The organism is Kordia sp., assembly GCF_022447245.1.
Taxonomy (GTDB): domain Bacteria; phylum Bacteroidota; class Bacteroidia; order Flavobacteriales; family Flavobacteriaceae; genus Kordia.
On the sequence record NZ_JAKVBC010000016.1, the window covers coordinates 57,672 to 112,737 of the forward strand.

General features: G+C 33.8%; 58 protein-coding genes and 1 tRNA gene (1 of these 59 running past the window's edge). 24 read left to right on the top strand and 35 right to left on the bottom strand.

All coding sequences use genetic code 11. The annotated features are described in order from the left end of the window. The 3 genes in view from MK119_RS12465 to MK119_RS12475 are tightly spaced (at most 13 nt apart) and all read left to right on the top strand, a layout consistent with a single transcriptional unit that may run on beyond the window. Positions 1–220, top strand: the 3' portion of a protein-coding gene (locus tag MK119_RS12465; protein ID WP_290679202.1) for a DUF6122 family protein. 89 nt of this gene lie to the left of the window's left edge; the window shows 220 of its 309 coding nt (coding positions 90–309); its start codon lies beyond the left edge, outside the window; it ends in the stop codon at positions 218–220. 13 nt (positions 221–233) lie between these two features. Further along, positions 234–908, top strand: a complete 675-nt coding sequence (locus MK119_RS12470; RefSeq protein ID WP_290679205.1) for a hypothetical protein — start codon at positions 234–236, stop codon at positions 906–908. A 6-nt stretch (positions 909–914) separates the two neighbouring features. After that, a complete protein-coding gene (locus tag MK119_RS12475; protein ID WP_290679207.1) occupies positions 915–1,655 on the top strand; it encodes a hypothetical protein in 741 nt (246 codons plus the stop codon). Between the two features lie 52 nt (positions 1,656–1,707). Here MK119_RS12475 and MK119_RS12480 read toward each other — a convergent pair whose 3' ends face one another. From MK119_RS12480 to MK119_RS12515, 8 genes are all read right to left on the bottom strand, one after another. After that, positions 1,708–1,914, bottom strand: a complete 207-nt coding sequence (locus MK119_RS12480; protein WP_290679209.1) for a hypothetical protein — start codon at positions 1,912–1,914, stop codon at positions 1,708–1,710. A gap of 154 nt (positions 1,915–2,068) precedes the next feature. Then, a complete protein-coding gene (locus MK119_RS12485) occupies positions 2,069–3,106 on the bottom strand; it encodes an endonuclease/exonuclease/phosphatase family protein (RefSeq protein ID WP_290679211.1) in 1,038 nt (345 codons plus the stop codon). Positions 3,107–3,109: 3 nt separating this feature from the next. Continuing rightward, complete coding sequence (locus tag MK119_RS12490) at positions 3,110–4,006, bottom strand: rhomboid family intramembrane serine protease (RefSeq protein WP_290679214.1); 897 nt, start codon at positions 4,004–4,006, stop codon at positions 3,110–3,112. Beyond that, complete coding sequence (locus MK119_RS12495) at positions 4,006–4,833, bottom strand: rhomboid family intramembrane serine protease (RefSeq protein ID WP_290679217.1); 828 nt, start codon at positions 4,831–4,833, stop codon at positions 4,006–4,008. The genes MK119_RS12490 and MK119_RS12495 overlap by 1 nt, the downstream gene beginning before the upstream one ends. A 3-nt stretch (positions 4,834–4,836) precedes the next feature. Then, the gene (gene mutL / locus MK119_RS12500; protein WP_290679220.1) at positions 4,837–6,699 is read right to left on the bottom strand and encodes a DNA mismatch repair endonuclease MutL; all 1,863 of its coding nucleotides are present in this window, start codon (positions 6,697–6,699) and stop codon (positions 4,837–4,839) included. Between the two features lie 3 nt (positions 6,700–6,702). After that, positions 6,703–7,002 carry a hypothetical protein gene (locus tag MK119_RS12505; protein WP_290679223.1) on the bottom strand — a complete coding sequence of 100 codons (300 nt, stop codon included), beginning with the start codon at positions 7,000–7,002 and terminating at the stop codon, positions 6,703–6,705. A gap of 127 nt (positions 7,003–7,129) precedes the next feature. After that, positions 7,130–8,401, bottom strand: a complete 1,272-nt coding sequence (locus MK119_RS12510) for an adenylosuccinate synthase (RefSeq protein WP_290679226.1) — start codon at positions 8,399–8,401, stop codon at positions 7,130–7,132. A gap of 34 nt (positions 8,402–8,435) precedes the next feature. After that, entirely contained in the window at positions 8,436–8,876 is a 441-nt protein-coding gene (locus MK119_RS12515) for a transcriptional repressor (RefSeq protein ID WP_290679229.1), read from the bottom strand. 432 nt (positions 8,877–9,308) lie between these two features. Between MK119_RS12515 and MK119_RS12520 the strand changes: the two genes are divergently transcribed. Next, the gene (locus MK119_RS12520) at positions 9,309–9,548 is read left to right on the top strand and encodes a class I lanthipeptide (RefSeq protein WP_290679232.1); all 240 of its coding nucleotides are present in this window, start codon (positions 9,309–9,311) and stop codon (positions 9,546–9,548) included. A gap of 100 nt (positions 9,549–9,648) precedes the next feature. Here MK119_RS12520 and MK119_RS12525 read toward each other — a convergent pair whose 3' ends face one another. The 3 genes from MK119_RS12525 to MK119_RS12535 form a co-directional block, all read right to left on the bottom strand. Then, entirely contained in the window at positions 9,649–11,862 is a 2,214-nt protein-coding gene (locus MK119_RS12525; RefSeq protein ID WP_290679235.1) for a RelA/SpoT family protein, read from the bottom strand. 73 nt (positions 11,863–11,935) lie between these two features. Then, the gene (locus tag MK119_RS12530; protein WP_290679238.1) at positions 11,936–12,400 is read right to left on the bottom strand and encodes a hypothetical protein; all 465 of its coding nucleotides are present in this window, start codon (positions 12,398–12,400) and stop codon (positions 11,936–11,938) included. A gap of 15 nt (positions 12,401–12,415) precedes the next feature. Next, positions 12,416–13,222: an RNA methyltransferase gene (locus tag MK119_RS12535; RefSeq protein WP_290679242.1), complete on the bottom strand. Its 807-nt coding sequence runs from the start codon at positions 13,220–13,222 to the stop codon at positions 12,416–12,418. Between the two features lie 138 nt (positions 13,223–13,360). Here MK119_RS12535 and MK119_RS12540 point away from each other — a divergent pair, with 138 nt between their 5' ends. Next, the gene (locus tag MK119_RS12540) at positions 13,361–14,167 is read left to right on the top strand and encodes a DUF6503 family protein (RefSeq protein WP_290679245.1); all 807 of its coding nucleotides are present in this window, start codon (positions 13,361–13,363) and stop codon (positions 14,165–14,167) included. Between the two features lie 134 nt (positions 14,168–14,301). Here the strand turns inward: MK119_RS12540 and MK119_RS12545 are convergent, their stop codons facing one another. The 4 genes from MK119_RS12545 to MK119_RS12560 all read right to left on the bottom strand — a co-directional run bounded on the left by MK119_RS12545 (position 14,302) and on the right by MK119_RS12560 (position 19,988). Further along, positions 14,302–14,721, bottom strand: coding sequence for a hypothetical protein (locus tag MK119_RS12545; protein ID WP_290679248.1), 420 nt, complete (start codon positions 14,719–14,721; stop codon positions 14,302–14,304). A gap of 45 nt (positions 14,722–14,766) precedes the next feature. Continuing rightward, positions 14,767–16,062: an amidohydrolase family protein gene (locus tag MK119_RS12550; protein ID WP_290679251.1), complete on the bottom strand. Its 1,296-nt coding sequence runs from the start codon at positions 16,060–16,062 to the stop codon at positions 14,767–14,769. Between the two features lie 12 nt (positions 16,063–16,074). Then, on the bottom strand, positions 16,075–19,050 hold the full coding sequence (locus tag MK119_RS12555) for an amidohydrolase family protein (protein ID WP_290679254.1): 2,976 nt from the start codon (positions 19,048–19,050) through the stop codon (positions 16,075–16,077). A gap of 146 nt (positions 19,051–19,196) precedes the next feature. Further along, on the bottom strand, positions 19,197–19,988 hold the full coding sequence (locus MK119_RS12560; RefSeq protein ID WP_290679257.1) for a hypothetical protein: 792 nt from the start codon (positions 19,986–19,988) through the stop codon (positions 19,197–19,199). 191 nt (positions 19,989–20,179) lie between these two features. Here MK119_RS12560 and MK119_RS12565 point away from each other — a divergent pair, with 191 nt between their 5' ends. Then, the gene (locus MK119_RS12565) at positions 20,180–22,939 is read left to right on the top strand and encodes a TonB-dependent receptor (RefSeq protein WP_290679260.1); all 2,760 of its coding nucleotides are present in this window, start codon (positions 20,180–20,182) and stop codon (positions 22,937–22,939) included. Between the two features lie 9 nt (positions 22,940–22,948). Then, positions 22,949–24,052: a phytase gene (locus MK119_RS12570; protein WP_290679263.1), complete on the top strand. Its 1,104-nt coding sequence runs from the start codon at positions 22,949–22,951 to the stop codon at positions 24,050–24,052. Positions 24,053–24,121: 69 nt separating this feature from the next. Here MK119_RS12570 and MK119_RS12575 read toward each other — a convergent pair whose 3' ends face one another. Beyond that, complete coding sequence (locus MK119_RS12575; protein ID WP_290679266.1) at positions 24,122–25,198, bottom strand: DUF3810 domain-containing protein; 1,077 nt, start codon at positions 25,196–25,198, stop codon at positions 24,122–24,124. 194 nt (positions 25,199–25,392) lie between these two features. Between MK119_RS12575 and MK119_RS12580 the strand changes: the two genes are divergently transcribed. Beyond that, positions 25,393–26,856, top strand: coding sequence for an aminoacyl-histidine dipeptidase (locus MK119_RS12580; RefSeq protein ID WP_290679269.1), 1,464 nt, complete (start codon positions 25,393–25,395; stop codon positions 26,854–26,856). A 479-nt stretch (positions 26,857–27,335) separates the two neighbouring features. Here the strand turns inward: MK119_RS12580 and MK119_RS12585 are convergent, their stop codons facing one another. The 5 genes from MK119_RS12585 to MK119_RS12605 all read right to left on the bottom strand — a co-directional run bounded on the left by MK119_RS12585 (position 27,336) and on the right by MK119_RS12605 (position 30,948). Continuing rightward, positions 27,336–27,560 carry a hypothetical protein gene (locus MK119_RS12585; RefSeq protein ID WP_290679272.1) on the bottom strand — a complete coding sequence of 75 codons (225 nt, stop codon included), beginning with the start codon at positions 27,558–27,560 and terminating at the stop codon, positions 27,336–27,338. 147 nt (positions 27,561–27,707) lie between these two features. Then, the gene (locus MK119_RS12590) at positions 27,708–27,962 is read right to left on the bottom strand and encodes a hypothetical protein (RefSeq protein ID WP_290679275.1); all 255 of its coding nucleotides are present in this window, start codon (positions 27,960–27,962) and stop codon (positions 27,708–27,710) included. Between the two features lie 176 nt (positions 27,963–28,138). Further along, on the bottom strand, positions 28,139–29,362 hold the full coding sequence (locus MK119_RS12595; protein WP_290679277.1) for a peptidylprolyl isomerase: 1,224 nt from the start codon (positions 29,360–29,362) through the stop codon (positions 28,139–28,141). A gap of 1 nt (position 29,363) precedes the next feature. Further along, positions 29,364–29,930 (bottom strand): gliding motility-associated peptidyl-prolyl isomerase GldI, encoded by a 567-nt coding sequence (gene gldI, locus MK119_RS12600; RefSeq protein ID WP_290679279.1) that lies wholly within the window; start codon positions 29,928–29,930, stop codon positions 29,364–29,366. A 4-nt stretch (positions 29,931–29,934) separates the two neighbouring features. Further along, entirely contained in the window at positions 29,935–30,948 is a 1,014-nt protein-coding gene (locus MK119_RS12605) for a bifunctional oligoribonuclease/PAP phosphatase NrnA (RefSeq protein WP_290679282.1), read from the bottom strand. A gap of 184 nt (positions 30,949–31,132) precedes the next feature. On the opposite strand from MK119_RS12605, the gene MK119_RS12610 reads away from it, so the two are divergent. After that, the gene (locus MK119_RS12610) at positions 31,133–31,552 is read left to right on the top strand and encodes a nucleoside-diphosphate kinase (protein WP_290679285.1); all 420 of its coding nucleotides are present in this window, start codon (positions 31,133–31,135) and stop codon (positions 31,550–31,552) included. Between the two features lie 419 nt (positions 31,553–31,971). On the opposite strand, the gene MK119_RS12615 is transcribed toward MK119_RS12610, so the two are convergent. Both MK119_RS12615 and MK119_RS12620 read right to left on the bottom strand, forming a co-directional pair. Further along, positions 31,972–32,268: a DUF721 domain-containing protein gene (locus MK119_RS12615; protein WP_290679288.1), complete on the bottom strand. Its 297-nt coding sequence runs from the start codon at positions 32,266–32,268 to the stop codon at positions 31,972–31,974. A 6-nt stretch (positions 32,269–32,274) separates the two neighbouring features. Beyond that, complete coding sequence (locus MK119_RS12620) at positions 32,275–33,354, bottom strand: DNA replication/repair protein RecF (protein WP_290679291.1); 1,080 nt, start codon at positions 33,352–33,354, stop codon at positions 32,275–32,277. Positions 33,355–33,465: 111 nt separating this feature from the next. Between MK119_RS12620 and MK119_RS12625 the strand changes: the two genes are divergently transcribed. Together MK119_RS12625 and ribH are read left to right on the top strand one after the other, a co-directional pair. Beyond that, positions 33,466–34,287: a hypothetical protein gene (locus MK119_RS12625; RefSeq protein ID WP_290679293.1), complete on the top strand. Its 822-nt coding sequence runs from the start codon at positions 33,466–33,468 to the stop codon at positions 34,285–34,287. 2 nt (positions 34,288–34,289) lie between these two features. After that, positions 34,290–34,775: a 6,7-dimethyl-8-ribityllumazine synthase gene (gene ribH, locus MK119_RS12630; RefSeq protein WP_290679295.1), complete on the top strand. Its 486-nt coding sequence runs from the start codon at positions 34,290–34,292 to the stop codon at positions 34,773–34,775. Between the two features lie 98 nt (positions 34,776–34,873). Here the strand turns inward: ribH and MK119_RS12635 are convergent, their stop codons facing one another. Genes MK119_RS12635 through MK119_RS12645 form a run of 3 tightly spaced genes read right to left on the bottom strand, consistent with a single transcriptional unit; the run spans position 34,874 to position 37,109 of the window. Continuing rightward, the gene (locus MK119_RS12635) at positions 34,874–35,434 is read right to left on the bottom strand and encodes an RsmD family RNA methyltransferase (RefSeq protein ID WP_290679297.1); all 561 of its coding nucleotides are present in this window, start codon (positions 35,432–35,434) and stop codon (positions 34,874–34,876) included. After that, a complete protein-coding gene (locus tag MK119_RS12640; protein ID WP_290679298.1) occupies positions 35,435–36,265 on the bottom strand; it encodes a DUF3822 family protein in 831 nt (276 codons plus the stop codon). Further along, on the bottom strand, positions 36,246–37,109 hold the full coding sequence (locus tag MK119_RS12645; RefSeq protein ID WP_290679300.1) for a hypothetical protein: 864 nt from the start codon (positions 37,107–37,109) through the stop codon (positions 36,246–36,248). The genes MK119_RS12640 and MK119_RS12645 overlap by 20 nt, the downstream gene beginning before the upstream one ends. Positions 37,110–37,299: 190 nt before the next feature. Between MK119_RS12645 and MK119_RS12650 the strand changes: the two genes are divergently transcribed. The 7 genes from MK119_RS12650 (at position 37,300) to MK119_RS12680 (ending at position 43,018) form a co-directional block, all read left to right on the top strand. After that, complete coding sequence (locus tag MK119_RS12650) at positions 37,300–38,724, top strand: ATP-dependent RecD-like DNA helicase (RefSeq protein ID WP_290679303.1); 1,425 nt, start codon at positions 37,300–37,302, stop codon at positions 38,722–38,724. Positions 38,725–38,814: 90 nt separating this feature from the next. Beyond that, a complete protein-coding gene (locus tag MK119_RS12655) occupies positions 38,815–39,348 on the top strand; it encodes a hypothetical protein (RefSeq protein ID WP_290679306.1) in 534 nt (177 codons plus the stop codon). Positions 39,349–39,416: 68 nt separating this feature from the next. Then, positions 39,417–39,713: a hypothetical protein gene (locus MK119_RS12660; protein WP_290679309.1), complete on the top strand. Its 297-nt coding sequence runs from the start codon at positions 39,417–39,419 to the stop codon at positions 39,711–39,713. 146 nt (positions 39,714–39,859) lie between these two features. Next, positions 39,860–40,573, top strand: a complete 714-nt coding sequence (gene kdsB / locus MK119_RS12665) for a 3-deoxy-manno-octulosonate cytidylyltransferase (RefSeq protein WP_290679312.1) — start codon at positions 39,860–39,862, stop codon at positions 40,571–40,573. Continuing rightward, positions 40,564–41,265, top strand: coding sequence for an HAD family hydrolase (locus MK119_RS12670; protein WP_290679315.1), 702 nt, complete (start codon positions 40,564–40,566; stop codon positions 41,263–41,265). The genes kdsB and MK119_RS12670 overlap by 10 nt, the downstream gene beginning before the upstream one ends. After that, positions 41,265–41,837: a CatA-like O-acetyltransferase gene (locus tag MK119_RS12675; protein ID WP_290679317.1), complete on the top strand. Its 573-nt coding sequence runs from the start codon at positions 41,265–41,267 to the stop codon at positions 41,835–41,837. The genes MK119_RS12670 and MK119_RS12675 overlap by 1 nt, the downstream gene beginning before the upstream one ends. A 98-nt stretch (positions 41,838–41,935) precedes the next feature. After that, positions 41,936–43,018 (top strand): iron-containing alcohol dehydrogenase family protein, encoded by a 1,083-nt coding sequence (locus tag MK119_RS12680; RefSeq protein WP_290679319.1) that lies wholly within the window; start codon positions 41,936–41,938, stop codon positions 43,016–43,018. A 177-nt stretch (positions 43,019–43,195) separates the two neighbouring features. Here MK119_RS12680 and MK119_RS12685 read toward each other — a convergent pair whose 3' ends face one another. Together MK119_RS12685 and MK119_RS12690 are read right to left on the bottom strand one after the other, a co-directional pair. Further along, positions 43,196–43,504, bottom strand: a complete 309-nt coding sequence (locus MK119_RS12685; RefSeq protein WP_290679322.1) for a hypothetical protein — start codon at positions 43,502–43,504, stop codon at positions 43,196–43,198. 69 nt (positions 43,505–43,573) lie between these two features. After that, a complete protein-coding gene (locus MK119_RS12690; RefSeq protein ID WP_290679325.1) occupies positions 43,574–44,770 on the bottom strand; it encodes a hypothetical protein in 1,197 nt (398 codons plus the stop codon). A gap of 203 nt (positions 44,771–44,973) precedes the next feature. Here MK119_RS12690 and MK119_RS12695 point away from each other — a divergent pair, with 203 nt between their 5' ends. After that, positions 44,974–45,528: a 1-acyl-sn-glycerol-3-phosphate acyltransferase gene (locus MK119_RS12695; protein ID WP_290679328.1), complete on the top strand. Its 555-nt coding sequence runs from the start codon at positions 44,974–44,976 to the stop codon at positions 45,526–45,528. Here MK119_RS12695 and MK119_RS12700 read toward each other — a convergent pair. Together MK119_RS12700 and MK119_RS12705 are read right to left on the bottom strand one after the other, a co-directional pair. Continuing rightward, positions 45,525–46,130, bottom strand: coding sequence for a peroxidase-related enzyme (locus tag MK119_RS12700; protein WP_290679331.1), 606 nt, complete (start codon positions 46,128–46,130; stop codon positions 45,525–45,527). The two genes, MK119_RS12695 and MK119_RS12700, sit on opposite strands and share 4 nt — an antisense overlap. Positions 46,131–46,133: 3 nt before the next feature. After that, positions 46,134–46,637, bottom strand: a complete 504-nt coding sequence (locus MK119_RS12705; protein ID WP_290679334.1) for a hypothetical protein — start codon at positions 46,635–46,637, stop codon at positions 46,134–46,136. Between the two features lie 480 nt (positions 46,638–47,117). On the opposite strand from MK119_RS12705, the gene MK119_RS12710 reads away from it, so the two are divergent. Continuing rightward, positions 47,118–47,687 carry a hypothetical protein gene (locus MK119_RS12710; RefSeq protein ID WP_290679337.1) on the top strand — a complete coding sequence of 190 codons (570 nt, stop codon included), beginning with the start codon at positions 47,118–47,120 and terminating at the stop codon, positions 47,685–47,687. Between the two features lie 98 nt (positions 47,688–47,785). On the opposite strand, the gene scpA is transcribed toward MK119_RS12710, so the two are convergent. From scpA to udk, 5 genes are read right to left on the bottom strand one after another with little or no spacing between them, the layout of a single operon-like run. Then, on the bottom strand, positions 47,786–49,915 hold the full coding sequence (gene scpA / locus MK119_RS12715) for a methylmalonyl-CoA mutase (RefSeq protein WP_290679340.1): 2,130 nt from the start codon (positions 49,913–49,915) through the stop codon (positions 47,786–47,788). A 1-nt stretch (position 49,916) separates the two neighbouring features. After that, entirely contained in the window at positions 49,917–50,543 is a 627-nt protein-coding gene (locus tag MK119_RS12720) for a hypothetical protein (RefSeq protein WP_290679343.1), read from the bottom strand. Next, the gene (locus MK119_RS12725; RefSeq protein WP_290679346.1) at positions 50,536–51,900 is read right to left on the bottom strand and encodes a methylmalonyl-CoA mutase subunit beta; all 1,365 of its coding nucleotides are present in this window, start codon (positions 51,898–51,900) and stop codon (positions 50,536–50,538) included. The genes MK119_RS12720 and MK119_RS12725 overlap by 8 nt, the downstream gene beginning before the upstream one ends. Continuing rightward, on the bottom strand, positions 51,893–52,201 hold the full coding sequence (locus tag MK119_RS12730; protein WP_290679349.1) for a septum formation initiator family protein: 309 nt from the start codon (positions 52,199–52,201) through the stop codon (positions 51,893–51,895). The genes MK119_RS12725 and MK119_RS12730 overlap by 8 nt, the downstream gene beginning before the upstream one ends. 48 nt (positions 52,202–52,249) lie before the next feature. Next, a complete protein-coding gene (gene udk / locus MK119_RS12735; protein ID WP_290679352.1) occupies positions 52,250–52,858 on the bottom strand; it encodes a uridine kinase in 609 nt (202 codons plus the stop codon). Between the two features lie 134 nt (positions 52,859–52,992). Here udk and MK119_RS12740 point away from each other — a divergent pair. The 4 genes from MK119_RS12740 to MK119_RS12755 all read left to right on the top strand — a co-directional run bounded on the left by MK119_RS12740 (position 52,993) and on the right by MK119_RS12755 (position 54,994). Then, positions 52,993–53,067, top strand: a tRNA-Pro gene (locus MK119_RS12740). Positions 53,068–53,428: 361 nt separating this feature from the next. After that, entirely contained in the window at positions 53,429–54,352 is a 924-nt protein-coding gene (locus MK119_RS12745) for a hypothetical protein (RefSeq protein ID WP_290679355.1), read from the top strand. Between the two features lie 3 nt (positions 54,353–54,355). After that, a complete protein-coding gene (locus MK119_RS12750) occupies positions 54,356–54,829 on the top strand; it encodes a DUF1905 domain-containing protein (RefSeq protein WP_290679358.1) in 474 nt (157 codons plus the stop codon). A 33-nt stretch (positions 54,830–54,862) separates the two neighbouring features. Next, positions 54,863–54,994 carry a hypothetical protein gene (locus tag MK119_RS12755; protein WP_290679361.1) on the top strand — a complete coding sequence of 44 codons (132 nt, stop codon included), beginning with the start codon at positions 54,863–54,865 and terminating at the stop codon, positions 54,992–54,994. The last annotated feature ends 72 nt before the right edge of the window (positions 54,995–55,066 follow it).

The following is a 55,066-nucleotide window of genomic DNA, read 5'->3' on the forward strand; positions in this document are numbered from 1 at the left end:
CTATCTTATCTTTTTAGCAGCAATGCTAATCGATTTGGATCATTTACTAGCAAGGCCTATTTTTGATCCAAACCGTTGTAGTATTAACTTTCATCCATTACACAGTTACTATGCGATAGCGGTCTATGCAGGAATGCTTTTTTTTACCAAAACACGAATTCTCGGATTAGGCCTATTAATACATATACTAGCAGATATAGCAGATTGTTGGATGATGTAACTCACAAAAAAATATGAAAGTCATTCATTGGACACCTTTAGAGAATAAAGACTCCATTTTAAAGAACGGAATACAAATTCAAGATACGCGTATTGCATGTAGTATATTGACTCCTTTTGATAACCTAAATCGTTGGTGGTTGGATTTTTCATTGCTCGAAACTGGGAAAGAATATATAGGTGTTGTTTTTGAATTAGCTGCGTCTGATTTTCCTTTGATACATGATCATTGGGTGATATCAACTTACCAAGAAATAGATGATAATTTTGAAACTATTTTTAGAAGAAGGTTTCGTTTAGACGAGATGGAAAGAAGCAACCCATCTGGCCTATTCGAAAGCATAGAAGCCTTAAAAGATGCATACAAAAAGAGTATTGTTTTTAGAATAGGAGAGGCTGTCAAAGAACATACTCTAGTATTACAAGAAGATGGTACTTATGGCTACGATACTATAGAAGTTATAGAAACTGGTTATGAAGTGATTAAAAAAGATCCACAAAAAGCATTTCAAGAGTTTTTTGATGATCCAGAATTTATGGAATTTGTCTTTGAAGATTATCAAGTTTTACTTTATAATGATATTTCTCCTGAACGTATTGAAAAAGTGATAAACGCAGAGGATTCATATACGTATTCAGAGTTTATGGAAGAAATTAAAAAATCAGTATCTTCTGAGGTAAATAAATAGAAAAGAATGTTCTGGAAGAAAAAGAAAAAATTACCCATTACAGAAGAAGATAAGATTTGGGTTGATGAAGCATTACTCTGGTTGCAAAACGATTTTGGAAGCGAACATTTTGCGAATATTAGAACAGTAACGCCTACAAAAGATTTCTACGACAAAAAGTTTGATCATAGTGAAAAAGATGCTGAATTCGTCTTAGAACGTACCATGGAGTTGATGAATATTTATGATGTAGAAATCAAACTAGCATACTTTTCGGATGGTCCTGTTGATATGGATGATGGAACTCCATTATCAACACCTGCAGATATCTATGGAAATTGGCAAAGTGCTGCTGGAACTTATGAAAAAGATAGCGACGAAACAATCATTTCTATAGAACGGAGACAATTAAAAAATACAGTTTCATTAATTGCAACAATCTCACACGAATTAGCGCATCAAATACTATTAGGAGAAAATAGAATTAATGAAAATGACGAATATCTTACCGATTTAACAGCGATTGCCTATGGTTTTGGAATCTTTCTTGGAAACACACGATTCAATTTCACTTCAGGTACCATGGCAGGAGGTTTTGGATGGGAAATGAGTTCTCAGGGTTATTTGCCTGAGCAAATTATTGCGTATGCGATGGCTAAACTATCACACATGCGAAATGAACCAACAAACTATCGTCAATACTTAACCAAATCGCTTCAAAAATACTTCAAACAAAGTGAAGCATATCTTCTGCAAAATAATAGTTGATTCAAAAAAATGAAGCAACGAAAAACGAACCGAAGTTCGTTTCTTGATAAAATTATCCGCAAAATCTAGGTTCCGTAATGCAAAGTGTATACGTGACTGTGCAATCGTGATATGCGTTAGAATTGCAACGTTCTGTATTGCATTCTAATTTAATTGTGTGATAGCATTTTTTACTAAAACCACCAGTAGCATTCGTACTCCTTAAACTTGAAATGGCTCTTTTGTTAAGCGCTAATATGGTAACGTTTCTTTTTTTCATAACATTTTGGTTTTAAAATTGTTAATAACTCAAATGAATGAAATATTTGTATGAGTAAAGTGAAATCCGATAAAGTGTTACGCCCATATAGCGTATAAGATTTCTGATTTTATAAATTTAGAGTAAGAAAAAGGAATTCGTATTTGGACTTAGATTAGTCTAAAGAAATGACACTGTAAATAGGAAAATGATCGGAGTAGTGTTCTGTAAAGGTTTTAAAAGAACTGATAGTAAATGAAGGATCTGTCAAAATAAAATCAATGCGCAATGGGAAATACGGAAATTCCCATGTTTTACCAAAACCAGAACCAGCTTCAGAAAAAGCATCTTTCATATCACCTTTAATCTTTTTGTATACATAAGAAAATTGTGAATTATTAAAATCGCCCAAAATGATAGTCTTGTAATTACAGTTTTTACGATTGGCTTCAAACAAGTCTACTTGTGATTGTTGCATTTTAAAAGCAGTCGCCATACGTTTTAACAAACGTTCGGAATTTTTCTGTGAAAATTCTTCATTCTTGTGATCAATCCGTAAAGATTGTAAATGCAAATTGTAGATACGAATGGTGTCATTATTTTGAACTATATCTATGTAAATTGCATTGTTGGATGTTTTTGGGAAGTCAATAGAACCTTTATTAATAATAGGAACTTTAGAAAAAATAGCTTGTCCAACTTTCTTCTTTGTTCCTCTTAAAGCAACATGTTGATACGGGTATGATGAAAATGCTTCTTTCTGATTTTTGTGAAACTCTTGAAAAGCAATAATTTTTGGTGACGTTGTATGGACCAAATCAATAATCTTTTGGTCTATGTTCGATTCTTTAATCCAATTATAGATATTAAACAAACGCACATTATAACTCATTACAGAAAGTGAATTTCCAGAAGGTTTTGTAGGTGAACTCGAAAATTTATACATAGAAGTAGTATGCGTATACCCCAAAATCAACACAATAAACGACAGTAGAAATTGCTTTCGGACACTTAAAATCCAAAACAGCATAAATATAAAGTTGATAATGATAAAAACGGGTACTAATAAACTCAGTACAGAAAGTGTAGGGAAGCTTTTGGGAGCTACATAAGGTAATGTATAAGAGAGTAGTAATAATGCTGCAAAAACACTATTCAAGAAGAAAATGATTCTACTTAATATCCGTAATCTTTTCTTCTTCTTATCACTCATAGATTAATTTTCCTTTCCGGCCTTGAACAAAAAGTCCTTTTCTGCTTTAGTCAAACTTTCGTAACCAGACTTACTAATTTTATCCAAAATTGCATCTACTTTTCGTTGCTTTTCAGAAGCAGATTGCGAAGTTGTATTTGTAGTAGAACGTTTATTTTGTTGTTTTCTGTATACAGTTTTTAAAGGAGATTTCTTTTTTGGTGTAAAATAAGCAACCAAACGATTCCAAAAACGCTCAAAACGAATTCCGATATCGTTGCCTTTTTGCAGTTGTTTTACGAATAGAAAACCAATCAATGCGCCACCAAGATGTGCAAAATGGCCACCTTCATTGATGCCTCGTCCAATGGCAGCAATATCAGAAATAATAAGAAGTACAGCTAATATCCAATATTTAAGTGGAAATACCCCAAAAAGATTTACAATTAAGTTTGGTGCGTAAGTAGCACTTGCTGCTAATACAGCCAATACAGCTGCTGATGCTCCCATTAAGAAGGCTGCTTGGTTGGCAAAAGCAGGTAATAAATTATAGGCAACTAAAAACACAATAGCGCCCGCGAAAATTCCATACGCGTATACGGTAATAAATTGCTTTTCTGTAAAGAAATTATAAAAGATTTTTCCTGTAAAATATAAGACTAGACAATTAAAAATTAAATGCCAGAAATCCCCATGAATAAAAGCATAGGTAACTAAAGTCCATGGTTTTATCAAAAGATCTCCCAAGTCTTTCGGAAGTGCAAAATATTCATAAAAAAAACTTGGTGGATATCCATTAAACGAACGAAAAATAGCATTGAATATTACCATAATTGTAAAAATGGTAATATTAATTGCAATCAATCTCTCCGCGGCGTTAAATCCACGATACATCATCAATAAGCGTGTTTTTGTATCCATCAATTCCAACGATTTTTGTTAAACTGAGTTTTGTTAAAATACCACATAAGTAAGAAACCAAACAAAGCACCTCCTAAGTGTGCAAAATGTGCAATTTGTCCTGCGCCAAATAAGCTAAGTCCACCTGTAATTCCACCTATAAAATCTAGCAACAATAATCCTGGAATGAAATATTTTGCTTTGATTGGTATTGGAAGAAATAGTAGCATGAGTTCCGTATTTGGGTACATCATTCCAAATGCTACCAAGATACCATATAATGCTCCAGAAGCTCCAAGAGCTACGGTTTGATTCAATATGTTCATGTGAAACATGGCGGTAAAACTTGCGTCACTAACAAAAAGTAACTGTTCTTTTGTTAAAATAGACGGTAGTTCATTGGATAGTAATTTACCTAAATACTGTTGTCCGCTGACCATATCAACATTTATGATTTCTTTAATCTGAGTCGTGGATAAATTGAGTTCAGTTACTTGTTGTGCTAGTGAATAAAATTCAACATAGTTTACAAGTGTATGGACTAATCCTGCGCCCACACCAGTAATCATATAAAAGCTCAAAAACTTCATTTTTCCCCATCGCATCTCCAATGCAGATCCAAACATCCATAAACCTAACATGTTAAATAAAAGGTGTGCTGGACTTGCCAAAGAATGCATAAACATGCTTGTAATTGGTTGCCAGAATTCAAATGAGTTATTCTCTGGGAAATGCAAGGATAAAAGAACATTCAAATCAATACCTCTTTCTTGCAACACAAAAGTCGCAATCCACAACAGGACATTGATAATAATTAAATGCTTTACGGTTTCGGTTATGCGTATCATAATTTATATAAATTTTTTATCTAAATCATCTACGCTTAAGGTGATGAATATGGTTTTTTGAAAAGGAGAAACGCTTGGTTCTTTGCAAGCGAATAAATTATTTACCAAAGCCTGTTGCTCTTCGACTTCTAGTTTTTTTCCAGTACGAATTGCCATGCTCTTTGCTAAGGATTTTACCAATACATCGGTTTGACTAAAGCCTGTATCAGGAATCTCTCCTTGGAAATCGTTTAGCATTTGTTCAATGATAATTTGTAATTCACTTTCGGAAATGTTCGATGGAATTCCAGAAAGTTCAATGGTATCGTCTGTAATGTCGCTAAACATAAAACCAATATTTTCTAAACTTTCTTTAACTCCCTTCAAAAGTGCAATTTCACTGGTTGAAAATGTAAACTTTACAGGAAATAGTAATTGCTGACTTACGGCTTCACTTACAGTAATATTTCGTAGCAATTGCTCATACAATACACGTTGGTGTGCTCTGTGTTGATCAATAATAACAATTCCTGATTTGATAGAACTTACAATATATTTTCTGTGTAATTGATAGGTCAATGTTTCTCGTGGCTCTTCATTGGTGAACAAAGAACTGGTGACAGCTTCTGACTCAAATTCGATATTCTCGGTTGAAAATTGACTCGAATTAGACTGTGATTCCAATCCAACATACAAACTTTCCCAACCTTCCGTAGATTCTTTTTTGTAATTAGTATATCGTGGTGCTGTAGTAGTATTTCCAAAAGTTTTCTTTTCGTCTGCAAACGGATTAAAACTACGATCTACCTGAATATTTGGAATTGCTGCTTGTTTGTTTTTATAATTATACGGCGTATCTAAATTTGAATCACGTTCAAAGTCGAGTACAGGTGCAATATTAAACTGTCCCAAACTATGCTTTACGGTAGCGCGCAACATAGCGTATAACGAATGTTCATCATCAAACTTAATTTCTGTTTTTGTTGGATGAATATTGATATCAATCGTTTCAGGATTTACTTCGAGATAAATAAAATAACTCGGTTGCATCTTTTCTTTTAATAAACCTTCAAATGCTGCAGTAATTGCATGATGCAAGTACGGACTTTTGATAAATCGGTTATTGACAAAGAAAAATTGTTCGTTTCTACTTTTCTTCGCAAATTCAGGCTTGCCTACAAATCCGCTAATTTTTACAATGTCTGTGTCTTCTTGAATAGGAACAAGCTTCTCATTGGTTTTTCCTCCTAAAATATTTACAATACGTTGTCTATTATTGCTTTTTGGGAGATTAAAAAGTTCATTTCCATTATGATATAAGACAAGTTTAATATCTGGATGCGCTAATGCTACACGTTGAAATTCATCAATGATATGGCGTAATTCTACCGCATCAGATTTTAAAAAGTTGCGTCGTGCAGGAATATTATAAAATAGATTTTTAACCGCAATTGAAGTTCCTGTTGGTGTGGCAATGACTTCTTGAATAATCAGTTTGCTTCCTTCAATTTTGATGCGTGTACCTAATTCAGCGTCTTCTTTTTTGGTTTGCAATTCTACGTGTGCAATCGCGGCAATAGAAGCGAGTGCTTCTCCACGGAAGCCTTTGGTACATAAATTAAATAAATCTTCTGCTGCTTGAATTTTAGATGTTGCATGACGCTCAAAAGAAAGTCGCGCGTCAGTTTCACTCATTCCAAATCCATTATCAATTACGTGAATCAGTGTTTTTCCTGCTTCTTTGACAATGAGTTTAATTTCGCTTGCTTTTGCGTCAATTGCATTTTCAAGTAACTCTTTTACCACAGATGCAGGTCGCTGCACAACTTCTCCTGCCGCAATTTGGTTTGCAACATGATCTGGTAAAAGCCTTATTATGTCTGCCATGTATTATTTTCCTCTAGTAAATATTGATAGGTCAAAGTCAATAAAATACAAGAAAATCAATATGAGTATAGCGATGATTATAATCAAACGTTGAGAAACTTCACGATTTCCTCGATTTCTACTGGCTTGTCGTGCTTCTCTCCAATGTCCTCCGAAGTCATTTGCATTCAAACCTTCTCGGTGTTTTACATATCTATTTTCGATATGATACACATTCACAGTTTCTTTGCCATCGTAATAACGAGGCGTATAGTTGAAACGTTTGTTCTTTCTTAGCTTAAAAAATTTTCTTCCAAGTGACATAGGCGTAGAATTATATCAAAGTTACCGAAAAACTAAACAAAAACCATTCCTAAAAGCATAAAAAATGTTAACAATGCTATGATTCTTTATAAAATAAAAAAGCTTCCGAAGTGGAAGTCTTTTCTGTTTATCTATGTATTGTTTGAGTTCTATCTGGACCTACTGATACAATTTTGATTGGAATTTCTAATTCCTTTTCTAAGAAATCAATGTAATCATTTAATTCTTTAGGAAATTGAGAAGGATCTGTCATTTGGGTCAGATCTTCTTTCCAACCTTTGAATTCTGTAAAAATTGGTTCAATGTTTTCTGGTTCAATATTGTAAGGAAGATGTGAAATAGTTTCTCCTTTGTATGTATAAGCAGTACATACTTTTAAGGTTTTAAAACCAGAAAGCACATCGCCTTTCATCATCATTAATTGAGTTACACCATTGACTTGTGTTGCATATTTTAAAGCTACTAAGTCTAACCATCCGCAACGTCTTGGTCGTCCAGTAACTGCTCCAAATTCATGTCCAATACGGGCCATTTCCGAACCAACTTCGTCAAATAATTCTGTTGGGAAAGGACCAGAACCTACACGTGTAGTGTACGCTTTAAAGATTCCGAAAACGTCTTTTACTTTGTTTGGTGCTACACCTAAACCTGTACAAGCTCCAGCAGCTGTAGTGTTGGATGAGGTTACAAACGGATACGTTCCAAAGTCAATATCTAACAAAGAACCTTGCGCACCTTCGGCTAAGATTGTTTTTCCACTTTTTTGTGCTTGGTGTAAATATTCTTCGCTGTCAATAAATTGCAATGTTTTTAAAACTTTTACAGCTTCAAAGAATTCTTCTTCCAGTTCCTGTAAATCGTATTGAACATCTACGTTGTAGAAATTGATCATTGCTTCATGCTTGTTGGTTAAAGCACGATACTTTCCTTTCCAGTTGTCTAGTTCTAAGTCACCAACACGAATTCCGTTTCTGCCAGTTTTGTCCATATATGTTGGACCAATTCCTTTTAATGTAGAACCAATTTTCGCTTTTCCTTTTGATGCTTCCGAAGCAGCATCTAGCAAACGATGTGTTGGTAAAATTAAGTGTGCTTTTCTGGAAATGATTAATTTTTGTTGAATGTCGATGTCAAATTTTGCCAAGCCATCTAATTCTTTTTTAAATACGACAGGATCAATCACAACCCCATTACCAATTACATTGGTTGCGGTTTCGTGAAAAATTCCAGAGGGAATCGTACGCAATACATGTTTGATGCCATCAAACTCTAAAGTGTGTCCTGCATTTGGACCACCTTGAAAACGTGCAATAATATCGTAGTTTGCGGTAAGTACGTCAACAATTTTTCCTTTGCCTTCGTCTCCCCATTGAAGTCCGAGTAGTAAATCTACTGCCATTATATTAAATTAAGTTAGTGTGTTGTTGTGTTGCTTAGTTTTTATTCTTCTTTGTTGCGTAGAAATATAATGAGTGGTTGTGAATATCGATATCAAAAATTTCTTCAATAGTTTTTTGAATAATTTGAATTCTTGGATCACAAAATTCCATCACTTCACCTGTGTCGGTTAGTATAACATGATCGTGTTGTTTGTCAAAATACGACTTTTCATAATGTGCTTGGTTTTGACCAAACTGATGTTTTCGTACCAAGTTACTGTCCAGTAAAAGTTCTATAGTGTTATAGAGTGTTGCTCTACTAACACGATAGTTTTTATTTTTCATTTTAATGTATAACGATTCAATATCGAAGTGTTCTTCGCTGTCGTAGATTTCTTGTAGAATCGCGAAACGTTCAGGAGTTTTTCGATGTCCGTTGTCTTCTAAAAACTTTGTAAAAACGTTCTTTACAATTTCCTGATTATTTTCCTCCATGTTTTGTTGCATCTTAGCTGAAGATTAAAAAGCAAATTTACACTTATTTTTTGAAATCTAAGCACATATTTGTTTTGGGATATTAACAGGGATGTTAAGATTATTCAATTTTTAAGCTTCTCAACTAATTTTGTTTGCTTTTTCTTTTTAAAAAATGTACTTTTAGTAAAGTATGTTTCTGATTATCAGAAACGTGTATTCTCCTTAAAAACATATAAAACTGTAGGTTAGTTTTTTCTTTTATTGATGCAAACCAATGGTAGTTTTGTGTATGCAATAAAAGAAAGATATGTTAACTTTCCGAATTCTTCTATTGGAAGAAGCATTTGTGAATTGCTCGCGAAGTACTTCCATATTTAACAATATTAAATTGTAGTCAATTTAGATAATACCCATCACATGTAAGTATCAAACCCAAAAAACAATCACATTATGAAGAAAAAAGATTTTAAGCAAAAGCTACAGTTACACAAAAAGGTAATTTCACATTTAGATGCAACTTTACTTCAAGGAGGAACAGATATTCCGATTCCAGTAACAACAATTATTAAAACAATAGAAACGATTAAAACAAACTATAGAGGTTGTACTATTATAGCAACCTGTTATTGTAGTTTGCATTGCCCAACGACTACTCGAGTGGATGCAAATTGCAATACAGAACAATGTTAGTGAACGAAAATCTCAATTAATTATTACTAGTTAAATTGAGGGGGAAAAGCTGTCTGCACAGGTATACTTGTGTTTGACAGCTTTCTTATTTTTTAAAAAACTAAGCACGTGTTACTTTTTCAATTCCGTTGATTTTCTTCAAATTAGTAATCAACCGCTTTAGAATAGTATTGTTTTTTACAATCACCATAATACGTCCTGTAAAAATACCATCATTAGTGTCAAAACTTATGTTTCTGATATTTACGTGCATGTTGTTGGAAATAATTTTCGTTACCTCATTCACCAATCCCATATTGTCAATTCCTGTAAATTCAAGCATAGCAGTGAATTCTTCCTGAGAAGAATCAATCCACTTTGCATTCATGATTCTGTAGGCATAATTTGCTTGCAAACTCACGGCATTCGGACAGTCCTTTTTATGTACTTTGATGCCTTCATTCACCGTAACAAAACCAAAAACAGGATCGCCCGGAATCGGATTGCAACAATTGGATAATTTGTAATTCAGTTTTTCTTCCTCTTTGCCAAAAACCAATACATCATAACGATTGGAAACTTCTGGTTGATTGATTTCTTCGGCAGGAATAGATGGTCCACGACGAATTTTGTTTTTGAAAAATTTAAAAATACTATTGCTGCGTTGTGCCGCAAATTCTTTTAATTTCTGATTGTCAATCGTTCCAATTCCAACACGGTAAAATAAGTCTAAACTTGTTTTTAGCTTAAAATGACCTACCAATTCATTGATCGATTTCTCGTTAAGTATAATTTTTAATTGCTTTAATTTTCGACGAAGAATTTCTTTTCCGTCTTCGGCAATTTCTTTCTTTTCTTCTCGTAAAGAAGATTTTATTTTAGATCGCGCTCTGGAAGTCGTTGCATAATCCAACCAGTTTGCATTTGGTTTCGATTTGTCTGAGGTAATAATTTCAACTTGATCACCACTTTTTAATTCGTGACTAAGTGGAACTAGTTTTCCATTCACTTTAGCACCACGCGTATGATACCCAACTTGAGTGTGAATACTAAACGCAAAATCCAACGGAGTGGCACCTTTTGGTAATGATTTTAAATCTCCCGTAGGCGTAAAGACAAAGATTTCTTTGGCATATAAATTCAACTTGAATTCTTCTACAAAATCAACAGCATTTGCTTCCTGATTTTCGAGTGCTTCTTGTAATTTATTCAACCAAGGTTCGAGTCCTTGTTCTTTTTGATCACCTTGTTTGTATTTAAAATGTGCAGCATAACCTTTTTCTGCAATTTCATGCATGCGATGCGAACGAATCTGAACCTCAACCCAACGTCCTTTAGGTCCCATTACTGTGATGTGCAAAGCTTCATAACCTGTAGATTTCGGTGAAGAAATCCAATCACGCAAACGCACAGGATTTGGACGAAAATGATCAGTTACAATGGAATAAATTTTCCAAGCAAGGAACTTTTCGTTTTCAAGGTTTTCGGTATCATAGATAATTCGGATTGCAAATTTATCGTATACTTCATCAAAGGTCACGCCTTGTTTCACCATTTTTCTACGAATAGAAAATATAGATTTAAAACGCCCTTTTATTTCGTATTCAAAATCTTCTTTGTCTAATGAGTTTTTGATGACAGAGGAAAAATTATCAATGTATTCTTGTTGCTCTTCCTTGCTTTCTTCAATTTTATTTTGAATGTCGTTAAAAACCTCAGGTTCTGTGTATTTTAAACCTAAATCTTCTAATTCAGTTTTAATATTATACAAACCAATACGATGTGCTAATGGCGCATAAATATACAAGGTTTCCGAAGCAATTTTGACTTGTTTGTGTGCAGGCATGGAATCCATCGTCTGCATATTGTGCAATCGGTCTGCAATTTTGATAATAATTACACGGACGTCATCATTGATTGTCAGGAGCATTTTACGGAAATTTTCCGCTTGTAACGAAACATCTTTATCTTTTTTAAGATGTGAAATCTTTGTCAATCCATCTACAATTCTTGCAACAGCAACACCAAATTCTTGTTCAATGTCTTCTAACGTATATTCAGTATCTTCTACAACATCATGCAATAGCGCAGAAGCAATAGAAGTTGCGTCCATACCAATTTCAGAAGCTACAATTTTAGCTACTGCAATTGGATGAAAAATATAAGCTTCACCACTTTTTCTTCGTTGATCTTTGTGCGCATCAACAGCTACATCAAATGCTTTACGGATGATTTTTTTATCTTCCGAAGTCAGCTCTAGATAACTAATGCGCAACAGTTCTTTATACTGTCGGGCAATGGCTGCGTTCTCCTTTTCTATCTCAATTTCTGTCATATAATTAAAAATAGTATAAAGAAATGTAAGAAGCAAAAATGTTTGCTGAATTTACGGAGATACTAATTAATTTTTATTGAATCTTTTTAATGCTTTCTTGGAGTATTTCTAGCTCTTTGGCTACCTTTTTGTATTGAATAATAGGTTCGATAAAAGAAATTTTTTGAGTCGTTTTTCTCCAATAAGGGAAGAGCCAAGTCATGCTTGTACTTGTGTATTTAAAATTTTCATTTTCATCTTCAACCTCAAGTTTGGTTTTAAAAATGAACGAACCTTTACGATATTGAGTGATTCGTTTTTGCTTTGTCAATATGTTTATGAACATAGTAACTGCGTTTGAAATATCTTCCCATTCGGGATTGAACTGTCTATAGTTTTCTTCAAAACCTATAGTTAATTCGCTCTCATCAACAGCTATCCAGAGTCCAGTTTCTTCAACCGATATATGCTTTCCATTGTCATAGAAAACTAACAATTCTTCAAATCCTTCTTTGAGAAACTGCTCAATTTTTTCGAATATGAGTTGCTGAGGCTTCAACAGATTTGTTTGATTTTAGTTAAAATTACGTTGACGTTTGGCTTCAAAAAGAATAATAGCAGCAGCAACCGAAACATTCATAGAATCAATTTTCCCTTGCATAGGAATGATAATGTTTTGTGTAGAATTATTTAACCATTCGTCACTCAAGCCTGTAGCTTCTGTTCCCACAACAATGGCAGCTGCATTTTGAAAGTCTTGTATATGATAATTTTCAGAAGCAGTTAATGCAGCACAATAGATATCAATTTGATTTTCTTGTAAATAGGAAATGATTTCCGATGTACTTCCCGTAGCAATTTGTGTGGTAAACACACAACCAACACTCGAACGTACTATGTTTGGATTGTATAAATCGGTCTTTGGATTGGCAATAAATACAGCATCAATATTAGCAGCGTCTGCAGTACGAAGTAAAGCGCCAATATTTCCTGGTTTTTCAGGTGCTTCTGCCACTAAAATAAGTGGTTTTGTATTGTGAAAAGAAATATGTTTGAGTGAATGTTCTTTCGTTTTCATAATAGCCAACACACCTTCCGTACTTGTGCGATACGCTATTTTTTGATAAACTTCTTTAGAAATTTCAATACATTCAGGTGCTTTTGCTGTATTTTTTACTAATGTTTGTACACTTTCGTGAGAACAAATTTCTGGATAAAAGAACAAGGTGTCAATAGTATAGTTCCCTTCGAGAGCGAGTGTCAATTCTCGGAAACCTTCGAGCACAAATTTACCTTCTTTTCTACGACTTCGCGATTTTTCTTGAAGTTGTAAAATGTATTTTATGGTAGAGTTTTGTGTGCTAGAAATCTGTTTGTACATGCTGCAAATATAGGAAAGAGATTCAATATTAGAAGCTACAAACAAACATGTCGTTTTTTATTTTTAAAGTTATTGAGTGAATTTTGTAATGAATCGATTCTGACTTCGACTCAAGAGGAAATAAAACAAACTGACCGAATGAAAAAAATTACGTTAGCATTGTTAGGTTTGACCTTAATGGCTGCTTGTAACACAACTGAAAAAAAAGAAAAAACTCCTGAAATAACGAATGAGGAAACAAAAGTTGTTAAGAAAACTTACCCTAAAAATTTAGCAAAAGTATTTGATGCGCATGGTGGAATTGATAAATGGAATGCCGCACAAACCTTGATATATGAAATGGTAAAGCCAGATCATACAGAAAAGCATATTACAGATTTGCCATCACGTAAAACACGATTAGAAGGGAAAGGTTTTACTATTGGATATGATGGAAAAGATGTTTGGTTGTCACAAAAAGATTCTACAGCTTTTAGAAGCAACGCGCGTTTTTACCACAATTTATATTTCTACTTCTATGCGATGCCTTTTGTATTAGGTGATGATGGAATTACCTATGAAAAGGCAGATAGTTTGGAGTATGAAGGAATTTTATATCCTGGGTTTAAAATTTCGTATGGTAAAAATGTAGGAGATTCTCCAGAGGACAATTATTTTATTTATTACAATCCAGAAACTTATCAAATGGAATGGTTAGGATACACGGTAACGTATTCTACAGGAAAACCAAGTGATAGAGTGAGCTATATTCGTTACGGAGATTGGCAAAAAGTAAATGGAGTTGTGCTTCCAAAAGTGATTACATGGTTTAAAACGAATAAAGAAGGAAAAGTAGTGGAGCCTAGAAGTTCTGTAACGTTTTCAAATGTAAGTTTGACAGATAAAACTATGGAAAATAATATGTACGAGCGTCCTGAAGATGGAGTAACTGTTCCTAAAGGATAATTTAAGATATATTGAAAAAGAAAAATTAAAATTGCTCAACTAAAAAATCCTCTTCGTACTGAAGAGGATTTTTTTGTGAACTCGATTGTCGAGTATGAATTTTTCGAGGTTTAACTCGTAGTAGTAAATAACTTTTATTGTCCATTTTTGTAAGCGCCACTACAATGTAGTTGATTTACATCAAATCCATTAAACATGATATTATTCAGACTATTGCGTAATTGAAAACGCTTTGGAGTGATATTTGGTAAAATAGAATGTTCTGGAGTCAAATTACGAAAAGTAGCAGAAATACTATGATCATCTAACAATCCTCTACGAATTTCTTTTTCAACATGCTCTCCAATGTTTGATAATTTTGGTAAACGTTCTCGAACACCAGAATATTCAGTAGCTATGTCATTAGACAATTCTGAGAATGTTGGCAATTGAAAGTTTTCAATGGCAGCATTTTCCTCAGAAATAACTTCTTTGCTTTGAGAAGTTTCTTGCGCTGAGATTTGTAATGTAACCAATAAAGTTATTGCAAGCGTGAGTTTATGTATTCTTTTCATCGTGTTTAGTTTATAAAAATAAACATCAAATTCTATTCCAAGTTACTACTTTCCTTCGTATTTTTTGGTATAACGCTTCCATAATTTTGTTTGGTGTGTTTCCAAACTCAATTCGCGTCCTTCAATAAATGCATGTGTTAAGATATTTCCCCGCATGTCTACCGCATCTCCTTCACTGATAAATAAAGTAGCATCTTTTCCTGCTTCTATAGTTCCTAAACGCGCATCAATTCCTAGAATTTTTGCGGTATTGGAAGTAATTAATTGCAGTGCTTTTTCCTTATCTAAACCATGTGCAGCTACCGTTCCTGCTAAAAATGGTAAATTACGTGTATTCATACGTTCCATTTGTCCACTGTTTTCCAAAGCAACTAAAACACCTGCATCAGTAAGGATTTTTGCTTTCTTGTACGATAAATCATAATCTTCATCGTCCAATTCAGGGACAGAATGCGTTCTGTGTAATAAAACAGGAATTTTGTTTTGACGAAGTGTATTAGCAACTTTGTAGGCATGATATCCACCAACAATAACAATATTGATATTATTCTTCTTTCCAAAGTCAATTGCATCTAAAATTCCTTTTTCAGTATCTACATGTACAAATAGCTTTTGTGTTCCTTTTGTCAGTCCTTCCATAGCTTCGTATGGTAAGTTTTTTGGACTCCTTGAACCGTTTAAATAACTTTTTGCGTCATCAAAGACTGTTTGAATTTCTGTAACTTGTTTTGCATAATTATTATTTGGACGCAAACCTCTTGGTTCGCCTAACCACCAACGACCGTTGGTAAAGTTATTTGGCCAATTGATATGAATTCCATCATCTATTTTTACGGCAGCATCTTCCCAATTCCAAGCATCAAGCTGTACTATAGAGGAAGTTCCAGAAACACGTCCGCCACGTGGGGTAATTTGTGCGACTAAAATTCCGTTAGGTCTACAACTTTCTACCACTTTCGATTCTGAATTATAAGCAATCAAACTACGAATGTGTGGATTAAAGCTACCAGTTTCGTTTTGATCTCGTGTTGCTCTCACTGCATCAACTTCTACCAAACCAAGTGTAGAGTTTGGGGAAATAAACCCGGGATATACATGTTTTCCTTTGGCATCAATTACGCGTCCTTCGGTAGCAGAACCAGCAGTGCCAACACGAACTATTTTTCCATCTTTAAAAACAATAATTGCATTTTGAATGACTTGTCCATTTCCAATATGTGCTGTTACGCCTACAATCGAAATGGCTTGCGATTGTTTGGAAGCTGGAGTTTGTTGTGCATAACTGAACGTGCCAAACAAAACAGCTACACATACGATGTATTTATAAATATATTTTTTCATGTCAGTTATGATTTAAAATTCAACAGTATCACAGTGATGATGTACTTTTTCTTTCTTTCGAACAGGTTGTGTTTTCATACCTTTGTTTTTCTCTAAAAGCATCATATTCATCAACTCGTTACGCTCGCTTTGAATGTTTCTTCGTAATTGTTTATCACGATCCAAATCAAAGTATACAGTTCCTTCAATCATGGTTGTTTGCGCTTTTGCGTAAATTGACATTGGGTGATCTGTCCATAATACTAAATCTGCTTGTTTTCCTGTTTTGATACTTCCTACTTTATCATCAATATGTAACAATTTTGCAGGGTTTAGTGTCACAAATTTCCAAGCATCTTCTTCTGAAACGCCGCCATATTTTACTGCTTTTGCAGCTTCTTGATTCAATCTACGAGACATTTCACCATCATCTGAATTAAATGCAACAACCACACCTTGATTATGCATGATGGCACCATTATAAGGGATGGCATCATTTACTTCATATTTATATGCCCACCAATCAGAGAAAGTTGAACCACCCACTCCGTGTTCTTTCATTTTATCTGCTACTTTGTAACCTTCTAGAATATGCGTGAATGTGTTGATGTTGAAACCGAATTTATCCGCAACTTTCATCAACATATTAATTTCACTTTGTACATAAGAATGACAAGATACAAAGCGTTTTTTATTCAAAATTTCTAAGATGGTTTCCATTTCAATATCATAACGATATTTTCCGTTTTTCTTCTTTGCTTCGTATTCTTTAGCTCGTTGAAAATAATCAGTGAATACTTGTTCAACACCCATACGTGTTTGTGGGAAACGTGTGGTTTCCGTATCTCCCCAATTACTTTGTTTTACATTTTCACCTAAAGCGAATTTGATGAATCCATCAGCTCCTTTAAATAGCATTTCATCTGCAGAGCGTCCCCATTTTAAACTCAAAATAGCAGAACGACCACCAATTGGATTCGCTGAACCGTGTAATAATTGAATCGTAGTAACACCACCAGCTAAGTTTCTGTAAATATCGACGTCTTCAGGATTTACAACATCTTCCATATTAACTTCTGCGGTAGAATTGTGTCCCGCTTCGTTAATGGCAAAAGCAGCTATGTGCGAATGTTCATCAATAACTCCAGCAGTTAAATGTTTTCCAGTAGCATCTAAAACTCTAGCTCCGCGATCGTTGATGTTTTTTCCAATACGAGCAATTTTACCATCTTTTACTAAAACATCTGTATTTTGAAGAATTCCGTCACTTTCATTCGTCCAAACTGTGGCATTTTTGAATAAAACGGTTTCTTGTTGTGGTAAAATTGCAGCTCCATACGCTCCATTAGGATAGGAGATAGGAAGCATTTTTGGTACTTCGATTTTTCCATCTTTCTTTCCGCCTTTTTTGTCTTCAGCCTTTTTTGCTTCTTTTTGAGTAGCATTAAAAGACGATTCAGAACCATTTGCGAGGAGCGCTTTTCCAGAGAAAAAGGTTGTGTTTCTGACTGGTGCTGTTAAACGAATAAATTCTGTTTTCGTTGTATCTGGTGTGGTAAACTGTAATTGCAACCAGTCGTTTTTAAAAGAAATCTTTGAGCCTAGTTTCATTGAATCTTTCATCACCGTTGCTTTTAGCTTTTCTGGTGAGCCAGCGATGTTTACATCATACATGTTTCCTGCAACATTGAAGGTGTATTTTCCACGTAAATCTTTATGTGCTTTGTCTTTAAAAACATTTTGATTTCCTTGAACCCAGTTTTCATAAATCACCGTTTTCTTATCAAAAATATCTCCAGAGGTAATTAAAAAATTGGCTTGACGTCCGTTTTGAAGCGTTCCTATTTTGTCTTCTTGTTTTAAAATACGTGCTGGAATTGTTGTCAAGGCTTCCAATGCTTTTGTTTTGTTCAAACCATATTTGATGGCTTTCTGCAAGTTTGCTTTAAAAGCATTTCCTGATTTGGTGTCATGCATTGTAAAGCTAAAGGTAATTCCTTTGTCAGCCAATGCTTTTGGGTTAGAAGGTGCTTGATTCCAGTGTTTCATTGCTTCTAACTCTACAACACTTGCGGCATACGGATCTGAAACGTCATACGCTTTTGGAAAGTTGATTGGAATAATGAATGAAGCATTGGTAGCTTTCATTGCAGTAATGTTTTCATATTCAGTTCCGTCGCCAACCAATACATATTGAATGCCGAATTCGTCACCAATTGCATCTGTTTTGATACTGTTATGTTTGTTTCCTGAATGGAAAATTTGCACTAGATTTTTATTTGCATTTAAAGCTTCCAAAGCTAAATCGGTACGTTCGGCGTTTCCTTTTGCATACCAATCAGCATCGTGATACATTTGACGTAATAATGCCATGCTTCCCATCAAAGAAGTTGGATACGATTGTCTGGAAGCATTGCTTTTTCGATATGACAAATATTGAGCAGAACGGTCATCTAAAATTCGAATGCTATTGTCTGCTTTTGAATTCAACGCAACCAACATTCCGTTACCTCGAACAATACCATCTTGTAAATGTGTATTTACAGTTCCAAAACCAGCTTTTAACAAGCTCATTGCTTTTTTATTGTCAAAGGTAAATTTGTTAATAGGATTGATGTCTGGTCGAATATGATCGTTCCAATAATATCCTTTTCGTTCCGCATCATACTGCGGACTTCTTCTTCCTCCAAAACTTCTTTTAGGTTTTTGCAATCCAAAATCAGAATAAGGATCAATAAAGGAAGGATATATACTTTTTCCTGTAAGATCCACAATAGTAGCATTTTTTGGTATAGAAATTTTTGTTCCAGTCTGAACGAATTTACCATCTTGTATGATAAGTGTTCCATTTTTAATCACTTGTGTGGGCGTGACATAAATTTTTGCATTAGTGAATGCTGTTATGGTATGACTTTCTGTTTTAACGCCATCGTTTTTGGGAAAGTATTCCTGCGCAAAGGCGGAAAGGCTACAGAAAAGTAATAACAGCAGCAAGTACGATTTTCTCATTGCTTTACTTTAAATTTGGTCGATTATAAAAACTTAAAGATACGGCTAGAATATGCTCTGCTAGTTGTATTAAGATTTTTTTAACATTTTGATTTAGCTTTTGTACGGGTTTCTCGTATTTATATGAAAGGAGCTTGCTGAGGTTATTATTGATGAACAGGAATCGTTTTGTTTTGTATCCATTTTTGAATAAGTTCTCGATTGCTCGTAATTTCAGCAAAGACATAAATGTCGCTTTGAAAACAAGGAGAAGTAGCCGCTTCTTCTATAATCACTTTATTGTCATAATAACTTGAATGTAAAAAGTAGAGTTCTTTGTTTTTTATCAATACATATCCAACATGATTACTCAATCCTACAAAATACAATCCGTCAGCATATACTTTATTGAGTTTAATTTTGAGTTGATCTTGCGAAATATTCCGATAGATTTTTAATTCGTTTTTTGGTTGAAGTGTGATGGCTTCATTCAAACCAGCTTGTTGTGCCATTTTAAAACGATTGAGTCGAAAACTTAAATGTCTGAGTGTAGTTGATACAAAATAACCACAAGCAATTTCACTATCGTTAGGAATATCAGTATGACCATTAAAATCCCAAGGTGTTCCGTACCAATGTGGTACAATTTCATTCAGAAGCTTATGATATAAATACTTGGAAGCTGTATCAATGGCTTTCTCCTTATTTTGTTGCAAAAGTCTTTTGAAATAAGCGCGATCTGTTTTGATGGTTTGTTTGATGGTATTGTAATTTCCATTAGGACTAAAGTTAATGCCTAATGCAATAGAATCGATTGAGTTTTCAACAATGATTTCAGATTCCACTTCAGCTAAGATCGATTCCTTTTTTGAGGCTTCAAAAGTAGCAGCAGTTTTGTTAGAAGCATCTTTGCATGCAACTCCAAGACATAGTAATATTAAGAGAAAAAATCGGTTCATCGTACTAAAATTAACGCTTTTCTTTTTGTTTTCGTGTATTGGGTTAAGAAAATGCTAATCAAACTTCATTAAAAGATTATCGAGTTTACAATTTGGATTTGTAATCTTAATAAGAGATTAATCTTTAGATAATCTAATAGCTTCATGTTGCAAATAGTTTTGTCACAACAACTAATCAACACAAAATTATAATGAAGAAATTAGTATTTTCCCTATTCTTTATCTGCTTTACTACAGTAGTATTTGCTCAAGATAAAGGAATCCTAACTGGTCGTGTTTTAGACGATAATAAATTACCACTACCTGGTGCAACGGTTGTTATAGAAAGCTTGCAACATGGTGCCACTTCTAATTTTGATGGAAATTTTACTATGGTGAATCTTCCAACAGGAACTTATGACATAACTGTAAGTTATATTGGATTTGAAACACAAAATGTTTCTGTTGAAATTTCAGTGAATACCACTGCAGAAGTAAAAGTTTCAATGAAAGTGAAAACCAATAGTTTAAACCAAGTCCTAATATATGGTAGCTTGGCAAGAGGGCAAGCAAAAGCTTTAAATCAGCAAAAAACAAATGACAATATTACCAATGTAGTTTCTGCCGATCAGGTTGGTAAATTTCCAGATGCGAATACTGGTGATGCTTTAAAACGTATTCCAGGTATTGCAATGCAAAATGACCAAGGAGAAGCAAGAGATATCATTATTCGTGGTTTAGCACCGCAATTAAATTCTGTAACATTGAATGGTGATAGAATTCCATCTGCGGAAGGCGATAATCGTAGAATTCAATTAGATTTAATTCCTTCTGATATGATTCAAACAATTCAGTTAAACAAAGCGGTTACGCCTGATATGGAAGCAGACGCAATTGGAGGTTCTGTAAACTTGATAACACGTGCAGCACCATCTAAATTGAGAGTTTCGTTAACAGGAGCGTATGGTAGAAATCCAGTTAGAGAGAGTGGATTGTACAATTTTTCAGCAGTAGCAGCGCAACGTTTTTTCAATGATAAATTGGGAGCGGTTGTGAGTGCTTCATACAATTCAAACGATTATGGATCTGATAATGTTGAATTTGAATGGGATTCACCAACATTTATCAAAGAACACGATATCAGAAGATATGATGTAAAACGTATTCGTAGAAGTGTATCGTTGAATTTAGATTGGAAATTAGATCCAAACAATACCATCGAATTTAAGTCAATTTACAATCACAGAGATGATTTGGAAAATAGATATAGATTACGTTATAAGTTTGATGATAATGACACTGATGATGCTAGTGATGATGAGTACAAAATAACACGTCAGACAAAAGGAGGTATTAATAATGATACCAATGAGAGTAGACGATTAGAGCGTCAAAAAATGTACAGAGTTGGATTGAATGGTTCGCATATATTATTCAAAAAAGTTCAGTTCGACTGGAATATTGGTTTTTCAAAAGCAAGTGAAGTCCGTCCCAATGAACGCTATGTAACGTACGAATCTAAGCAAGATGCATCAACGATTACACAACAATTTGTAAATACAAGAACACCATTCTTCAACTCAATGAACAGAATGGACAACGATGCTTCTTTATTTGAATTAGATGAAATTTCAGAAGAAAGAAGATATACTGAGGAAGAGCAATTTACGTCTCGTTTTGATATTACAATTCCAATAAATACTTCTGGAAAATATCAGAACTCAATCAAAACAGGGTACAAATACCATGACAGAGATAAGTTAAGAGATAATACATTCTCTGAGTTTGATACGGATGATTTTTCTGCATTCGAATTGTTGAGCAATGCACAAACAGCAGACCAGACTATAGATGGATATTTGCCAGGAGATCAATACAGATCAGGAACGTTTGCAACCAATTCATTTTTAGGAGACTTAGCATTGATAAATGGTGAGTTGGTATTGGATGAATTTGTGCCAGAAAACTACAATGCAAACGAAAAAATTAGCGGAGCATATGCCATGCTAAGACAACAATTAGGAGATAAATTCTCATTCATTGCTGGTTTGCGAATGGAGCATACAAATATTGATTACACAGGTTTTCAAATCGATGTAGAATCTGCTTCTTCATTAGCAGATGCGGTTGCCATCAATGCTTCTAAGAAATACACAAATGTATTGCCAAACGTACAATTCCGTTATGCAGCAACTAATAATACTATTTTACGTTTTGCATATACAAACACGATTGCAAGACCAAATTATTTTGACATTGTACCATATCAAAATATAAATAGTGACGATTTAGAAGCTGAATTTGGAAATCCTGAATTGGAAGCAGCAGAGTCATTAAACTTTGATTTTATGGCAGAGCATTATTTTGATAATGTAGGAATCATTTCTGGAGGTGCTTTCTATAAGAACATTGATAATTTTATTTATGCGTTGACATACGAGCAGGCATTAACAGTGAATGGTGCTACAGAAATGTATGATGTAACACAACCTTTCAACGGGGGATCAGCAAAAGTATTTGGATTTGAAATTGCTTTCCAACGTAAATTAGATTTCTTACCAAGTTTCTTGAAAAACTTAACATTCTACGGAAACTATACATATACAAACTCTGAAACGGATGGAATTACAGGGCGTGAAGATGGATTGGAATTGGCAGGAGCTGTACCAAACACATTTAACGGTTCATTAGCGTATGAAACTAAAAAACTTTCAGTACGAACCTCATTGCACTTTGCAGATGATTATATTGATGAGTATGGAGATAAACCTTTTGAAGATAGATATTACGATTCGCAGTTATTTTTGGATCTGAATGCTTCGTACGCCATTACGAAAAACTTAAGAATTTTCGGAGAAATGAAGAACATCACTAATCAAGAACTGCGTTACTATCAAGGAGTGAAAGAGCGCACTATGCAAGCTGAATTCTATAATATTAACTGGAATTTGGGATTGAAATATAATTTCTAAATGAAATCAATGAAAAAGTTTATCAAAATATTTTTAGGAGTTCTTGCTTTTACTGCATGTGAAGTAGTGAAAGAGAAGAAACAAGAAAAGGAAGTTTCAAAAACAACAACAAAAGAAGTAAATCGCATAAAGCCTGTGTATGCAACAATGGAAACTGCACAGGTTTCTTCATCCGACGATGCTGCTGATGATGCTTGCATTTGGATTCATCCAACAAATAAGACGAAATCAAAAATAATAGGAACCAACAAGCAAGAAGGATTGATTGTGTACGACTTGTCAGGGAATGAAGTATTTCAATATCCTGTAGGGCGAGTAAATAATGTAGATATTAGAGAAGGTTTTGTGTTGGAAAAAGATACGGTAGCAATCGTGACAGCTTCTAACAGAACTTCAAACACAATTACAGTACACAAAGTAAATCCTGATGATGGATCATTAGAAGATGTAGCTGCAATGCCATTGAAAAGTCAATTAGCTGAAATTTATGGATTGGGAATGTATAAAAGTGCTAAAACCAATAAAATATATGTTTTTGCAAATGGTAAAGATGGCAATGTAGAGCAGTGGGAATTATTTGAAGAAGCTGGAAAAGTCGCTGGGAAAATTGTAAGAACATTTGCCGTAGGAAATCAGACAGAAGGTGTTGTTGCAGATGATTTTTATGGGAAATTATACATTGGAGAAGAAGAGAAAGCGCTATGGAAGTATGATGCTGAACCTGATGGATCTGAAGAACGTAAAGCTATTGTAACAACTACAGATACAAATATGAAAGCTGATTTTGAAGGAGTTACTTTGTATGATAGCGGTAAAGGAAAAGGTTATATCATTTTATCATCTCAAGGGAATAATAGTTATGCAGTTTTTGATAGAATTACCAATGCATATATCGGAAGTTTTGGTATTTCAGATGGAGCAGAAATTGATGGAACCTGTGATACAGATGGAATTGATGTAACAAGTGCTACTTTTTCAGACTATCCAAAAGGTTTTTTTATTGCACAAGATGGAGCAAATACTAAAGGAAAAGATTCTTTAAATCAAAACTTTAAACTTGTTGATTGGAGAAAAATAGAAACAGCATTATTATTGAATAAAAAAATAAAATAGGGTATGGATTCGATGGGTACATATCTAGATGTGCCAAAATCCATTTACTAGTGTGTGTTGAAAATGCCATTATTGGGGGATAATGGCATTTTTTTTATCATAGTTTACCAACAAAGAAACCACGTAGCTGTAACTTAAAATTCCTTTCGATTGGTTATTAGCTTTTAAAAACTGATCAAATGTGAATTTGAATAGTGGTTTTAATGGATTTTTGTGTGATATCCAAAATTCTCGAACTTCATCATAATTCTTTTGAATACCAGAATTTAACGTTGCTTTTAAGCGTTCGTATTCATCTTTATCTCTGTTGTAAACTTCCTTTAAACAATGCCATGTCATAAAATTATATGCACCATATTTGAAGTAAATATCCTCATTGTGTAAAGCTGTCATACAACCTATAAAATTAGCTTCATTTTCTGCGGCAAAACCAATTTGATGTGACTTTTCATGACTAGCTGTTACTGCGAATTTATACACTGGAATTTTACTGTTAACTTGAGCTTCATTGGTAAACGGATTTATATAGCCACTAAATCCCATCATGGTTAAAAAGCCACTGTAAATAGAAGTCTTTAGACTCTGATTGGTAAAGGTAAACATAGGTTCTTTAGCACTAAAGTTTTCATAACCATTCAACGTTTTTTGAAAAATCTCATCAATAGTATAAGGAACCTCTACTTTTACAGTGTCATTGTGTGTAATTTGAAATTGAATTGCATTCGCTTTAGCAACAACTCTTTCAGTAAAACTTACCAGTTCTTCTGTAGTGTACTTTCTATCCAATTCAAGTGATTTATGTAAAGGCAATCGGTAGTAATTCATTCCCCATAAAAGGTGAAATGCAAAATATACAAATGTGATGGTGATGTATGTATCAATCAAAATACGTTTGTATTCTTTTCGAACTAAACGGAAATTTTTATAAATATAACGTATGATTAATACAACAGCGATTGTGTAAAAAATGTCACCTATTGAAAAAGGAATCCAGCCAAAAATAATTCTAAAAAGTTTTGAAATATATGGGTACAATCCATTACTGTAATACGTTTCAACAAATTCAGGATAACTGCCAAGTATCTTAATTAGAAAGAACTGTAGGGGAAAAGATAAAGCAATTAAAATTTTTGTTCTCTTGGTCATAAGCAATACATTTGAACTCCATTCGGGAACATGATATGTAGCTAATGTAAAAAAACTAAATCACTATTGCTACGTTGCGATGATATTTTTGTTTTAATATTGACAATTTTGAAAGGTATTCCATGAAAAACAATCGATTTTGTTCCTAAACATTTAAATTTGTAAGCAATAATTCAATTCATAAAAAAAATAGAATGAGTCAAGAAATAAGAACTTTAGAGCCAAATGCACTTTGGAATAAATTTGCAGACTTAAATGCAGTCCCAAGACCTTCAAAAAAAGAAGAACGTGTGATTGCTTTTATGAAGAAGTTTGGTGAAGATTTAGGTTTAGAAACTTTTGTAGACGAAGTTGGAAATGTGATTGTTAAAAAACCAGCAACTGCAGGTATGGAAGATCCTAAAGCCATTGTGATGCAATCGCATTTAGATATGGTACATCAAAAAAACTCGGATACAGTTTTTGACTTTGATACGCAAGGAATTGAAATGTTTTTGGATGGTGACTGGGTAAAAGCGAAAGGAACTACGTTAGGAGCCGATAACGGACTTGGAGTAGCTACGATTATGGCTATTTTAGAAAGTAATGATATTGCACATCCTGCACTGGAAGCTTTATTTACTATTGATGAAGAAACAGGAATGACAGGTGCCATGGGATTAAAAGGAGGATTGTTAGAAGGAGAAATTCTTCTAAATCTAGATACCGAAGAAGATGATGAAATCGGAATTGGTTGTGCAGGAGGAATTGATGTGACTGCAACGCGCTCGTATGTGGTTGAAGAGACACCAGAGAATGTAGCTGCCTATACTATTAAAATAAGCGGCTTGCAAGGAGGACATAGTGGAATGGATATTCACAAAGGTTTCGGAAATGCAAATGTTTTAATGAATCGTTTGGTATTTGACGGTTTTGAAAACTTCGGATTGCGTATCGCCGAAATTGATGGCGGAAGTTTACGAAATGCGATCCCAAGAGAAAGTATTTCAACAATCGTTGTAGACAAAGTACATCAAGAAGCATTTGAGTTTGAAATGCAAACGCAAATCAACACGATTCAAAAGGAATTTGCTAGCATAGAAGTTGATTTAGAAATTGAATGTACAATTACTGAAACACCATCTGGAGTTATGGAATTAGGTGTGCAAGAAGGATTGACACGTTCTTTATATGCTGCGCATAATGGAGTATTCCGTATGAGTCCAGATATTGAAGACTTGGTAGAAACTTCAAATAATATTGCACGTGTTATTGTAAAAGATGGTGAGGTTAAAGTTGGTTGTTTGACACGTTCATCAATTGAAAGTGGAAAAATGGATTTGGCTACAAAACTAAGAGCAACTTTTGAGTTATCTGGTTGTGAAGTTGAGTTTTCTGGTTCGTATCCAGGATGGGCGCCAAACATGAACGCCTCTATTTTACCAGTAATGGTGAATTTATATAAAGAGTTAAACAATGGAGAAGAACCACATGTAGCTGCTTGCCATGCAGGATTGGAATGTGGAATTTTAGGAACTAATTATCCAGAAATGGAAATGATTAGTTTTGGACCGAATATTCGTGGAGCACATTCACCAGACGAGCGTGCAAGTGTTTCTTCGGCGCAAAAATATTGGAAATATGTATTAGAGATTTTAAAGAATATTCCAAAAAAATAAATAGTCAGTAGACGTATTTTATAAAGTAGAGCGTGGTTAAGATTCAAAATATAATCTCTTAACTACGCTCTATACATTTCCATTTTTAAGATGTTTTGAGAAAGAGCGTCACAAGGAGTATAGTTTACCATTTTGCAGTGTCAATAGGTAGTACATGGCAACCATCTTCTTTAAATGTATCAAAGCCTCCATCCTCACACTCGGTTTTCTTGCTCACATAATATGGATGATCTATACTATCATTTGTTCCTCCAATCAGGTTTTGTTGAAATAAAGATGAATTTTTTTGCTTTCTTAGTTGTAACAGGATTTTCTTTTTTTTCTTGATAATAAATTAAGGATTGATATTACTTTAAAATTACAAGAAATCTACATTGAAGTATTACGGTTATCCCATCAAAAGGTGTGTTTGCGATATAATTTTAAACAAAAAAACTTCTCATAAAGAGAAGCTTTTTTTAAAACTAGAAGTTTATTTCTTAATTGCAGCCTGGTCTATTCCAGCTTCCACAAGGTTCACAACGTGAAATTCCTGAATTAGGACGTGGATCTGATGGAATTGGGTCACATATCAATTGACTTTGGCAACCAGCAGCAAATGTATTTACAGTCATAGTAGTTGGTGCGCCACCTTGTAGCAATCTACTTTCTAAAGAAGAAATGATCTGTTTCTTCAACTTTAATGTTTTGATTTGTTTTTTCATCTGAAATATAATTTTTTGTTTCAGTGCAAATATCTCTCAATATCGACATTCTCAAAACAGGAAAAGAGATAAAAAAGATATGGTGTTTTTCCCCAAGAAAAAGCCCCTTTTCAATGAAAAGAGGCTTATAATAACATATATATCTGTTTAGCAAGTAAAAAATGTAGGCTGATTTGTTGTTTGCGTATGTGTTGTTGGGCAGCCGCAACCAGAAGGCATTGTTGGCATAGGATCACATGGAGTTAATGCGGATTTACAGTTTACCTGTAGCGTCAACCAGATATTGTGAATACTGTTAATAGGAAAAGTGAATGTATTGATGGCTCCTCCTTGTAAATGCTTTTTCGATAGTTTTGCAACTTTTTGTTTGCGTAGTTGCAAAGAAAACTTTTGTTTTTTCATGATATATGGTTTTTGGTTTCGCGCAAATATCTAGATAAACACTAGGTAAGAGTAGAGTCGAAATACGTAACTTATACCGTGTTTTTCCTGAAATTAAGTACGGTTTTTATTTAATGGATCCAAAAAAAGCTCTTCTCAGAAAGAGAAGAGCTTCCTTAATACATATTTTTATTTAATTACTTTTTTTGGATTTCTACAAGTTCTACATCAAAAATTAAATTTGAATTTGCAGGGATTGGTCCATTAGGTCTTGATCCATAACCTAAATATGAAGGAACCAATACTTTTGCTTTTTCTCCAACTTTCATGCGTAGCACTGCTTCTTTGAAAGCAGGAACTAGTCGTGCACTTGAATTATAAATAGTTGGGAAGGGACTGTAGCCTCCTTGCGCTTCTGCGGCTTCGCTATACGTACTACCTTCTTGTGCTACACTTTTAATATTTGTATAAAATAATTTTCCATTCTCTAAATATCCAGCACAGTTTATCGTTACCGTATCAGAAGATTTTGGTTTTACACCTGAAGCACTTGGTTGTGTAGTTACCATTACCATTCCTGTTGGAGATTCGTATAATTCTCCCAAATCTTTATAATCTTCTTTGAATTTTGTAATAGCTCCTTGTGCTTGTGCTTTTTGTTTTGTTTCGTATGCTTCTTTAGTATCTTTTACAAATTGTTGATACTTGTCTATAAGCTTTGGTTCGTCTTCTGTAAATATTTTTACAGCATCAAATGCTTTTGCATCAGCACCTTTACGTATGATATTTACTTCAGTCATAATCACATCCTCAAGTGGCTTTTTACTTCTCGGATCAACAGCGACATTCGAAATGCTATCTTGAACTTCAATTCCTTTTACCAATTGTCCAAAAACTGAATGGCAACTTACTCTTGGTGCTTGACAAGGTTTAGGTCCTCCATTAAAATCTACAGGATCTAGACTTGGATATGGGACTTCAGTGATAAAAAATTGACTTCCATTAGTGTTAACTCCTCCAGAATTAGCCATTGATAAAACACCGGGTTTGTCATGTTTTAACTCTGTGTCAAATTCACTAGCAAAACGGTATCCTGGATTTCCACTTCCAGTTCCCGTTGGGTCACCACCTTGAATCATAAACTTGTCCATAACTCTATGGAAAGAGATACCATTATAATACGGTTTTCCTTTTTGATCATCTGAAAGTTTAGGGTGAGTTCCTTCTGCTAAAGCAATAAAATTGGCAACAGTAACAGGAACTTTTTTATAAAACAGTTTAGCGACCATTACTCCTTTGTTAGTCTTAATTTCAGCATAAATACCATCATCTAACTCAGTTTTTTGAGCTTTTGTGCATGAAGTAAATCCTAAAGTCATAACCACAATAAAGACTGTGATTGTTGTTGTAAATAATTTCATTTTAATTTTCTGTTTCTAGGTTTTTGTTGTCTTTTTTTATATCGAGTAAAGTTATAGTAGATTTGACCGGAATGTTGGTTCCAATTCGTTTATTATCTCCGTGATATCCATATGCAATGTGTGAAGGGAAAAGAAAGGTGACTGTTTCTCCTTTTTTCATTAATTGTAGTCCAGAACGTAAGCCTGGAATAATTTGTTGTTTATCAACTACATATTCTTGTATGCCAAGTTCTTCTTTTTTATAAATGACATCACCAGTGGTCATTTTAGAAATATTAAGTTCGTATGTTAGTGTATCTCCTTTTTGCGGAAGATAATTTTCTTGCGCTTTCTTGTTGTTGTAAAAATACCAGAAACCGTTGTTAGATGCCATATAATCGTTGATGGTATCAAGTTCTATATATTTTTGAATAATAGCTTCTTCTTTGGCAATCAATACTTTGTTTCGTTCTGCAGATTCTTTTAAAAATGTCCCAGAACGTATATTCACAGGTTTGCGCGCTTCTTGTTGTGCACAAGAAATTATAGTGATGAGTATGATGCCTAAGAAAACTATTTTTTTGAACATATATTTAGCTTAATGCAGATTTGTATTCGGTTAATATTTCCGTAAATTTTTGTACGGTAACTTCCATAGAGTTCTCACTTCTTCCACCTGCTGCGTTCGTATGTCCGCCTCCATTAAAATGAGCACGAGCAAATTCGTTTACTGAAAAATCGCCTTTTGATCGCAGTGACATTTTTACATACGGCTCTTGGAGATTTTCTATAAAAATTGCTGCAAATTTAATACCTTTTAGTGATAAACCATAATTTACAAAACCTTCAGTATCTCCTTTTTTAAAGTCGTAACGAATTAATTCTTCTTTACTTATCGTAATATATACAGTATTATATTTTTCTAAAACGACTAAATTTTTTAATGCGCAACCTAATAACTGTAAGCGACTTAAGCTATTGGTATCATAAATGGCATTATGAATAGAAGCATTGTCTGCTCCTTTATCCATTAAATTAGCAATAATTCTATGTGTAGTACTTGTAGTTGCTTTAAAGCGGAAAGAGCCAGTATCTGTCATAATCCCGGTGTACATACAAGTTGCCATTTCATCAGTAATGCTATTTTCATCACCTAAAAAGGAAATAAAATTATAGACCATTTCACAAGTTGAACTCATACTTGTGTCAGAATACATATATGTAGCATAATCTGAAGGTTGTTGATGATGATCTATCATTACAAACGTTGCTTCTGTTGCAGCTACAACGGGTTCCATTTCACCTATTCTGCCCAAATCATTAAAATCTAACGTAAAGATAACATTGGCTGCATCTAATAACATTTGTGCATGCTGTCTGTTTGAGTCAAACTTTACAATTTCATCTTCTCCGGGCATCCACTTTAAAAAATTCGGATAATCATTTGGAGCAATAATAACTGCGTTATGTTGCCCTTTTTTCAAGTAATGCCAGAGCGCAAGCGTAGAACCAATAGCATCTCCATCTGGGTTTTTATGCGGAATAATGACAATGTTTTTTGGAGTTTCTAGCAGTGTTTTTACACCTTGTATTTCTACTTCGTTCATATAATTCAATTCTGTAATTCCATGGTAAATGCTATAAAAACGATATAGATTTTACAACTTCCCATTTCATAGCTGGCTAATATACTAAATTAGCCTTGCAAATAAATTGTATTTGTGTACTTTTGCACCGAAAATCAAATATGATTTTACAAAACAAGAATTTATAACACTTATACATACTATAATGGCTGGAAAAAGAACTTTTACCATGATTAAGCCTGATGCTGTAGAAAATGGACACATCGGAGCTATTTTAGAAAAAATTACTGCTTCAGGTTTTAGCATCGTTGCAATGAAGTTAACACAGTTAAGCAAGCGTGACGCTGAAGAATTTTATGCAATTCACAAAGAGAGACCTTTCTTTGGAGAATTAGTAGAATTCATGACTAGAGGACCAATTGTTGCTGCAATTTTAGAAAAAGAAAATGCAGTAAGCGATTTTAGAACTTTAATCGGAGCTACAAATCCTGCAGAAGCAGCAGAAGGAACTATCAGAAATTTATATGCAACTTCTATCGGAGAAAATGCAGTTCACGGTTCTGACAGTGATGAGAATGCAGCTATTGAAGGTGCTTTCCACTTTGCAGGAAGAGAGATTTTCTAAGGAAAACACACAATATTATAACGAGAAGCTTCAATCATATGATTGGAGCTTTTTATTTACAAATCCATTTTTTGTAATTTTTCTTCTTTTTAAGCATTGTGTTTTCTGTATCAATTTAAAAGCTATTATCATTAAGAAAAGAAAGTTAAAATCTTTAAATCTTAATAAAAAGTGAATATCTAACTTACAGTCTAAAGAAGTTAACGGAGGAACTGCAACTGGAGCTGAAACTTTAGTACCTATAGTTTTTATACCTTATATGATATGCCTAGAGCAACCAGAAGGAGATACTACTATAGCGCTAGGTACCAATAAAGTTTGTGATGAATCTATTAGGATTTGTGTTTAATACATATTAGCTGAATTAATTGAAAATTAGTCAACTATCGCGATCTAAGAACATTAGTAAGTCTAAAAAACTATCGTAAAATAAGTGTCTTAATCAATTCTTTACCTAAGCTTTCATTGAGCATTCGGATGATTTTTTCTTTTCCATAACTCAGTTCCTCTCGCAAGACTGCTGAAGATAAAGAAACATATAAGGTGTCATTCTTTAAAATGACGTTAGTAGTATAGTTGTTCACACCATTTCCCATCAATTTTAGCCAAGCATCACGTGCATCAATTTTGTCCAAGCCATCTTCTAATCGATGTTCGGAAACAAAATCTTTTAATACTTCGCTAATAGCTCTATGTTCGGTGTGTCTTTTTTTCAAAATGAATTATAATTTAAAAATCTCGTATGATTGATGAATTTCTTTTACGATGCTTTCGGTACGTTCTACATGTGTATCACTGATAAAAATTTGTCCAAAGTCATCATGATTTACCAAAGAAATAATTTGAGCTACACGTTGCTCATCTAACTTATCAAAGATATCATCTAACAATAGAATAGGTGTAACATTGGCTAGATTTTTAATAAAATCGAATTGTGATAATTTAAGCGCAATTAAAAATGATTTTTGTTGTCCTTGACTTCCAAATTTTTTGATTGGATAGGTTTCAATAGTAAACAACAAATCATCTTTATGAATGCCGACACTTGTATATTGTAAAATTCTGTCTTTCGCTAAACTTTCGTCCAGCAAAGATCGAAAATCTTTTTCATGTAATTGACTTTTGTAACTGATATTAACAATTTCTTTTTCGCTAGAAATTGCATTGTAGCGTGTCATGAAAATTGGTAAAAATGCTTCTAAAAACTTTCTGCGTTCTGCGTATATCTGAGAACCAAGATTGTGCATTTGATCATTGTAAATACTCAGTGTGTCACCGTCAAACGTGCTGTTAAGGGCAAAATACTTTAAAAGTGAATTTCGTTGCGAAAGTACTTTATTATAATTGATGAGGTTTTGTAAATATTGCTTATTGGATTGTGAAATTACACTATCCATAAACTTTCGTCGTGTATCACTTCCTTCAATAATTAAATCGCGATCTGCAGGAGAGATAATAACTAATGGTAAAAAGCCTATATGTTCTGAGAGTTTGTCATACGGTTTCCCATTTCGCTTTACCATCTTTTTTTGTCCTTTTTTTAGCGAACAAATAATATTTTCATCTCTATCAACTTTTTCATACAAACCATCAATCACAAAAAAATCTTCTCCATGCCTTATATTTTGACTAGCAACAGGATTAAAATAACTTTTTCCAAAAGATAAATGATAAATGGCATCAAGGACATTGGTTTTACCAACACCATTATTCCCGACAAGACAGTTTATTTTTTGGTTAAAATCAAAAGAATTCGTTTCAAAATTCTTGTAATTGATCAGTGATAATTTCTTTAGAAACATGAAAATAGAAGCATCATTACAATAAAAATGCAAATTATTGAAAAATATCAAATAAATAAGCTTTTAATTCTACTTAAAAATTTTATTTTTGCGCACATTAATATACAATTTATGGCAACTTACAAGAAAAGAGGATACAAAGTAAAGACCAAAGTAGAGAAAGAAAAAGAAGTTCCTGCTGAAGAAATTGAAAGTACAACAGCAGAAGTTTTTAATACTTTAGATGAAACTGCATCCAAAACTGAAGAATGGGTAGCTGGAAATCAGAAGTTTATCTTTATGGGTATTGGTGCAATTGCTGTAGTACTTTTAGGGTATTTAATGTACGCTAAGTTGTTTGCTGCTCCGAAAGAAACAGAAGCTGCAAACGAAGTATTCCAAGCAAATTCATACTTCAATCAAGCTGTAAATATTAACTTGACTGACAATATGATAAATGGTATAGCTACCAGAGATTCTCTATATAATTTAGCATTAAACGGAGGAGAAGGAAAGTATGGATACTTGAAAATTATCTCTGAGTATGGAGGAACAAATGCTGCTAATTTAGCAAACTACAGTGCAGGAATTGCATATTTGGAGTTAAAGCAATATGATAAAGCGATAGCGCATTTACAAGAGTTTTCTTCTGACGATGTTATCATTGGAGCAGATGCAAAAGGAGCTATTGGAGACGCTTTTGTTCAACTAGATCAAATGAATGAGGCTTTAGAATATTATGAGAAAGCATTTAAGCATAGTGCAAACGATGCAACAACTCCTAAATATTTATTGAAAGCAGGAATTGCAGCGTTAAGTTTAGAAACACCAAATCCAACAAAAGCATTAGAGTACTTTAATAGAATTGAAGATGAATATGCTTCTTTCAAAACTACTGCTGATGGAAAATTGTTAGATGTTTATATTGGAAAAGCAGAAGCCTTGAATAACTAATTATGGCTACAGTAAATAAAAATTTATCAACATACGATAAAGCTACAATCCCAAATGTGAAAGATTTTCGATTTGGGATTGTTGTTTCTGAATGGAATGAGAACATCACAGAAGGATTGTGTGAAGGTGCTATTTCTGCATTGAAAGAAAACGGCGTTACGGAAAAAAATATCATCCGTTGGAATGTGCCTGGAAGTTATGAATTGGTGTTTGGAGCTAAGCATATGCAAAAGACGCTAAATGTGGATGCAATTATTGCTATAGGAAGTGTTATACAAGGAGAAACGAAACATTTCGATTTTGTATGTAGTGCAACTGCGCAAGGAATTAAGGATTTAAACGTACAATCTGATATTCCAGTGATCTTTTGTGTATTGTCAGATAATACATTGCAGCAAGCGATTGATCGTTCTGGAGGAAAACACGGTAATAAAGGTGTAGAAGCAGCGATAGCAGCGATTAAAATGGCTGAGTTGCGTACGTTTTAATTAGGAGTTAAACATTCAGAATAGTTCTGAATCAAAATATAGAAACCGTTTAGAAAAAAAATCTAAACGGTTTTTTATGTTTTTAAATTTAATTAAAACTATTCTTCTTCATTAGAAGTTTCAGGGAGCTCAAAGAAACTAAATACAGAACCGCCATAGCTTTTTGAAAAGCTAAAGTTAGCTACATGTTCCAGTTTGGTTTCTTTTGCGTGTTCAATAATTAAAAAACCATCTTCCAAAAGTAAATCTCTTTCGAAAACCGTTGTTGCAATTTTTTCAAATTGTTCCGTTGTAAAGGCGTACGGAGGATCTGCAAAGACAATATCAGATTTTAGATGTGCTTTGTCTAGAAACTTATATACGTCGCTTTTAATCGCAGTAATGTCTATATCTAATTGTGCTGCTGTTTTTTTAATAAAGCTAACGCAACTATAGTTGCCATCCACAGCAGTAATACGTTCAGTGCCACGAGAAGCAAATTCATAACTAATATTTCCAGTGCCAGCAAACAAGTCCAATACGCTAATTTCATGGAAATAATAATGATTGTTTAGAATATTAAAAAGAGATTCTTTTGCTAAGTCAGTAGTAGGACGAACAGGCAGTTTTTTAGGTGCTTGCAAACGTCTTCCTTTGTGTTTTCCTGAAATAATTCGCATCTAAAAATTGGTTAATAAGGTGAAGTCTTGATGAGTTTTTGGTGTTGAAACACTTTCGTGAAAGCTAAATGTGTATTGTTTGTCTAAAAACTCAACATGACGTACGTATGTATAAGTAACGGTATATAACACATCGCTCTTTTCAATAGCTCCTAAAAAGTATAATTTCAATGTGTTGGTGTTTAATTGTAATTGCTCAATCGTAAATAACAGGTAATAAATAAAATCTACGGAAGAAGTGTATTCAAAAGAATTATAAAATAATAGTTTCTTTTGTTGAATAACTATAATTTCAAAATGTTCTTTTTGTACATGAACATATACAGTTGCTTCTTCACTAGAATTTGCTATTTGAAAAATATTTTCTAACAAAATAGTAGCAAAATGTTTGTAATGAAACGCGCCATATTTCTCAAAAAACAAGTTATTAATATTTACATACGGAATATATACATTGACCATGTCATTATTTGTAATAACATCAAAGGTCATGTAATCGTTTGGTAAAATTTTATTGTTATATTTTAGGTAATCTGCTAGATTTTTATCTGAAAATAAAGGTTTGGGAACAAAGGTCGAAAGTATATTTATATGACTAACAGTAACCGCTTCAAAAGATTGATCAAGTAGGGTAGCTTCTTGTTCAAAAATGCAGATGATTTCTTTTTCTAACTGTAGTGGATTGGTTACATCTTCAAAAGGAAAATGATGCAACGCAATGATTTCATTATCAACGGTATGTAGTATACAAAAAGAAAGTCCATTCAGTGAAATCTGAATGGACAACTTTTTAAATTTTGTTTGATCAATATTATTTTTTCTTTTTGTCATCTGCAATTTCATAGCTAGTTGGCCAGTTACCGCTATCACTTACTTTGTCTAATGATCCAACAGAAATTTCAGATCCATCAATCTCGTCAACAGAAACAACTCTCTTTTCTTGTTTTAGTAAGTCTTTGTCTAAATCGTGTAATACGATGTCTTTCGCAACAGAAACTTTAAAAACAGGTGCGATATAGTTATTGATTTCAACAGAATCAACTTTCATTACAAATGTTTCTTTATCATTTGAAGCATAGGGAACAAACTTCATTTTCTTGTGGCGGTTATCCTTGAAAAGTGAATCTCTAACAGGTCTGAATCCTAATGTGTCTACAATAACAGTATCTCTTTGCTTGTCAATTTTGTATGTTTTGTCGAAATATACGTAGCTTGAGTCTCTTTTCTCAACAATTGCAAATTCTGCATTATCTACAAAACTCTCTAAATCAGCAAAAGTATTGGCATACTTTCCAGTAATTGTTTTATGAGCCGATTGTGCATCTCTAATATCTTTTAAGTTATCAATAACAGCTGAATAACGCTTAATTTTTTCTTTCTTAAACTTTACAGGAGCCATAATTGAAGCGTAAATTTGGTATCCAAAAAATACAGAGGCTGCCAAAAATACAATAGAGAAAATAGATCTTAACTTTCTAGGAATCAGTTTCTCAATTAAAAATAAAAGTCCAATAGCTACAATAAGAGCAATAACTAATATTAATGGTGTTTTCCATGTTTCAAATGAACCTGGTTCTACCACTTCATTATCCTGAGCAACAGCCAATGTTGGAACCAGTAAGAAAGCGATTACGAATGATAAGACTAAATTGAATTTTTGTTTTATGTGTTTCATCTCTATTAAGGATAGTTTTGTTTTAAAGAACATCAATATACGCAAATCTACAATTTTTTTTTAATGGTAAAAGTATTTGTCCAAAAAAAGCATGTTATATTTATAAAAAATTAAATGATGCTAAATCATTCGATTTACTTTTCTATTTTCGCTTTCAATCTTCTGCTAAAAGACGATAATAGCTATGCTTATGGATGCAACTACATTTTATAAATTATTGAAAAGCAAATTTCCGCACGAAGTTACTTTTAAACAAGATGTAGTTTTACACAAACTTTGCGAGTTTATTTTTGGAAATGATAAGGATGCATTATTCTTGTTAAAAGGATATGCAGGAACTGGAAAAACAACCACAATAGGAACCTTAGTTACCCATTTGTGGCATACCAAAAAGAAATCCGTTTTATTAGCGCCTACAGGACGTGCCGCGAAAGTGATTAGTAATTATTCCAAACGAGAAGCACATACAATTCACCGAAAAATATATTTTCCAAAAAAAGACAAAGGCGGTGGCGTAAGCTTTATTTTGCAGCCAAATAAGCATCGCGATACTATTTTTATTGTGGATGAAGCCTCTATGATTCCAGATGCTCCGAGTGATTCTAAACTCTTTGAAAATGGCTCATTACTGGATGATTTGATGATGTATGTGTATGCTGGCCATAATTGTAAACTAATTTTAATTGGAGATACAGCACAGTTACCACCGGTAAAACTAGACATTAGTCCAGCACTTGATGAACGTACGTTGGAATTGAATTATGATAAAAATGTAACACTCATTGAACTTGACGAGGTAGTACGACAAGATGCAGACTCAGGAATTTTAGTCAATGCGACTAATTTGCGCGAACAATTACACGACGAATTTTATGCAGAATACAAATTTCAACTAGATAGCTTTCCAGATATAGTACGTTTGATTGACGGATATGAAATTCAAGAAGCCATAAGCGAATCTTATTCCGATAGTGGGAAAGAAGAAATGGCTATCATAGTACGCTCCAACAAAAGAGCGAATATTTACAATCAACAAATACGCAGTCGCATCTTGTTTAATGAACACGAATTGGCTTCTGGCGATTACTTAATGGTTGTGAAAAACAATTACTTCTGGTTACCCGCAACTTCTGAAGCAGGATTCATCGCTAATGGAGACATCATAGAAGTACTAGAAATTTTTGCTATCAAAGAATTGTATGGTTTCCGTTTTGCAGAAGTGAAAATTAGAATGGTCGATTATCCAAACATGAAACCTTTGGAAACTGTTTTGTTATTAGATACGATTCATGCAGAAACTCCAGCGCTATCCTACGAAGATGGAAATCGTTTGTATCAAGAAGTCATGAACGATTATGCCGATGAAACATCCAAGTACAAGAAATTCTTAAAAGTAAAAGGCAATAAATATTTCAATGCGCTGCAGGTAAAATTCAGTTATGCCATTACGTGTCACAAATCACAAGGAGGACAATGGAAAACCGTTTTTATAGAACAACCGTACTTACCAAATGGTGTTGGAAAAGAATACATGCGTTGGCTATATACTGCCATGACACGCGCCAAGGAGAAATTATATTTGATAGGTTTTCCTGATGACTTTTTTGTTTCGTGATGAAAAACAGTGAATTGTGTTTTGGAAAGGAAAATAGGAATAACTAAATTTTCTTACTTTTAAAAACAAACAACCAAAACCACATACCCTATGCATACTTTATACTACAAACCTTCAGGAAAGGCAAATTCAATTAGTTTTTTATACCTTCTTTTAGCAATTTGTATTGCGGTGCCAATTTTAGCTTTGGCATATACCTATGCAATTTTATACATTCCAATCATATACTTAAATATTCTTTGTGTAGTTGGAATTGCTTTTGGATTAGCCTTTGTGGCAAGTTTTGTTATAGGATTGGGGAAAGTGCGAAACACAATGATTGCTTTCCTTTTTGGATTAATTATCGGGATTGCTAGCTTGTACTTTAGTTGGGTGATTTGGATATATGATCATATAAATGCTTCTGCCTTTAATAATGTATCTCACTTAGAACTATTGCAAGACCCATTTGGATTGTGGCACGTAACTTGGCAAATCAACAATGTAGGAACTTGGGCAATTGGACGAAGCGCTAGCGCTAATATTTCCGGTACAATGTTAACTGTTGTTTGGATTTTAGAAGCCGCTGCGATGATTTACCACCGATATTTTTTGCCTACTCAAAAGCTCGTGAACCGTATTTAGAAGATGATAATGCTTGGGCAGATACAACCAAGATTGGTCCTTTTGAATTTATTGAGGATAAAGAGACATTGAAAAAACAACTAGAAACTAAAAATTATCAATCATTACTTGAAATGAAACCTGTTAGTGATGAAAATGATAGTTCTCATGGAATTTTGACTTTACATCACAATAAAAAGAGGACACATGGAAAAGAGTTTTATCTAAGTGTAATCAATATGAAAGAACGTATTGATAAAAAAGGAAACGTAACGTATGACGAAACATCATTAATTCAATTCATCCGTATTCCACAAGAAATAGGACAACAACTTATTGCTAAAATTGAGACTTCTATTCAAGTGCCAATTATTGATAATCAATGACATTTGAAGTATTTTTAAAATAATCTGTATCTTCAATTTACGATCATTTAAAATAATTGTATTTTTAACCAAAATTATGTGATGTTTTCTATTACATAATTTTGGGTTTAACATCTTAAAATTTCTTCCTTTTGAAAATAATCGCAATGATTCCCGCACGATATGCAGCTTCTCGATTTCCGGGAAAGCTCATGCAAGATTTACACGGAAAAACTGTAATTACCAGAACGTATGAAGCTACAGTTGCTACAGGACTTTTTGAAGAAGTTTATGTGGTAACAGATAGCGATGTTATTCGGGAAGAAATTAGTAAAAGCGGTGGAAACGTGATCATGAGCAAAAAGCAGCATGAATCTGGAAGCGATCGTATAGCTGAAGCTGTGGAAGATGTAGAAGCAGATATTGTAATCAACGTGCAAGGCGATGAACCTTTTACCGAAAAAGCAAGCTTGGAAAAGGTGATCAATGTATTTTATGAGGATCCTGAAAAAGAAATTGATCTCGCATCTTTAATGGTTGAAATTACCGATTGGGATGAAATTAGCAATCCAAACACGGTAAAAGTGATTGTAGATCAACGCAATTTTGCACTATATTTTTCGCGTTCACCCATTCCATTTCCTAGAGATAAAAATGCAGGAGCAAAATATTACAAGCACAAAGGAATTTATGCTTTCCGTAAACAAGCATTGCTTGATTTTACGCAATTACCCATGAAAATGTTAGAAGCGACCGAAAAAATAGAATGCATTCGTTATTTAGAATTCGGTAAAAAAATAAAAATGGTCACCACAACTGTGGAAGGTGTAGAAATTGATACGCCAGAAGATTTAGAACGTGCCAAAAAAATATGGAAGTAATGAAGTATGACAATGTAAAAGTCATTGCGTTTGACGCAGATGATACACTTTGGGTAAACGAAACGTATTTTAGAGAAGCAGAACACAAATTTGCAAAACTATTATCAGCATACGAGACTGAAAACAAAATTGATCAGGAGTTGTTTAAAATGGAGATGAAAAATCTCTCTATTTACGGATACGGAATCAAAGGTTTTGTATTGTCAATGGTAGAAAGTGCAATAGAGTTGTCAAACGGAAAGATTTCCAACAAAGTACTTTCAGAAATTCTTGAAATTGGTAAAGAAATGATTTCCATGCCAGTAGAATTGTTAGATGGAATAGAAGAAGTATTAGAAGTCTTGAGCAAAAAGTACCGACTTTTAGTATTAACCAAAGGTGATTTACTCGATCAAGAACGCAAGCTTGAAAAATCTGGCTTGACTAAATATTTTCATCATGTAGAAGTGATGAGTGATAAAAAAGAAAAAAATTACAGTGATTTATTGGAACATCTTGAAATTGATGTGAACGAATTTTTAATGATTGGAAACTCGTTACGTTCAGATGTATTGCCAATTATCAACATAGGAGGAAAGGCAATTCATGTACCATTTCATACGACTTGGCAGCACGAAGAAGTTTCTCCAAATGAAGAATCTGACGAATATGATGTCGTAAAAAGCATTACTGAAGTGTTAAACTATTTGTAATGGAGAAGTTAAATATAGAAACTTGGAATCGAAGACAACACTTTGAGTTTTTCAATACGTTTCAAGATCCGTTTTTTGCGGTTACAGCGCCAATGGACGTAACAAAAGCGCACGATTTTGCAAAAGCTTCAGGAAATAGTTTTTTTGCGGTGTATTTGCACGATTGTATGAAAGCAATCAATGCGGTTGAACCGTTTCGCTATCGTATTGAAAATGATAATGAAGTAGTAATTCATGATAAAATTCACGCTTCAGCAACGATTATTCGACCAGATAATACCTTTGGTTTTTCTTTTATTGATTATGATGAAGATTTTGAAGTTTTCAAAGAAAATATAGCCAAAGAAAAGGAACGTATTTTAAATACTGATGACTTGTTTCCGCCCAAAAATACAGAAGATTGTGTATTTGCTTCTGCATTGCCTTGGGTACATTTTACAGGACATAAGGAACCATTTCATGGAAAAAAAGAATCTGTTCCAAGATTTGCTTTCAGTAAAATGGAAGTTGTGGATAATAAAAAAATAATGACAGTTTCAGTTTCAGTAAATCATGCTTTGATGGATGGCTAGCATGTTGGACAGTTAACCGAAAATTTTCAAGAATATTTACTAAATCACGAAATAAGCTAACGTAATATTTATGTTTACACTATCTAAAATAACTAACTATGCAGTATAAAAACTTTCCAATGGTTCCCAGGGTAATCTTCGGAAGAGGAAGTTTTAACCAGATACAGGAAATTTTAACACCAAAACGAGTGAATACCAAAGCGCCGTTTATCTTTTTGGTAGATGATGTTTTTGAAAACAATCCTTGGTTGATTGACAGGATTCCACTTCGTTTTTTAGATCAAATTATCTTCGTTTCTGCGGAAGAAGAACCCAAGACTTCACAAGTTGATGCGTTGGTGGCAGAACTAAAGTCACGCTTTACTGAAAATCCATCTGGAATTATCGGAATTGGAGGAGGAACATTACTAGATATGGCAAAAGCCGTAGCAATTATGCTAACTAACGAAGGAAGTGCAGCCGATTATCAAGGTTGGGATTTGGTGAGCAATGAAGCTGTATATCATGTAGGAATTCCAACAATCTCAGGAACTGGAGCCGAAGTATCGCGTACAACAGTATTAACAGGTCCAGAAAAGAAATTGGGAATCAACTCAGATTTTACACCTTTTGATCAAGTAGTTTTAGATCCTGAATTGACACGTGGAGTTCCGCAAAATCAGTGGTTTTATACAGGAATGGACTGTTATATTCACTGTATAGAATCGCTTACAGGAACCTATTTGAACGCATTTAGCCAAAGTTACGGTGAAAAGGCATTGGAATTGTGTCGTAATGTATTTTTAGAGAAAAATGTCCGCGATGAAGATTCAGAAGATAAACTGATGATGGCTTCTTGGCATGGTGGAATGAGCATTGCCTATTCGCAAGTTGGTGTTGCGCATGCCATGAGTTACGGACTTTCCTATTTATTAGGAACCAAGCACGGAATTGGGAACTGTATTGTATTCAATCACTTAGAAGAATTTTATCCACAAGGTGTCTCAGAATTCAAAAAAATGGTGCGAAAGCATGATATTGATATTCCAAAAGGCGTTTGTAAGGATTTAAGCGATAAAGAATTGGATAAAATGATCGATATTGCGTTGATGTTAGTTCCTCTTTGGGAAAATGCTTTGGGTAAAAACTGGCAAGAAATCATTACACGTGAAAAGTTGAAAGCTATGTATCAGAAAATGTAGTTTCGACTTTGTTCAGCTAGGTTTTTTGATCGCTTCGCTTTTGGATCGCTTCGCGTGTGATGTTAGAATGCTTTTTTATTCATAATTAAGTGTTTTCTATACTTCACTTCGAGTGGCAAATCTCCGATTCGTTGTGTCGAGAAGTACTATTAAACAAAGAAGATTCAATAAAAATTGCTATTCAAAAAAGTATTCTTCCATCGTTTGAATGTCTAAGCAACCAGCTTTTCCATTTTTGATAATTTTATAAAAATTACCTGTTTTAGCTTCGAGTAATTCATACTGTGGTTTTTTCTGTTTTGGAAAAATACCAACTTTATCATTTTTATAAAAAAGAATAAATCCATTGTTGTCAATATGAATAGCGTCAAATTTTATAGGGAGTTCTTCTTTGGTTTTTATTGTTTCTGATGCTCTGTGAACAATTTGTTTTTGTGAAGTCTTAGTATTTGATACTGTATGTGCTTGAGAAGTTGAGTTTACCATAGAATATGTATACGAACGAATTCCGTATTTTTCTCCATTTTTGATTTTTAAGTATTTGGGATATGTACTTTATTTGCTTACATTTTTGTTATAATCGGAAGTCGTATCATTATTTAAAAAGCTTAGCTGATACTTATTTTTAATATCTGAAAAAATAAACTCTTTACTTTCTGTAGATTTTGAAGCCATACCTTCATGAGTAATAAAAACGCCATGATGATACCTGCGGTTAAGATCGTGAGTTATTTCATAGTTATAAACATCAATTTTAGGGATAATTGTTTTTATAAATTTTGAATCTGATATCTTTCCTAAGTGATTGTAATATGCAGGACCTTGAGAGGTAAGTATTTCTAGCTCTTCATTATTTAGATATACTTTTTTAACGTCTGGAATTTCTATTTTTTGCAACAGAATTGTGTATATAGAAAATTCATCGTCTTTTTTACCAACAATATAATAGTCGTTATGTATAATGGTATCAAAACTTGTTTGTAAAAGGTCCTTTTTAAAGTAATCATACACATGGTATTGCTCTCTAGAATCCTTCTTTATCTTGTATATAAAATCTACTGAAAGTTCTTCAAAAAGGTCAAGATAGTCAGTATGAGTGGTATTTTTTGGAGTTGGAAGCACACCTAAAATTGAAGCTTCTTCAAAAAATATTTTCACTCTATCAAACAAAGGAATAGCTACAAATATGGCATCAATATCATCAATAAGTACGACCATTTGCTTGCCATTACCGAAATCAATAATCAAAGTGTATAATAAATAAGCGTCTGTAAGTTGTGAAGCCGGAGCATTTTTGTCAGGAATGCTCATGTGTATTTGATCAATAAATTCAATTTCTTCATAAGTAACAGTTCCATTTTCTTTAAAGCGTAATGTGTTTTCTTGATTTCCCTCCGAATCTTCCATGGATAAATACCAATCAGACTGTAACCACATATCATACGTACTTGGGTGAATTTCATCTATAAATATGGTTTCGTAATGATCATCTTTGATGTTTTGTAATGTATACAAATCATCATCTTCAGTGTCAATAACCTTTTGATAAAAACCTTCATCATCCTCTTCAAAATAGAGTTCTATAAACTTATAACTGTCTGTGCCAGTTTGTTGATAGAAATAAAAACTTCCGTCATCATCAAAGCCAACTATATCAATATTAGGTAATTGTATGCTATGTTGTGCATTACAGTGAAAACAACATAGAAAAATAAAAAGCACCTTGAGAAAAATAACTTTTGTGTAATTCATTGGTTTTTAATTTGTGGCCAAAATAATTTACAAAAACATTATAGAGAACAAAGAATATGTAAACATACCTTTTGAGTGAGTAAACTCGTATTTTATTTAATAATTGGATTAAATGCTAATTAAGTAGTTCAATCCTTGAAACTTCACTAACTTTACAACCAATTGAAAAGCCTTAATTAATTTTTTAAATTCCCCCAAATATTATGCGAGCAATCTATAAATTTATATACTTCAAACTCATGGGTTGGAAGATCAGAGGTTCATTTTCTAAAGATGTAAAAAAGTATATCATAGCGGTTGTTCCGCATACAAGTTGGCACGATTTCTACGTTGGACTCATGATTCGTAGTATTACCAAAACTAAGATTAATTATGTTGGTAAAAAAGAGTTATTCCGTTTTCCATTTGGATGGTATTTCCGTTGGACAGGCGGCGCGCCAATTGATAGAACGCCTGGGCAAAACAAAGTACAAGCCATTGCATCGGTGTTTAAAGGAAAAGAAGAGTTTAGACTTACACTAGCACCAGAAGGAACACGTAAATTGGTCACTGAACTTCGTACAGGTTTTTATTATATCGCCAAAGAAGCCAAAGTGCCCATTACCTTGGTAGCTTTTGATTTTGGAAAGAAAGAGGTTAAGATTGACAAACTCTTTTATCCAACAGACGATATGAAAGCAGATTTTGCATATATCTACAAATTCTTTGAAGGTGTTGTTGGAAAAATTCCTGAAAAAAGTTTTGGCTACAAAGGCTAATGATGTTCCCAAGAAGATTCGTCGTCTTTATTACTTGGCGACAATCCTAAAACTTCTCCGCTTGTAGTAACGCCTAAACCTAAAACGGTACGATTGGCATAATTGAAATAAGAAACCACTTGATTTACTTCTAAGATTTCACCATCGTCATAATCGAAACTGCGAATTTCATCAATGTCTTCACGAGTTAAATCTGCCGCAGTGAAGGTCAACTTTTGAGCATAATTAACCAAAACCATTTCTTTTTTCGATAGTATACTGGCTAAAGAATTGTTTTCAATATGTTGTTTGATGGCATCTGCTTTAGCATCATCGTTTAAAAAACGTTTCATGCCAGCAAAGTGATGTTCGTAACAATAATCACATTTATTTATAAAACTTGTATACGTACCTAGCAATTCTAGAAACCAATTTGGGAATGTATTACTTGCGTGATGTAAAGTGTTTTTATACAAACTTACATGTCCAGTCAATGTATGCGGACGCAAACTGTGAATGCCCAATACATTATCAATTTGATTGTTTGGACCTTTTATTTTGTTGTAAATCGATTTGAGTTTTCCAGTAGCTTTATCAAAAGGAATAATGTGTATCCAGCTCATGAATTATATTTTAAGTCTTTTAAGTTTCTGTTCTTTTGGCTTTTCTTTTTCCTGTCCAAGTGCACCTGGAAATGACAAGTTGGTACTTGAATAAATAGTTCCAAACGTATAATTGGGATTATATACTTGCGAAACAGCATCAATAACTTGTACTTCCGAAAGTTCTTTTAACGGATGAATGAATACTGACCAAAGAATATCATCAGAAATGGCATACTTTACATCTAAAGCTGTATGAAAGTTTGCGGTTAAGCAGTTTTTCAAGATGGTTTCATCAATATTTGCAACCTCTGTGATTGGAGAAATAATACGCATTCGATTATTGTTTTCGTCTGTCAAACAAATAAACAGTTTACCGTTAATGGCAAAACGCCAATTTTCAGCTTGTCCTTGAGTGGTATCAGAATGCTTTGTTAATAATTCTCCTAGTTTTGAATTGTTCATATTTTGGGCAGAAAGTCCACTGAAACTTAATATAAAAACAGTAATCAACAATAGTTTTTTCATTAGGATCGGTTTTAAGATATAAGATTCAGTCGAACGAAAGTATAAAAACAAACAGATAAATAGGAGTTTTGCATTGAAAAAGATAGATTTTGTGTACACTAATCTAACAGACTTTAAAGTTATTTGGTTTGAACAATGTGATCATTTTATGTTTACCTAACTGTAGGTGTTCTTAAGAAATTTTCACGTAAGTATTTGATTTTTTGTGTGTTTTTTGTAATTTGATGGTAATCAAATTTTTAGTTCCCCAAATTTGATTGAATTTTAAATAATAATTTCTCTTCCTGTACTGCTTTTAAACCATTGCAAATGTCATTTTCAATGTGTGTTGACGCCTCACAATTATGAAAAATGGTGGAAATGAAAGCAAGCACCAAGTAAAACTAAAAACAATTCCGAGCTTTAATTATATTCAGTAATTGCGTAGTGAGTAGAGTACCAACCTTGTTCAACCTAAAGAACAGAAATAACCAAAAAACCATGAAAAAAGTAATTAAAAATCTATCACTGATCACTCTTGTGCTCTCTTTTTTATTAATTGGCTGTGCAACAGACCAAGATGATTCAAATTCAGATGCCGAAAATACAGTAAAATCTAAATTGCCTCATATTGAAACGGATTGGGTAGAAATTGGATATATAAAAGATGGTATGCCAGTTATTACATTTGATACCAAGAAAGCACTGAAAACCTTAAGTGCAAATATGAAAAAATATGGAGGTGTTAATGAAACGTACACAAGTGTGTATGTTGTAAGTTCTGATGATGGATATAATTTATTGTTCCAAGGCGATACTTACAGTACATCATTTTTTGTAACCACTGTAAAGACGCCAGCAAAACTGGCTACATCAGGAGTTTCATCGGTATTAGTAGCGGCGAGGAGAATAACATGTACAACTTCTGATTGCGCACATGAATCTACAGGATGTGCAGTGAAATATGATCATGATAATCATGACTTGCCATATTGCTCACCTTGTAATAATGGAGGGAAATGTACAAAAACAGATATAAGCAACAGTGATGTAGCAGTTAACGTATTTTAAAAAATAAACGTTTTATATCAACTAATTTGAAAAGATAAAATCATAAAGCAGAAGAATAGAATTTGTATTTTATTTTTCTGCTTTTTTATGTGTATTATTTATTCGTCAATTAAAATTTCTAACAATCGGATTGCTGCGTCACTAATTTTTGTTCCGGGACCAAATACAGCTACAGCGCCAGCTTCAAATAAGAATTCATAATCTTGATGTGGAATTACTCCACCAACAATAACCATAATATCTTCACGACCGTATTTTTTTAATTCAGCAATTACTTGCGGAACTAAGGTTTTATGTCCAGCAGCTAAAGAAGAAACTCCTAAAATGTGGACATCGTTTTCCATGGCTTGTTTAGCAGCTTCTGCAGGTGTTTGAAACAATGGTCCAATATCTACATCAAAACCAACATCTGCATAACCTGTAGCAACCACTTTAGCGCCACGGTCATGTCCATCTTGTCCCATCTTAGCAATCATAATACGTGGTTGGCGACCTTCCATTTCTGCGAATTTGGCAGCCATTTCTTTTGCTTTTTGGAACGAACTATCGTCTTTTATTTCTTTGCTATACACACCTGAAAATGATTTAATTTGTGCTTTGTATCTGCCGAAAACGCTTTCCATTGCATCTGAGATTTCTCCCAAAGTTGCACGTTTACGAGCTGCATCTACTGCTAAAGCCAATAAATTTTCTTCGCCAGAACTAGCTGCATCTGTTAGTTTTTGTAAAGCTTCTGTAACTTCAGCAGTATTTCTATTTTTCTTCAATTCGTCCAAACGAGCCAATTGTGAATTACGAACCGTTTGGTTGTCTACTTCTAATATGTGTAAAGGATCTTCCTTTTTAAGTCTATATTTATTTACACCAACAATTACATCTTGTCCAGAATCAATACGCGCTTGTTTACGCGCCGCAGCTTCTTCGATACGCATTTTCGGAATTCCTGCTTCAATGGCTTTGGTCATTCCACCTAATTCTTCTACTTCTTCAATCAATTGCATGGCTTTGTTTGCAATTTCATGTGTCAATTTTTCCACGTAATAACTTCCTGCCCAAGGATCAACCGTTTTGGTGATTTTGGTTTCTTCTTGCAAGTATATTTGTGTGTTACGCGCTATTCGTGCAGAAAAATCAGTTGGCAACGCAATGGCTTCATCCAAGGCATTAGTATGCAAACTTTGTGTACCACCAAATGCAGCAGCTGCCGCTTCAATACAGGTTCGTGCCACGTTATTAAACGGATCTTGTTCTGTAAGACTCCATCCACTAGTTTGACAATGTGTACGTAAGGATAATGATTTTGGATTCTTCGGATTGAATTGTTTTACCAATTTTGCCCATAACATACGTGCCGCTCGCATCTTTGCAATTTCCATAAAATGATTCATTCCAATTGCCCAGAAAAAAGATAGGCGAGGAGCAAAAGTGTCAATGTCCATTCCTGCAGCCAGTCCTTTACGAATATACTCTAAACCATCTGCTAAGGTATAAGCTAGCTCAATATCGCAAGTTGCTCCAGCTTCTTGCATGTGATATCCAGAAATACTGATACTGTTAAATTTCGGCATGTTTGCAGACGTATATTCAAAAATATCAGAAATGATTTTCATCGATGGTGTAGGTGGGTAAATGTACGTGTTACGCACCATGAATTCTTTTAAAATGTCATTTTGAATAGTTCCAGCCAATTGCGCAGGATTTACACCTTGTTCTTCTGCTGCAACAATATAAAACGCCATGATTGGTAAAACGGCACCATTCATGGTCATAGAAACGGACATTTTATCTAGTGGAATCTGATCGAAAAGAATTTTCATATCTTCTACAGAATCGATGGCAACACCTGTTTTTCCAACATCACCAACCACGCGCTCATGATCACTATCGTATCCGCGATGTGTTGCTAAATCGAATGCTACAGACAATCCTTTTTGTCCTGCTGCTAAGTTTCTTCTGTAAAACGCATTACTTTCTTCTGCTGTAGAAAATCCAGCATATTGACGAATAGTCCAAGGTCTACGAACATACATGGTAGAATATGGACCGCGAAGGTTTGGCGCAATCCCGGCTACAAAATCTAGATGGGTTACATCGTCAAGATCTTCTTTGCTGTACGACGATTTTACTTCAATATCTTCTGCTGTTGTAAATGAAGCAGTAGTTTTGGGTTTTTCAAACGTTTTCGTAACGTTGTCAAGTGTAATATGTTGAAGATTTTTTCTGCTCATTTTATAATCTGATTTTTTGTACGTATGAATCAAAGTCATACGCATCTTTAGAATTGAAGCCTAACACAAACGTTTTTCCTTTTTGGTTTGCTACGTAATAGTAACTGTAAATTTGTGCATCTTCACCCGTTAATAAATCGGTTCCTTTGTACAAAAAGATGGCTCTAAAAATTCGGTCTCTTCCTTTTTTGATGATTCCAGCTCTGCTAAATGAGCTTTCTAAACCAAGCACTCTTCCCATTCTTTTGTGTTGTTGATTGAGTAATCTCAATATTTCTTGCGACATGGTTTGATCAATTTTGATGTAGGGAATTGTCGAAAAAGTAACATCGATATTTAAATCTTCACTTCTCATAACATACGACTTTTCAGGGCCATATTTCATGTTTAGGTAGCGAGCGCGTTCCATTTGTTTTATTCTATCATCTTCAATGGTATTGATAAAATCTTTGTATTCAGTTAGCGAAAATAATTTTACTTTTTTAGGAACAAAAAGGTAGATGTTTTCGCTTTCTATGTGTATGTATTTCCCATCTACGTCATTAAATGGAATTTTTTTGTCTTTATCAATCTCGCCACATTGAATGAAGAAAAAACTAAGGATGAGTATGTATATAGATCTATTCATTGTCAAGTCGTTCTTTTTCTAGTTTTGAAGCCAATCGTTTTGCCATAATAGGTTCTAATAATACCTTTCTAGCTTCTTTTTTTGCAAAAGGAGTAATTTCCAAATCGTGTTTCATACGATCATCAGGATTTGGGTATATATTGGTTCCTAGCAACACTTCTTTTCCTACATCAAATAGCGCTTGTTCTTTTGCTGCACTTTCTTTGATTTTGCGTTGAATAGTTCCTACTTTTAGCTGATGTAGAAATCCGCCATTAGCTTCAATATCTTTGAAAAGTGTCAATGCTTTTTCGGCTAATTGCTGTGTGATACTTTCAATATAGTACGAACCTTCTGTTGGATTGTCGGTTTTATCAAAATAACTTTCGTCTTTTAAAATACGCAGTTGATTTCTTGAAATACGATCGCCAAATTCATTAGCATGATGATACAATGCATCATACGGAAGATTGTACACAACATCAGCGCCACCTAACACAGCACTCATGCATTCGGTCGTTGTTCGTAACATATTCACATTATATTCATATAACGTTTTATTACGTGTTGAAGGTGAGGCAATAATTGTACAAGCAGTTTGCACATTGTATTCTTTTGATAAAACATTCCATAATTGGCGCAAGGCTCTCAATTTAGAAATTTCAAAGAAATAGTGTGTGCCGACAGTGACTTTAAAAGTAATTGTATTTGAAATATTTTCACCGTAGTGATTCAAATACTCATTCGCATGTGCCAAGGCATACGCCAATTGTTGTACCATGGTAGCACCTGCATTTTGATACACATCCAAACGCACAGTAAGCACGCTTTTAAAACTATCAAACTTTAAAATTTGTGCTAAGGCTTCATGGTCTTTCGTAAGATTCTCAAACCAATTTCCTGTGGAAGCTAAATTTCCAATCAAATCAACTCCAATCGTGATACTTGCAGCAGTAGCTTTCGCGAAAGCGTGAATATCTGAACAATAAGAAACTGATAAAAAGTCCATCTCTATATGAATAGGAATGGTTTGCACATCAATATCCGCTAAGGTTTCCGTGATAGCAATGTTTTCATTCGAAATGGATAACACCACACTTTCTGCACCTCTTTTCAACACGTCTTTAATTGTAGCATTTGCTTCGCTGGCATTTGTGACTTTGATATATTGCGCTAATTTCCATGCTGTTGTTTTCGTAGGAATGGCTTGTGTAGTTCCAAAGTTTTCACTGTGGTAAAAAGGTGTAATATCAATACCTTCATGAGTTGCTGTAACTAAGGTTTCATTGTAATCAGCACCTTTTAAATCGACTTGTATTTTTTGTTTCCATTGTGCTGCCGAAACAGCATCAAATTCGTGAAATAATGATTTACTCATTGGTTGATGTTTTTAGGCTATCTTCATATTCTATGATATAGATTTCTTCATTTTCTTTCTTCATGAAATAGCGTTCGCGAGCGAATTTTTCAAGTTCTTCCATATTTGAAAAATTCTTGATACTAATTCGATCTTTTTTGATAGCGCGTTGCAAGTTTGCTTTCTGTTCTTCTAAAAGTTCAATTTGTTTGTTAAGTTCTCTATGTGTTGAAAACCAAGAGTTTGCGTCTAAAAACAGCATCCATACAATAAATATGGCTGAGATAATGATGTATATATTTTTGAACTTTTCTAATTTCATATTCAAATGCGCGGCACTCTAAGTTTCTGTGTGTAAATGTACTAAATATTAGGCTAATCGTTCACTAATAATTGTACGAACGATATCTACAGCTACTGTGTTGTATCTATTATTCGGAATGATAATATCAGCAAACTCTTTTGTAGGTTCAATAAACTGCTCGTGCATAGGTTTCAAAGTGGTTTGATACCTTGATAATACTTCGTCAATATCGCGTCCACGTTGTGTAATATCACGCTTTATTCTTCGGATTAAACGTTCGTCAGAATCGGCATGTACGAAAATCTTAATATCAAACATGTCGCGTAGCTCAGGATTTGTTAGAATCAAAATACCTTCTACAATCATTACTTTTCTAGGTAAAGTATGTATAGTATCTCCTGTACGATTGTGTTTTACAAACGAATATACAGGTTGGTGAATTGGACTTCCTTTCTTAAGTACATTTAAGTGTTCACAAATTAAATCAAAATCAATAGATCGTGGATGATCAAAGTTAATTTTAGTTCGCGCTTCGTAGCTTAAATGTGAAGTATCATTATAATATGAATCTTGCGATATGATTCCAACTTCATTTTCTGGAAGTTGTTTGATAATTTCATTTACAACTGTGGTTTTTCCACTTCCTGTTCCGCCGCCAATACCGATGATGAGCATAAATGTTCTTTTTTTTATTGTGGGACAAAATTAAGTAAATTATCCATGAGATTTATTTTAAAAAAATAAATTGTTTTTGCTTTTCTGTTTCGATAAAAGTCCTATATTTGCAATCCAATTTTAGATAACACATTCGGGGTGTAGCGTAGCCCGGTTATCGCGCCGCGTTTGGGACGCGGAGGTCGCAGGTTCGAATCCTGCCACCCCGACAAATAAAAAGTCTTGCATTTGCAGGACTTTTTTTATGGAATATGTTGTGAGCTCGCTCAAAAAAATATATTCCATAAAAAAAGGATTCATGAGGGTAGCTAATCAAGACTTAGTATTTGCAACATTCCCTTACTCAGGATCACTCAGTAATCCTAACTTTTCGAAATTAGAGCTCATTCAACATTTCGACTTCACTTAATTTGTCGCGTATTCAAGAAAGTAGTATTTACATGATGGCAAAACATTTTCTGCTTGGAACGCTTCTGCACATAAATTATGGTATCAAAGTTCCCTTTTAGTAATTATATACAGTTTCAGTTATATTTGTGTAAAACACTAACTAACTAACTAAAACTACGCATGAATTCACGATTGTTACTCTATACTTTTATGATTGCTACTTTTTTTGCTTGTGGAGAAAAAGAAAAGAAAGCAGATACAACTACTTCTGAAAAGACAAGTACAACTACTGATACTTCTTTGAATAAAGAAAAGGAAGCAAGTACTAAAATCGAAAAAGCACTATCTCTTGATGATAAAATCAAAATGATAAAGACCAATTTTTCAGCTGTTGAAAATCAGCTCTCTGCACTAGATAAGAAGGTGTCAAATGAAGATGTAGGAGGAGGTTTTATTGGAAATGAAGCATATTTTGATAATGGAATACCTCAAAAAGTAAAACATGGAAATTATGGTGAACACGGTTCCATATCACATACTTTTTATTTAAAGGACAACAACCTGTTTTTTGTGTTTGAAGAAAAATTTAGTGAAGCTTCCATGCGTGGTCCATATACTAAGAAAGAAAAGCGCTATTATATTCATGATGGAAAATTAATTAGAGTGTTGGAAAAAGAAAAAACAGTCAAGTCGTCAGGAGAAATAGATATGTCTCATACTCAAAATGTAGACGTAACGGATCAATGGAAATCTAAGCAACATATAGTTTATGAATTTGAAAAAATACTACGTGAAACAGCTTCAAACTTAGTAGCAAAGAAAGCAATTGGATTAAATAATGGGCGTTGGATTAGTACAGACGATTCAAAATCTGGTGTGGAAATTAAAGATGGAAAGTTTATCATGTTTTACAAAGGAATAGAAACTAGTCCAAGTAGTATTTTTAATTATACGTTGACTGAAAAAGACGGAGTAGAGTATCTAAATCTGAAAAATGGTACTGGAGAAGATATGATTTACGGATTGTTGGAATATTCAGATGAAAGTATGGTACTGAGTTATTTAGATCGAGGAAGTACATTAACTTATCGCAAAGAAAAGTAGGCAATGACATACCAAGGCACACAAACTTTACAAAAAAGGGGAAGCTATTATCATTTGGAAGTCGCTGCTGCTGTTGTTAATCAATGGGAAAACAAACGAGCTACAAGGCTGATTTGTACGATTGATGATCATGTAGTACTGCGCTGTGGCTTGAATCATTTGGGAAATGGAGATTTTTACATTATGCTTGCAAAACGATATATTAAACAAATTGGGAAAGAGGCAGGCGAAAACATTTCATACAAACTAGAAGTGGATCCCAATCCACTTGGTGTTGACATTCCAGAAGTATTGGAAGTGTTTTTGGCACAAGATCCAGATGGACAAGCCATTTTTGATAAACTCACCGATGGAAGAAAACGCACTTTAATTTTTAGTGTTTTACGTATAAAAAATGTAGATAAACAAGTAGAAACTATTCTAAAATTTTTACAAGCAGAACACGAAAAACAACGTGCCAAGAGAAGTAACTGGTAGCAAAACACCGATTATGAACACACATATTCATATATGACCGAATTTACAAAACGTTACCAACAATTAACTGATGAAGAATTGTTCGACATCTTAGCAATTGCTTTAAATTATCAAGCTATTGCAGTAGAAACAGCTAAAAAAGAACTACTAGCTCGTGGAGTGTAAATTTTCAGATAAAAGTGGACTAGTTAAAGGATATTAATATAGGAGAGTTTAATATCTTCAAAGCATGCTTTG

Excerpts from the sequence above, each read along its gene's own strand:
- MK119_RS12470 (WP_290679205.1), top strand. The coding sequence starts at position 234 with ATGAAAGTCATTCATTGGACACCTTTAGAGAATAAAGACTCCATTTTA.
- MK119_RS12475 (WP_290679207.1), top strand. The coding sequence starts at position 915 with ATGTTCTGGAAGAAAAAGAAAAAATTACCCATTACAGAAGAAGATAAG.
- MK119_RS12480 (WP_290679209.1), bottom strand. The coding sequence starts at position 1,914 with ATGAAAAAAAGAAACGTTACCATATTAGCGCTTAACAAAAGAGCCATT.
- MK119_RS12485 (WP_290679211.1), bottom strand. The coding sequence starts at position 3,106 with ATGAGTGATAAGAAGAAGAAAAGATTACGGATATTAAGTAGAATCATT.
- MK119_RS12490 (WP_290679214.1), bottom strand. The coding sequence starts at position 4,006 with ATGGATACAAAAACACGCTTATTGATGATGTATCGTGGATTTAACGCC.
- MK119_RS12495 (WP_290679217.1), bottom strand. The coding sequence starts at position 4,833 with ATGATACGCATAACCGAAACCGTAAAGCATTTAATTATTATCAATGTC.
- mutL (WP_290679220.1), bottom strand. The coding sequence starts at position 6,699 with ATGGCAGACATAATAAGGCTTTTACCAGATCATGTTGCAAACCAAATT.
- MK119_RS12505 (WP_290679223.1), bottom strand. The coding sequence starts at position 7,002 with ATGTCACTTGGAAGAAAATTTTTTAAGCTAAGAAAGAACAAACGTTTC.
- MK119_RS12510 (WP_290679226.1), bottom strand. The coding sequence starts at position 8,401 with ATGGCAGTAGATTTACTACTCGGACTTCAATGGGGAGACGAAGGCAAA.
- MK119_RS12515 (WP_290679229.1), bottom strand. The coding sequence starts at position 8,876 with ATGGAGGAAAATAATCAGGAAATTGTAAAGAACGTTTTTACAAAGTTT.
- MK119_RS12520 (WP_290679232.1), top strand. The coding sequence starts at position 9,309 with ATGAAGAAAAAAGATTTTAAGCAAAAGCTACAGTTACACAAAAAGGTA.
- MK119_RS12525 (WP_290679235.1), bottom strand. The coding sequence starts at position 11,862 with ATGACAGAAATTGAGATAGAAAAGGAGAACGCAGCCATTGCCCGACAG.
- MK119_RS12535 (WP_290679242.1), bottom strand. The coding sequence starts at position 13,222 with ATGTACAAACAGATTTCTAGCACACAAAACTCTACCATAAAATACATT.
- MK119_RS12540 (WP_290679245.1), top strand. The coding sequence starts at position 13,361 with ATGAAAAAAATTACGTTAGCATTGTTAGGTTTGACCTTAATGGCTGCT.
- MK119_RS12545 (WP_290679248.1), bottom strand. The coding sequence starts at position 14,721 with ATGAAAAGAATACATAAACTCACGCTTGCAATAACTTTATTGGTTACA.
- MK119_RS12550 (WP_290679251.1), bottom strand. The coding sequence starts at position 16,062 with ATGAAAAAATATATTTATAAATACATCGTATGTGTAGCTGTTTTGTTT.
- MK119_RS12555 (WP_290679254.1), bottom strand. The coding sequence starts at position 19,050 with ATGAGAAAATCGTACTTGCTGCTGTTATTACTTTTCTGTAGCCTTTCC.
- MK119_RS12560 (WP_290679257.1), bottom strand. The coding sequence starts at position 19,988 with ATGAACCGATTTTTTCTCTTAATATTACTATGTCTTGGAGTTGCATGC.
- MK119_RS12565 (WP_290679260.1), top strand. The coding sequence starts at position 20,180 with ATGAAGAAATTAGTATTTTCCCTATTCTTTATCTGCTTTACTACAGTA.
- MK119_RS12570 (WP_290679263.1), top strand. The coding sequence starts at position 22,949 with ATGAAAAAGTTTATCAAAATATTTTTAGGAGTTCTTGCTTTTACTGCA.
- MK119_RS12575 (WP_290679266.1), bottom strand. The coding sequence starts at position 25,198 with ATGACCAAGAGAACAAAAATTTTAATTGCTTTATCTTTTCCCCTACAG.
- MK119_RS12580 (WP_290679269.1), top strand. The coding sequence starts at position 25,393 with ATGAGTCAAGAAATAAGAACTTTAGAGCCAAATGCACTTTGGAATAAA.
- MK119_RS12585 (WP_290679272.1), bottom strand. The coding sequence starts at position 27,560 with ATGAAAAAACAAATCAAAACATTAAAGTTGAAGAAACAGATCATTTCT.
- MK119_RS12590 (WP_290679275.1), bottom strand. The coding sequence starts at position 27,962 with ATGAAAAAACAAAAGTTTTCTTTGCAACTACGCAAACAAAAAGTTGCA.
- MK119_RS12595 (WP_290679277.1), bottom strand. The coding sequence starts at position 29,362 with ATGAAATTATTTACAACAACAATCACAGTCTTTATTGTGGTTATGACT.
- gldI (WP_290679279.1), bottom strand. The coding sequence starts at position 29,930 with ATGTTCAAAAAAATAGTTTTCTTAGGCATCATACTCATCACTATAATT.
- MK119_RS12605 (WP_290679282.1), bottom strand. The coding sequence starts at position 30,948 with ATGAACGAAGTAGAAATACAAGGTGTAAAAACACTGCTAGAAACTCCA.
- MK119_RS12610 (WP_290679285.1), top strand. The coding sequence starts at position 31,133 with ATGGCTGGAAAAAGAACTTTTACCATGATTAAGCCTGATGCTGTAGAA.
- MK119_RS12620 (WP_290679291.1), bottom strand. The coding sequence starts at position 33,354 with ATGTTTCTAAAGAAATTATCACTGATCAATTACAAGAATTTTGAAACG.
- MK119_RS12625 (WP_290679293.1), top strand. The coding sequence starts at position 33,466 with ATGGCAACTTACAAGAAAAGAGGATACAAAGTAAAGACCAAAGTAGAG.
- ribH (WP_290679295.1), top strand. The coding sequence starts at position 34,290 with ATGGCTACAGTAAATAAAAATTTATCAACATACGATAAAGCTACAATC.
- MK119_RS12635 (WP_290679297.1), bottom strand. The coding sequence starts at position 35,434 with ATGCGAATTATTTCAGGAAAACACAAAGGAAGACGTTTGCAAGCACCT.
- MK119_RS12640 (WP_290679298.1), bottom strand. The coding sequence starts at position 36,265 with ATGACAAAAAGAAAAAATAATATTGATCAAACAAAATTTAAAAAGTTG.
- MK119_RS12645 (WP_290679300.1), bottom strand. The coding sequence starts at position 37,109 with ATGAAACACATAAAACAAAAATTCAATTTAGTCTTATCATTCGTAATC.
- MK119_RS12650 (WP_290679303.1), top strand. The coding sequence starts at position 37,300 with ATGGATGCAACTACATTTTATAAATTATTGAAAAGCAAATTTCCGCAC.
- MK119_RS12655 (WP_290679306.1), top strand. The coding sequence starts at position 38,815 with ATGCATACTTTATACTACAAACCTTCAGGAAAGGCAAATTCAATTAGT.
- kdsB (WP_290679312.1), top strand. The coding sequence starts at position 39,860 with ATGATTCCCGCACGATATGCAGCTTCTCGATTTCCGGGAAAGCTCATG.
- MK119_RS12670 (WP_290679315.1), top strand. The coding sequence starts at position 40,564 with ATGGAAGTAATGAAGTATGACAATGTAAAAGTCATTGCGTTTGACGCA.
- MK119_RS12675 (WP_290679317.1), top strand. The coding sequence starts at position 41,265 with ATGGAGAAGTTAAATATAGAAACTTGGAATCGAAGACAACACTTTGAG.
- MK119_RS12680 (WP_290679319.1), top strand. The coding sequence starts at position 41,936 with ATGCAGTATAAAAACTTTCCAATGGTTCCCAGGGTAATCTTCGGAAGA.
- MK119_RS12685 (WP_290679322.1), bottom strand. The coding sequence starts at position 43,504 with ATGGTAAACTCAACTTCTCAAGCACATACAGTATCAAATACTAAGACT.
- MK119_RS12690 (WP_290679325.1), bottom strand. The coding sequence starts at position 44,770 with ATGAATTACACAAAAGTTATTTTTCTCAAGGTGCTTTTTATTTTTCTA.
- MK119_RS12695 (WP_290679328.1), top strand. The coding sequence starts at position 44,974 with ATGCGAGCAATCTATAAATTTATATACTTCAAACTCATGGGTTGGAAG.
- MK119_RS12700 (WP_290679331.1), bottom strand. The coding sequence starts at position 46,130 with ATGAGCTGGATACACATTATTCCTTTTGATAAAGCTACTGGAAAACTC.
- MK119_RS12705 (WP_290679334.1), bottom strand. The coding sequence starts at position 46,637 with ATGAAAAAACTATTGTTGATTACTGTTTTTATATTAAGTTTCAGTGGA.
- MK119_RS12710 (WP_290679337.1), top strand. The coding sequence starts at position 47,118 with ATGAAAAAAGTAATTAAAAATCTATCACTGATCACTCTTGTGCTCTCT.
- scpA (WP_290679340.1), bottom strand. The coding sequence starts at position 49,915 with ATGAGCAGAAAAAATCTTCAACATATTACACTTGACAACGTTACGAAA.
- MK119_RS12720 (WP_290679343.1), bottom strand. The coding sequence starts at position 50,543 with ATGAATAGATCTATATACATACTCATCCTTAGTTTTTTCTTCATTCAA.
- MK119_RS12725 (WP_290679346.1), bottom strand. The coding sequence starts at position 51,900 with ATGAGTAAATCATTATTTCACGAATTTGATGCTGTTTCGGCAGCACAA.
- MK119_RS12730 (WP_290679349.1), bottom strand. The coding sequence starts at position 52,201 with ATGAAATTAGAAAAGTTCAAAAATATATACATCATTATCTCAGCCATA.
- udk (WP_290679352.1), bottom strand. The coding sequence starts at position 52,858 with ATGCTCATCATCGGTATTGGCGGCGGAACAGGAAGTGGAAAAACCACA.
- MK119_RS12745 (WP_290679355.1), top strand. The coding sequence starts at position 53,429 with ATGAATTCACGATTGTTACTCTATACTTTTATGATTGCTACTTTTTTT.
- MK119_RS12750 (WP_290679358.1), top strand. The coding sequence starts at position 54,356 with ATGACATACCAAGGCACACAAACTTTACAAAAAAGGGGAAGCTATTAT.
- MK119_RS12755 (WP_290679361.1), top strand. The coding sequence starts at position 54,863 with ATGACCGAATTTACAAAACGTTACCAACAATTAACTGATGAAGAATTG.